Annotated in this window: 40 protein-coding genes, 1 tRNA gene, 1 pseudogene and 1 other annotated feature; of the genes and pseudogenes, 3 read left to right on the forward strand and 39 right to left on the reverse strand. The window is 35.0% G+C overall.

Features of this window, described 5'->3' with window-relative positions; all coding sequences use genetic code 11:
- The coding region (locus QZQ55_RS01490) for a HAMP domain-containing sensor histidine kinase (RefSeq protein WP_295089028.1) at positions 1 to 978 on the forward strand (978 nt) is incomplete at its 5' end.
- Between the two features lie 21 nt (positions 979 to 999).
- Here QZQ55_RS01490 and ilvB read toward each other — a convergent pair.
- The 34 genes from ilvB to QZQ55_RS01660 all read right to left on the reverse strand — a co-directional run bounded on the left by ilvB (position 1000) and on the right by QZQ55_RS01660 (position 36798).
- Positions 1000 to 2676 (reverse strand): biosynthetic-type acetolactate synthase large subunit, encoded by a 1677-nt coding sequence (gene ilvB, locus QZQ55_RS01495; protein ID WP_295089031.1) that lies wholly within the window; start codon positions 2674 to 2676, stop codon positions 1000 to 1002.
- Positions 2677 to 2691: 15 nt separating this feature from the next.
- Complete coding sequence (ilvD, locus tag QZQ55_RS01500) at positions 2692 to 4365, reverse strand: dihydroxy-acid dehydratase (protein WP_006505169.1); 1674 nt, start codon at positions 4363 to 4365, stop codon at positions 2692 to 2694.
- A 9-nt stretch (positions 4366 to 4374) separates the two neighbouring features.
- On the reverse strand, positions 4375 to 5457 hold the full coding sequence (gene leuB, locus QZQ55_RS01505) for a 3-isopropylmalate dehydrogenase (protein WP_295089033.1): 1083 nt from the start codon (positions 5455 to 5457) through the stop codon (positions 4375 to 4377).
- Between the two features lie 5 nt (positions 5458 to 5462).
- Positions 5463 to 5954 carry a 3-isopropylmalate dehydratase small subunit gene (gene leuD / locus QZQ55_RS01510; RefSeq protein ID WP_295089036.1) on the reverse strand — a complete coding sequence of 164 codons (492 nt, stop codon included), beginning with the start codon at positions 5952 to 5954 and terminating at the stop codon, positions 5463 to 5465.
- The gene (gene leuC, locus QZQ55_RS01515) at positions 5954 to 7231 is read right to left on the reverse strand and encodes a 3-isopropylmalate dehydratase large subunit (RefSeq protein WP_295089039.1); all 1278 of its coding nucleotides are present in this window, start codon (positions 7229 to 7231) and stop codon (positions 5954 to 5956) included. Before leuC ends, leuD begins: the two co-directional genes overlap by 1 nt.
- A gap of 97 nt (positions 7232 to 7328) precedes the next feature.
- On the reverse strand, positions 7329 to 8345 hold the full coding sequence (ilvC, locus tag QZQ55_RS01520) for a ketol-acid reductoisomerase (protein ID WP_295089041.1): 1017 nt from the start codon (positions 8343 to 8345) through the stop codon (positions 7329 to 7331).
- A gap of 6 nt (positions 8346 to 8351) precedes the next feature.
- On the reverse strand, positions 8352 to 8876 hold the full coding sequence (gene ilvN / locus QZQ55_RS01525) for an acetolactate synthase small subunit (RefSeq protein WP_295089044.1): 525 nt from the start codon (positions 8874 to 8876) through the stop codon (positions 8352 to 8354).
- Positions 8876 to 10564 (reverse strand): 2-isopropylmalate synthase, encoded by a 1689-nt coding sequence (gene leuA, locus QZQ55_RS01530; protein WP_295089047.1) that lies wholly within the window; start codon positions 10562 to 10564, stop codon positions 8876 to 8878. The genes ilvN and leuA overlap by 1 nt, the downstream gene beginning before the upstream one ends.
- A 53-nt stretch (positions 10565 to 10617) precedes the next feature.
- Positions 10618 to 10871, reverse strand: a binding site (T-box leader).
- Between the two features lie 276 nt (positions 10872 to 11147).
- Positions 11148 to 12176, reverse strand: a complete 1029-nt coding sequence (locus QZQ55_RS01535) for a D-alanine--D-alanine ligase family protein (RefSeq protein ID WP_295089050.1) — start codon at positions 12174 to 12176, stop codon at positions 11148 to 11150.
- Positions 12177 to 13520: a UDP-N-acetylmuramoyl-tripeptide--D-alanyl-D-alanine ligase gene (gene murF / locus QZQ55_RS01540; protein ID WP_295089053.1), complete on the reverse strand. Its 1344-nt coding sequence runs from the start codon at positions 13518 to 13520 to the stop codon at positions 12177 to 12179.
- A gap of 78 nt (positions 13521 to 13598) precedes the next feature.
- Positions 13599 to 14825, reverse strand: coding sequence for a DUF5050 domain-containing protein (locus QZQ55_RS01545; protein ID WP_295089056.1), 1227 nt, complete (start codon positions 14823 to 14825; stop codon positions 13599 to 13601).
- Positions 14826 to 15095, reverse strand: a complete 270-nt coding sequence (locus QZQ55_RS01550; protein WP_295089059.1) for a hypothetical protein — start codon at positions 15093 to 15095, stop codon at positions 14826 to 14828.
- A 127-nt stretch (positions 15096 to 15222) separates the two neighbouring features.
- On the reverse strand, positions 15223 to 15429 hold the full coding sequence (locus QZQ55_RS01555) for a helix-turn-helix domain-containing protein (protein ID WP_295089062.1): 207 nt from the start codon (positions 15427 to 15429) through the stop codon (positions 15223 to 15225).
- The gene (gene whiA, locus QZQ55_RS01560) at positions 15429 to 16373 is read right to left on the reverse strand and encodes a DNA-binding protein WhiA (RefSeq protein ID WP_295089064.1); all 945 of its coding nucleotides are present in this window, start codon (positions 16371 to 16373) and stop codon (positions 15429 to 15431) included. Before whiA ends, QZQ55_RS01555 begins: the two co-directional genes overlap by 1 nt.
- Before the next feature lie 15 nt (positions 16374 to 16388).
- Positions 16389 to 17237: an RNase adapter RapZ gene (gene rapZ / locus QZQ55_RS01565; protein ID WP_295089067.1), complete on the reverse strand. Its 849-nt coding sequence runs from the start codon at positions 17235 to 17237 to the stop codon at positions 16389 to 16391.
- A 77-nt stretch (positions 17238 to 17314) separates the two neighbouring features.
- Positions 17315 to 18226: a thioredoxin-disulfide reductase gene (trxB, locus tag QZQ55_RS01570; protein ID WP_295089070.1), complete on the reverse strand. Its 912-nt coding sequence runs from the start codon at positions 18224 to 18226 to the stop codon at positions 17315 to 17317.
- Positions 18227 to 18228: 2 nt separating this feature from the next.
- Positions 18229 to 18876 (reverse strand): pyrophosphatase PpaX, encoded by a 648-nt coding sequence (gene ppaX / locus QZQ55_RS01575; RefSeq protein ID WP_295089073.1) that lies wholly within the window; start codon positions 18874 to 18876, stop codon positions 18229 to 18231.
- Between the two features lie 24 nt (positions 18877 to 18900).
- Positions 18901 to 19959 carry a histidinol-phosphate transaminase gene (hisC, locus tag QZQ55_RS01580; protein WP_295089076.1) on the reverse strand — a complete coding sequence of 353 codons (1059 nt, stop codon included), beginning with the start codon at positions 19957 to 19959 and terminating at the stop codon, positions 18901 to 18903.
- Complete coding sequence (locus QZQ55_RS01585; RefSeq protein ID WP_295089118.1) at positions 19959 to 20729, reverse strand: Cof-type HAD-IIB family hydrolase; 771 nt, start codon at positions 20727 to 20729, stop codon at positions 19959 to 19961. Before QZQ55_RS01585 ends, hisC begins: the two co-directional genes overlap by 1 nt.
- Positions 20730 to 20836: 107 nt before the next feature.
- Complete coding sequence (locus tag QZQ55_RS01590) at positions 20837 to 23962, reverse strand: collagen binding domain-containing protein (protein WP_295089079.1); 3126 nt, start codon at positions 23960 to 23962, stop codon at positions 20837 to 20839.
- Positions 23963 to 24096: 134 nt separating this feature from the next.
- Positions 24097 to 24900, reverse strand: a complete 804-nt coding sequence (locus QZQ55_RS01595; RefSeq protein ID WP_295089081.1) for a zinc ribbon domain-containing protein — start codon at positions 24898 to 24900, stop codon at positions 24097 to 24099.
- 5 nt (positions 24901 to 24905) lie between these two features.
- Complete coding sequence (locus QZQ55_RS01600) at positions 24906 to 25409, reverse strand: thioredoxin family protein (RefSeq protein ID WP_295089083.1); 504 nt, start codon at positions 25407 to 25409, stop codon at positions 24906 to 24908.
- A gap of 76 nt (positions 25410 to 25485) precedes the next feature.
- Positions 25486 to 27012 (reverse strand): 2,3-bisphosphoglycerate-independent phosphoglycerate mutase, encoded by a 1527-nt coding sequence (gene gpmI, locus QZQ55_RS01605; RefSeq protein ID WP_295089084.1) that lies wholly within the window; start codon positions 27010 to 27012, stop codon positions 25486 to 25488.
- 77 nt (positions 27013 to 27089) lie between these two features.
- Entirely contained in the window at positions 27090 to 27485 is a 396-nt protein-coding gene (locus QZQ55_RS01610; protein WP_295089087.1) for a hypothetical protein, read from the reverse strand.
- A 48-nt stretch (positions 27486 to 27533) separates the two neighbouring features.
- A complete protein-coding gene (ftsX, locus tag QZQ55_RS01615) occupies positions 27534 to 28442 on the reverse strand; it encodes a permease-like cell division protein FtsX (protein ID WP_295089090.1) in 909 nt (302 codons plus the stop codon).
- Positions 28430 to 29122 (reverse strand): cell division ATP-binding protein FtsE, encoded by a 693-nt coding sequence (gene ftsE / locus QZQ55_RS01620; protein ID WP_117459606.1) that lies wholly within the window; start codon positions 29120 to 29122, stop codon positions 28430 to 28432. The genes ftsX and ftsE overlap by 13 nt, the downstream gene beginning before the upstream one ends.
- Positions 29123 to 29185: 63 nt before the next feature.
- Positions 29186 to 30088 carry a YitT family protein gene (locus QZQ55_RS01625; RefSeq protein ID WP_295089093.1) on the reverse strand — a complete coding sequence of 301 codons (903 nt, stop codon included), beginning with the start codon at positions 30086 to 30088 and terminating at the stop codon, positions 29186 to 29188.
- Positions 30081 to 31196 carry a peptide chain release factor 2 gene (gene prfB, locus QZQ55_RS01630; RefSeq protein ID WP_295089095.1) on the reverse strand — a complete coding sequence of 372 codons (1116 nt, stop codon included), beginning with the start codon at positions 31194 to 31196 and terminating at the stop codon, positions 30081 to 30083. The genes QZQ55_RS01625 and prfB overlap by 8 nt, the downstream gene beginning before the upstream one ends.
- On the reverse strand, positions 31196 to 33838 hold the full coding sequence (secA, locus tag QZQ55_RS01635) for a preprotein translocase subunit SecA (RefSeq protein ID WP_295089097.1): 2643 nt from the start codon (positions 33836 to 33838) through the stop codon (positions 31196 to 31198). Before secA ends, prfB begins: the two co-directional genes overlap by 1 nt.
- A 67-nt stretch (positions 33839 to 33905) precedes the next feature.
- Entirely contained in the window at positions 33906 to 34316 is a 411-nt protein-coding gene (locus QZQ55_RS01640; protein WP_295089100.1) for a ComF family protein, read from the reverse strand.
- A 221-nt stretch (positions 34317 to 34537) separates the two neighbouring features.
- On the reverse strand, positions 34538 to 35674 hold the full coding sequence (locus QZQ55_RS01645; RefSeq protein ID WP_295089102.1) for a DEAD/DEAH box helicase: 1137 nt from the start codon (positions 35672 to 35674) through the stop codon (positions 34538 to 34540).
- Positions 35675 to 35910: 236 nt separating this feature from the next.
- A complete protein-coding gene (locus QZQ55_RS01650) occupies positions 35911 to 36027 on the reverse strand; it encodes a putative holin-like toxin (protein WP_281492890.1) in 117 nt (38 codons plus the stop codon).
- Between the two features lie 299 nt (positions 36028 to 36326).
- Entirely contained in the window at positions 36327 to 36599 is a 273-nt protein-coding gene (locus tag QZQ55_RS01655) for a hypothetical protein (protein ID WP_295089104.1), read from the reverse strand.
- Complete coding sequence (locus QZQ55_RS01660) at positions 36586 to 36798, reverse strand: type II toxin-antitoxin system HicA family toxin (RefSeq protein ID WP_295089106.1); 213 nt, start codon at positions 36796 to 36798, stop codon at positions 36586 to 36588. The genes QZQ55_RS01655 and QZQ55_RS01660 overlap by 14 nt, the downstream gene beginning before the upstream one ends.
- A 457-nt stretch (positions 36799 to 37255) precedes the next feature.
- On the opposite strand from QZQ55_RS01660, the gene asnB reads away from it, so the two are divergent.
- The gene (gene asnB / locus QZQ55_RS01665) at positions 37256 to 38839 is read left to right on the forward strand and encodes an asparagine synthase B (RefSeq protein ID WP_295089108.1); all 1584 of its coding nucleotides are present in this window, start codon (positions 37256 to 37258) and stop codon (positions 38837 to 38839) included.
- A 241-nt stretch (positions 38840 to 39080) separates the two neighbouring features.
- Here the strand turns inward: asnB and QZQ55_RS01670 are convergent.
- From QZQ55_RS01670 to QZQ55_RS01690, 5 genes and pseudogenes are all read right to left on the reverse strand, one after another.
- Positions 39081 to 39164: transfer RNA gene (locus QZQ55_RS01670), tRNA-Leu, on the reverse strand.
- Positions 39165 to 39210: 46 nt separating this feature from the next.
- On the reverse strand, positions 39211 to 39897 hold the full coding sequence (locus QZQ55_RS01675; RefSeq protein ID WP_295089110.1) for a DUF134 domain-containing protein: 687 nt from the start codon (positions 39895 to 39897) through the stop codon (positions 39211 to 39213).
- Positions 39898 to 39971: 74 nt separating this feature from the next.
- Positions 39972 to 41240, reverse strand: coding sequence for a galactokinase family protein (locus QZQ55_RS01680; RefSeq protein ID WP_295089112.1), 1269 nt, complete (start codon positions 41238 to 41240; stop codon positions 39972 to 39974).
- Between the two features lie 331 nt (positions 41241 to 41571).
- Positions 41572 to 41694 (reverse strand): annotated as a pseudogene (locus tag QZQ55_RS01685) (6-phospho-beta-glucosidase); the annotation flags it as partial.
- Between the two features lie 25 nt (positions 41695 to 41719).
- The gene (locus tag QZQ55_RS01690; protein WP_295089114.1) at positions 41720 to 43345 is read right to left on the reverse strand and encodes a SulP family inorganic anion transporter; all 1626 of its coding nucleotides are present in this window, start codon (positions 43343 to 43345) and stop codon (positions 41720 to 41722) included.
- A gap of 178 nt (positions 43346 to 43523) precedes the next feature.
- On the opposite strand from QZQ55_RS01690, the gene QZQ55_RS01695 reads away from it, so the two are divergent.
- On the forward strand, positions 43524 to 44477 hold the full coding sequence (locus QZQ55_RS01695; protein WP_295089116.1) for an alpha/beta hydrolase: 954 nt from the start codon (positions 43524 to 43526) through the stop codon (positions 44475 to 44477).
- Positions 44478 to 44590 lie beyond the last annotated feature (113 nt).

Genomic DNA, 44590 nt, shown 5'->3' on the forward strand with positions numbered 1-44590 from the left:
ATCTTACAGACTGACTTTGAAACAGATGCGTATAATGCGGTTTATACAAAGATTGTACAGTTTAAGGATCAAATGGCTGAAGTAGAACTGTATGATATGAATTTACTGAAGTATATTAAGTATTATTTCTATGCTGCATTGTTTTGTTCATTTCTGACTTTCCTTCTTCCTACATTCTTCTTTATTCGTTATAAGGTTAAATATATTGAATGTTTAAAACAGGAAATACTGAATATGTCCCATGGTGATTTATCTCATCCTATGACAATTCAAGGACGTGATGAACTTGCAGTACTTGCTGATCAAATGGATAATCTAAGAATAACATTAGAAGAAAACTATGAAAAAGAAAAAGAGATGCAGCAGACACATCATGATCTCATTACTGCAATGTCCCATGACCTAAGAACCCCTTTAACAAGCTTAAGAGGTTATCTGGATATTCTTGCATTACATTGTTTTAAGGATCAGGACCAGATGGATAACTATCTACATAGATGTATTGACAAAGTAGAACAAATCAAAGAATTGTCTAATAAGACATTTGCCTATTCACTTGTGTTTGAACAGAATAGTCATCCTCAATTAGAAAGTATATCTACAGAAGCACTCTTAGGCTATATAGAAGAGAATCTCAACTATCTAGAATTAGAAGGCTTTATCATTCACAAAGACATTAAATATATAAAAAAAGAAGTCCTTTTAGACTTCTCCATGAGCAAAAGAATGATCAATAACCTCTGTTCTAATATTTATAAGTACTCAGATAAAGATGTTGATATGACTCTTACTCTTGATGATTCTTTTGATCTCCTCTTAACCAACAAAAAGAAGAGTGATTTATCTAAAGTAGAAAGTAATAAGATTGGTTTAAAGAGTGTTAAACGTATTGTAGAATTACATAAAGGAACATGTTCTATTGAAGATAGTGAAGAAACATTCTCCATCCGTATTTCTATTCCGCTAAAAGAGGCTTGATTTTATTTCAAGCCTTTTTAATTACTTCTTCATATCTTCTTCATCAAATACTTCCGCAATAGAGCTTCCTGGCGCAACCATTGGGAATACCTTATCATCATCATCAATAATACATTCAATCACTACTGGACCATGATAATCTACTGCTTCCTGTAAAGCAGGCATCACTTCTTCTTTCTTAGTGACACGGATAGCTTTACAGCCTAATCCTTCTGCCACCTTACAGAAGTCTACCTTATCATGAAGTACTGTCGCACTATAGCGTTCACCATAGAATAATGTCTGCCACTGTCTTACCATACCAAGTACATGGTTATTAAGTACTACTTCAATGATTGGGATATTGTAACGTGATGCAGTGGCTAATTCATTGAGGTTCATACGGAAACATCCATCACCTGCAATATTGAATACTAACTGATTAGGGCAGCCATATTTAGCTCCCATTGCAGCACCTAGTCCATAACCCATAGTACCAAGTCCACCAGAACTTAAGAACTGTCTAGGACGTCTATAGTGATAATATTGAGCTGCCCACATCTGGTTCTGACCTACTTCAGTTGTAATAATAGCCTGAGAATCAGTGAAGTTATCAATCTGTTCAATCACATATGGACCAGTTAATCTTGACTGATCATAAGTTAAAGGATAACGATCCTTTAATGTACGTATTTCCTTCATCCATCCAGGATGATTTTGTTGTTTTAAAGTCAAATTAATGGCTTCAATTACATCTTTTGCATCTCCGACAATACCTAGATCAACAGGTATATTCTTATCGATTTCTGCATCATCGACATCAATATGAATAATCTTCGCATTTTTCGCAAATGTATCCACATTACCTGTAATACGATCACTAAAACGTACACCAATCGCAATCAACAAGTCACATTCTGATACACCGATATTACTTGCTTTCGTACCATGCATTCCTAGCATCCCTGCATAACGTGGGTTAGTGCCGTCATACGCCCCTTTACCCATTAACGTATCAGTGACTGGTGCATCGATCTTTTCTACAAATTCTTTTAAAGGTGCACTTGCCTGAGAAGCAATACATCCACCTCCAACAAATACGAATGGCTTTTCTGATGCTTCAATCATTTCTACAGCTTTCTTAATAGAAGATGTAGGGAATGTATAATTACGGCTGCCAATGACATCTGGTACCTTTTTAGTATATTCACAAGAACCTACAGTCGCATTCTTAGTCATATCAACTAATACTGGACCTGGACGTCCTTCTTTCGCAATCTGGAATGCTTTACGAATAGTAGGAGCCAATTCTTCTGGTGATTTACAGATAAAATTATGTTTTGTGATAGGGATAGTCACACCCTTGATATCAATTTCCTGGAAAGCATCTTTACCTAAGGCATTAACACCTACATTGGCAGTTAAAGCAACTAAAGGAATTGAATCCATCATGGCTGTGGCAATACCTGTAACAAGGTTAGTGGCACCTGGTCCACTTGTAGCCATACAGACACCTACTTTTCCTGTAGCACGTGCATAACCATCGGCAGCATGAGACGCACCCTGTTCATGAGATGTAAGAACGTGCTGAATCTTATCCTGATATTTATATAAACTATCATAGACTTCTAGGATGGCACCTCCTGGATAGCCAAAGATAGTATCAACGCCCTGTTCAAGAAGGCTTTCTACTACAATGTCCGATCCTTTCATTCGCATTTTTTGGATCCTCCTTTACTTATCATTTGGCTGTAATACAGCACCTGTATTGGCACTTGTTACCTGTGCCGCATAACGTCTTAAGTAACCTGTAGTGATACGAGGTTCTCTTGGCTGCCATTTAGCACGACGTGCTTCTAATGTTTCATCATCTACGGCAACATTGATCTTATTATTTGGAATATCGATAGAAATCATATCTCCTTCTTCAATTAAAGCAATAGGTCCACCTACTGCTGCTTCAGGAGACACATGTCCAATAGAAGCCCCTCTAGTAGCACCTGAGAAACGACCATCAGTAATTAATGCAACATCTTTATCAAGACCCATACCAGCAATTTCACTTGTAGGAGATAACATTTCTCTCATACCAGGACCACCTTTAGGACCTTCATAACGAATAACAACAACATCACCCTTAACAATCTTACCAGCACGAATTGCCTTGATTGCATCATCTTCACTATCAAATACTCTAGCTGGTCCAGTATGTGTCATCATTTCAGGTGCGACTGCCGCTGCCTTAACGACACAGCTATCAGGTGCAATATTACCCTTTAATACTGCAATACCACCTGTTTTCATATAAGGGTTATCAACAGGACGGATGATTTCTGGATCTAAATTCACACATCCTGAAATATTTTCTTTAATAGTCTTACCAGTACATGTAATACCTGTTGTATCTAAGATACCTAAAGAATCAAGTTCATTCATGACTGCATATACTCCACCTGCATCATCTAGGTCTTCCATAAATGTAGAACCTGCTGGTGCTAAGTGACAAAGGTTTGGTGTATATTTAGAAATTTCATTCGCAATTTCAAGATTTAAATCAACACCTGCTTCATGTGCGATAGCTGGTAAATGAAGCATTGAGTTTGTAGAACATCCTAAAGCCATGTCTACTGTCATTGCATTCTTGAATGCAGCTGGGGTCATGATATCTCTTGGCTTGATGTTCTTTTCTACTAGTTCCATAATTTTCATACCAGCATGTTTCGCAAGTCTAATACGTGCTGAATAAACAGCTGGAATAGTTCCATTACCACGAAGACCCATACCGAGTGCTTCAGTTAAACAGTTCATAGAGTTTGCAGTATACATACCTGAACACGAACCACAAGTTGGACATGCTTTTTCTTCAAACTCTTCTAGATGTGCAGCATCTAAAGTACCCGCATTATATTGACCAACTGCTTCAAATAGTGAAGAAAGACAAGTCTTCTTACCATTTAATTTCTTACCTGCAAGCATTGGACCACCTGATACAAAGATAGTTGGAATATTTAAACGAGCGGCTGCCATTAATAAGCCTGGTACGTTCTTATCACAGTTAGGAATCATGACAAGACCATCAAACTGATGGGCTGTTGCAAGACATTCTGTGCTATCTGCGATTAATTCTCTAGTAACAAGTGAATATTTCATACCTGTATGGTTCATCGCAATACCATCACATACTGCAATCGCAGGTACTTCAACTGGTACACCACCAGCTAAATAAACACCTTTCTTAACTGCTTCACTGATCTTATCTAGATTCATATGACCAGGAACAATTTCATTATATGAACAAACTACCCCGATTAGAGGTCTTTCTAATTCTTCTTCTGTCATGCCTAAGGCATTGAAGAGTGAACGATGAGGTGCACGTTCTACTCCCTTTTTTACATTATCACTTCTCATATTACCCTCCTAAAGTCTTTCTACCACAGCATCACCCATCTGTGATGTAGATACTTTTGTCATTCCTTCTTTATAAATATCAACTGTACGGATATTATCCGCAAGAACCTTTTCTACTGCTTTTTCAATACATGCTGCTTCTTCATCCATGTCAAATGAATAACGTAGCATCATAGCGACACTTAAGATAGTAGCAAGTGGATTCGCAATATTCTGTCCTGCAATATCTGGTGCACTGCCATGGCTTGGTTCATACATGCCTAGATGATCTTCACGAAGTGAAGCACTTGATAACATACCAATAGAACCTGTGACCATAGATGCTTCATCACTTAAGATATCCCCAAACATATTCTCAGTGAGGACAACATCAAACTGTGCTGGATCTTTAACTAACTGCATGGCACAGTTATCTACAAGCATATGTTCTACTTTTACTTCTGGGAAATCCTGAGCCACTTCATTCACAATCTTACGCCATAAGCGTGATGTATCTAAGACATTGGCTTTATCAACACTTGTAAGCTTCTTACCACGTTTCATCGCAATTTCGAATCCTCTTTGTGCGATACGTCTAATTTCATGTTCTGAATAAACAAGATTATCATGAGCTACTAATTCGCCGTTGATTTCTTTTGTATTTCTTTCACCAAAATATAAACCACCAGTCAGTTCTCTTACGATAATCATATCAAAACCTGCTGCAGAAGTACTTTCCTTTAAAGGACATGCACCTGCAAGTTCTTTATATAAATAAGCAGGTCTAAGATTTGCGAATAATCCTAATTCTTTTCTAATCTTTAATAATCCTGCTTCTGGTCTTAATGTAGGGTCTAATTTATACCATGGAGATGTATTTGTATCTCCCCCAATAGAACCTAATAATACAGCATCACTGTTTTTTGCGACTTCTAATGCAACATCTGTTAATGGAACTCCATAAGCGTCAATAGAACAGCCTCCCATGAGGATATTCTTGTAATTGAATGTATGATTATATTTCTTAGCAATGACATCAAGAACCTTGATTGCTTCATTCACAATTTCAGGACCAATACCATCACCTTTAATAACTGCAATATTCTTTTCCATATCCTCTATCCTTTCTTATTATTGACATAGTTCACAAGACCACCATGTTCAATGATCTTCTGCATGAATGGCGGGAAAGGCTGACCTTGATATTCTGTATTTTTAGTCAGGTTATAAATCTTACCTGTTTCATAATCTACTTTTACTTCATCGCCATCATCAATACCATCTACAGCTTCTGGACATTCAAGAATCGCAAAACCGATATTAATAGAGTTACGATAGAAGATACGTGCAAAGCTTTTCGCAATAACACAAGAGACACCTGCTGTCTTTAATGCAAGAGGGGCATGTTCTCTTGATGAACCACAGCCAAAGTTCTTTTTTGCGACAATAATGTCACCTGGCTGAACTCTTTCTACAAATGTAGGATCGAGGTCCACCATAGCATGAGTCGCTAATTCTTTGGCATCAAATGAATTAAGATATCTTGCTGGAATAATAACGTCTGTATCAACATTATCACCATATTTAAATACTCTACCTTTAGCTTCCATTAGTTATTACCTCCGAATTTTTCTGGATTTGCGATATAACCTGCAATCGCACTTGCAGCTGCTGTTTCAGGAGATGCAAGATAAATTAATGATTCTACATCACCCATACGTCCGACAAAGTTTCTATTTGTTGTAGAAACACACTTTTCACCTTTCGCAAGAACACCCATATGACCACCCATACATGGACCACAGCTTGGTGTATTGACAGCACATCCTGCTTCTACAAATGTTTCTAGAATACCTTCTAGGATACACTGTAAGTAAATCTTCTGAGTAGCTGGTACAACCATTACTCTCACATTATCAGCCACTTTCTTACCTTTAAGAATAGCGGCAGCTTTTCTTAAGTCTTCCATACGACCATTTGTACATGATCCAATAACAACCTGATCAATATAGATCTTATCCATTGCTTCAATTTCATCCACTGTCTTCGCATTACCTGGAAGATGAGGGAAAGCAACAGTTGGTCTAATGGCAGATAAGTCTACATCTACCACTTCTTCATATTCTGCGTCTTTGTCTGCTTCATAGATCTTATAGTCACGTTTAGCATGTTTATCTAAGTATTCAATAGTGGCTTCATCAACAGGGAAGATACCATTCTTAGCTCCTGCTTCAATAGCCATATTACAAATAGTGAAACGATCTGCCATAGATAATTCTTTGACACCCTCACCAGTAAATTCCATTGATTTATATAAAGCGCCATCTACACCAATACGTCCAATAATATGTAAAATAACATCCTTACCAGATACATATTTTGGTAGTTTACCATGAAGATTAAATTTAATGGCTGAAGGTACTTTGAACCATAATTGTCCAGTCGCCATACCTGTCGCAATATCAGTTGTTCCTACACCTGTAGAGAAAGCACCAATAGCCCCATAAGTACAAGTATGTGAGTCTGCACCAATGACAGCATCTCCTGCCACAACAATGCCGCTTTCAGGTAAGATAGCATGTTCTACACCACATTTACCCTGTTCCATATGATGTGTTAGTCCCTGCTCACGAGAGAATTCTCTGATTGCTTTAGAGTTCTCTGCAGATTTAATATCTTTATTAGGTGTAAAGTGATCTGGTACTAAGACAACCTTATCTTTATCAAAGACCTTATCAGCCATTTTCTTAAAGATTGGTAAAGCCATAGGTCCTGTAATATCATTTGCCATTACAATATCTACATTTGCTTCAATTAATTCACCTGCATGAACTTCTTTTACTCCCGCATGATCAGCTAAGATCTTCTGCGTCATTGTCATTCCCATTATATATAATCCTCCTCAAGTTATTTTTGAATGTTGTAACGAGAAAGTACGAATGTACTTCCTCGTTACAACACACAAAGTGTGTGTTGCTTAGTGATTAGTTATTTAAAAGCTTATCTTCATCAGACCAAGAATATAATGAACGGATATCAGCACCTACTTTTTCACATTCATGTTCATTGTGTAACTGTCTCATCGCTTTGAAGTGAGCCTGTCCACCTGCTGCTGACATTTCAAGTAAGAATTCTTTAGCGAATGAACCATCCTGGATATCAGCTAATACTTTCTTCATTGCTTTCTTAGTATCTTCAGTAATTAATTTAGGACCAGTGATATAGTCACCATATTCTGCAGTATTAGAAATAGATTTTCTCATACCTTCGAAACCTGACTGGTAGATTAAGTCTACGATTAACTTCATTTCATGGATACATTCAAAGTATGCATTCTTTGGATCATAACCAGCTTCTACTAATACTTCGAAACCAGTCTGCATTAACTGACATACACCACCACAAAGAACTGCCTGTTCACCAAATAAGTCTGTTTCTGTTTCAGTTCTGAATGTAGTATCTAATAGACCAGCTCTTGCACCACCGATTGCAGCACCATAAGCTAATGCATAATCATGAGCCTTACCAGTGTAATCCTGTTCAACTGCTACTAGACAAGGAGTACCTTTACCTACCTGGTATTCTGAACGTACTGTATGACCTGGAGCCTTTGGAGCAATCATAGTTACATCAACGTTCTTTGGTGGAACGATCTGATTGAAATGAATATTGAAACCATGAGCGAACATTAACATATCGCCTTCGTTTAAGTTTGGTTCGATAGCTTCTTTATAAAGTTTTGCCTGTAATTCATCAGGAATTAATACCATGATGATGTCTGCCCAAGCAGCTGCATCAGCAGATGACATAACTTTAAGTCCCTGCTCTTCTGCTTTCTTCCAAGACTTAGAACCTTCATATAGACCAACAACAACGTCTACTCCAGATTCCTTAAGGTTTAATGCATGTGCATGTCCCTGAGAACCATAACCGATGATAGCAACCTTTCTACCATCCAATAAAGATAAATCACAGTCTGTGTTGTAATAGATTTTAGCCATATTTCGTTACCCCCTATTATTCTTAGCTTTCATCTTTTCTATATCAAAATCATCTAGTCCTCTTCCGATGCCAGCAATACCAGTACGGACGATTTCGGTGATATTGAACGTTTCTAACATTGTGAGAATACCATTGATCTTACTTTCATCACCTGTTACTTCCACAACGAGTGAATTTGGCGCAACATCTACAATCTGCGCTCTAAATATATTAACAATTGACACAATATCAGGTCTTTGTGAGTGGTCTGCTTCTACCTTAATAAGCACCAATTCACGATAGACTGAATGGTCATCATCTAACGGAAATATTTCAATTACATCTTCCAGCTTTCTTAACTGCTTTTTAATCTGTGCAAGAGTGGCTGGTTCTCCTCTTGCAGATACAGTCATACGTGAGACTGTTGGATCATTTGTTTCCCCAACAGTCAATGAATCAATGTTGTAGCCTCTTCTAGAAAATAATCCAGCGACACGACTTAGTACGCCGGCTGTATTATCAACTAGAATAGACAGGACAAGTCTTTCCATTAAGCGGCCTCCCTCATATCTTTATGTATTCTATTCATAGCGGAAATAATCGCTTTAATAGTGGCAGTTGTAATATTTGGATGAACACCTACACCCCATTCAATAATAGATGTACCTTTGGCTCTAAGCTGTACATAAGCAGCTGCTTTAGCACTTGAACCAGATGTTAATGCATGTTCTGAGTAATCTAATAAGTGAATATAATGGTATCCATTATCATTGAAGGCATTCTTAACTGCATCAATTGGACCATTACCATAACCAACAATTGTACGCTCTTCACCATGATCACGAATTGTTAGTTCTACTTTTCTTTCATATTCGTTTTCTGTATCTTCTGAGATATCTGTTAGTTTCTGATATACGAACTGGAAGGGTTCTTCATTTTCAATATATTCATTTCTGAAAGTATCATAGATTCTTTCTGGTGATACTTCACCTTCTGCTTCAGAGATGTTCTGTACAATCTTTGCGAAGTCACTCTGTAATGCTTTAGGTAGATGATAACCAAAGACTGTATCCATAACGAAGGCCACGCCACCTTTACCTGACTGAGAGTTAATACGAACAATTGGTTCATATTGTCTATTTAAGTCAGCTGGATCAATTGGAAGGTAAGGTACTTCCCATTGTTTCTGCTGTCTTTCATGATATTTATGAATACCTTTATTAATCGCATCCTGATGGCTTCCAGAGAAAGCAGTAAATACGAGCTGACCTGCATATGGTGAACGAGGATTGACTTCCATCTTTGTACATTCTTCATAAACATGCTTGATATCATTCATCTGTGAGAAGTCAAGTTCTGGATTGACACCATGTGTATACATATTCAATGCAACAGTGACAATATCGACATTACCTGTTCTTTCACCATTTCCAAATAGTGTACCTTCTACTCGATCTGCCCCAGCCATTAATGCAAGTTCTGTAGCGGCTACGCCACATCCTCTATCATTATGTGGATGAACAGAAAGAATCACTCTTTCACGATCCTTTAGGTTTCTACATACATATTCAACCTGGTCTGCAAAAACATTTGGTGTATCCATTTCTACAGTAGAAGGAAGGTTGACAATCACTTTATTATCCTTAGAAGCTCCCCATACATCTAAGACTGCATCCACTACTTCTACCGCATAATCCATTTCTGTACCAGTGAAACTTTCAGGTGAATATTCAAGAATGACTTGACCTTTGAAATTATCACATAACTTCTTTACAAGAGCACAGCCATCTGTCGCAATCTTCTTGATTTCATCTTTATTTTTGTTGAAGACAACATCTCTTTGAAGAATACTTGTAGAGTTATAAATATGCACAATAGCACGATCTAATCCATCAAGGGCTTCAAATGTTCTTTTAATCAAATGTTCACGGCACTGAGTTAATACCTGAACAGTGACATCATCAGGAATGAGGTTTTCTTCAACCAATAGTCTTAGAAAATCATATTCAATCTGTGAAGCAGATGGGAAACCTACTTCAATTTCCTTGAATCCAAGTTCTACTAATAGCTTGAACATTCTGACCTTTTCCTGAATACTCATTGGTGTTACTAGTGCCTGATTACCATCACGTAAATCTACTGAACACCAGATAGGTGCTTTTTCAATTGTCTTATCTGGCCATGTACGGTCTTTCAAGCTCACCGTTTCAAATCTCTTGTACTTTTGGTAATTCATCATAATTGTTTATTCTCCTTTCCAACCTATAAAAAAAGCCCTCGCCCTTACTATCGTAAGAGGACGAGAGAATAATTCTTCGTGGTTCCACCTCAATTTATTGATATCTCACAATATCAACCTTATCGAGTACGCTTTATATATAAAGTTCATACTCTAGCGAGATAACGGTCGCAAGTGCCGTAGCAGCCTACTTAATTCAGTGCTCCACTCAAGGATGAGTTCAAAGATGATCAAACAGTTCTTTACACCAGCCAGAACCTCTCTGCGCTTTCATCATTCCTCTACTAGTTCCTATCAAAGTCGTTTTCTTTTGGGTTGTTGTGTTTATAATATACTTCTCACATAAACATGTCAACAAACTTTTTGATTTTTTTCCTTATTTTCCTAATTATATTAATTATTTATCGGATATTCAGTTTTATAAGCGGTTTCTTGTGATAACTTATATAAATTTTGATGTAATATTCAATGTTTTTTTCATTGTTTTTAATTACAGACATTTTTATACTTACTTCGCAAATTATTTTTTATATTTATAATTATTTATTACTTGGAGCTATAAAAAAAGATGTCTTTCGACATCTTATCTCTGTAATGCAAGTTTGATTAATTCATCAATAAGAGCTGGTGTATCTAGTCCTGCATCCTTCATTAGCTGAGGATACATAGAGATATTTGTAAAGCCAGGCATTGTATTGATTTCATTCAAATATACGTTTCCTGTATCGTTATCATAGAAGAAATCACATCTAGCTAGACCTGTTCCATCCACTGCCTTGAATGCTTTCACTGCAGCCTGTCTGATATAATCCTGGATAGACTGATCTACTCTTGCAGGAATGCATGTTGCACTCTGTTCATCTTCATATTTAGATTCATATGTATAGAATTCACCATGAGGTAAAATCTGTCCTACACGTGATGCACTAATATCATCATTACCAATAACAGCACATTCTAATTCTGTTGCGTTAATAGCCTTTTCTACTACAACATGACGATCATAAGTTGCTGCTTCATGAAGTCTTGGTAATAATTCAGTAAGGCTATTTACTTTATAACATCCTACACTTGAACCAGAACGACTTGCTTTCACAAAGCAAGGGAATCCTAAATGTGTATAGATTTCCATTTCTACGTTAAAGCTTTCTCTTCCTTCATCATCTACTACAACTAATTTATCATCATATCTCTTCTTAACATATAAAGAAGGTACCTGAGGAATATTAGCCTGATCAAATAATTTCTTTGCATAGATCTTATCCATTGCAGTGCATGATGCCATCACACGGCATCCCACATAAGGAACCTGAGCCATTTCTAATAAGCCCTGGATAGTTCCATCTTCACCAAACTGACCATGTAATACAGGGAAGACAACATCAAAAGATTTTAAGAAAGTGAAATGATCAGTGATCTTTGTTGCACCTTCTAGCCAGCTATCACTAGAAAAATCAGTAGATACTAGATCATACCATTCTCCTTCTTTAGTAATACCTGCAATCTTGATATCATACTTACTCTTATCTGCATTTTTATAGATATTCACACATGACATACGGCTGACAGCATGTTCTGTAGACTGTCCACCACATACTAATAATAACTTCATTTAATTATTCTCCTTTAAATCATTAATGACTTCCTTAAGATGCATACCATTAGAAGCCTTCACTAGAACAACATCATTTTCTTCTAGACATTCTTGCAAATAAGCACTTAATGATGCATTATCATCAAAATGATATGCAATACCTGGTTTAGCCTTATTGACCTCGTCTGAAATATAACGCGCAGCAGGGCCTACAGTCAAGATTAAATCAATATTCTTTTTAAGTAGATGAGCACCTACAGCACGATGAAGTGTTTCTTCATAGTCTCCAAGTTCTAACATATCCCCTAATACGGCAATCTTACGATCTGCATAGCCTGATAATACATCAATACTTGATTTCATAGAATCAAGGTTTGCATTATAAGTGCCATCAATAACACGGATATGACGGTCCAGTGTTAAGATATCATTTCTATTTTTAGTAAGTTCAAATGTTTCAATACCTCTGATACATTTTTCCATTGGGATATCTAATAATAAGCCAATCTGAATCGCAATTAATGCATTAAAGATAAAATGAACACCTGGTACATAAACTCTTACAGCATAGTCCTGACCATTGACCTTCACTCTAAATGATGACATATCTTCATTAAGAATAATATCAGTTGCCTTGAGATCAGCGTCACTTTCAATACCAATAGTCTTTAATGAAATCCCTTCGGGATGAACTGTTGATAAAAGATCATTGTCGTTATTGACTACTAAAGTACCATGATTCATACCATGTACAATTTCCATCTTAGCCTGTAAGATATTTTCTCTTGAGCCAAGTTCACCAATATGTGCTGTACCAATATTAGTAATAGCCGCAATATCAGGTAAAGCAATCTTCGTTAAGTAATCTATTTCTTCTAGATGGTTCATACCCATTTCAATAACCATGACTTCTTCACCATTATAACGAAGAATAGTGAGTGGAAGACCGATATTATTGTTGAAGTTTCCTTGTGTTTTTAATGTAGTATATTGCTGTGAAATAACACTTGCAATCATATCCTTAGTACTTGTTTTTCCTGCTGAACCAGTAATGCCTATAACCTTCGCATTGGAATGTACACGTACATAACGTGCTAAATCACCCAATGCCTTCATTGTATCTTCTACTAGAATCACATTATGTGAATCATCTTCAATTGGACGATTTGTAAGAGTTGCTGCTGCACCTTTATCAAATGCCTGTGGAATATAGTCATGTCCATCTTTAATACCTACTAGAGGGATATATAGGTTGCCTGGCTGAATCACACGTGTATCCTGTGTAAAGCCATTAACCTGGTCATCTAAGTGACCATTTAAGAGTTTTCCGTTTGTTGCCTCAATAATTTCGCGTATAAACATATAATCATCTCCATTTTTCACCCACCCATTATAACATAAATCCTGCGCACAAAAAAAGGCACTGAAGTAAATCAGTACCTAATTCTCAAATATCACTGCATACTTTGTATTAGAAGTATTCACTACTTTCCAATCCTGATTATCTTTCACAAATAGATGATCATTCACAATCTGCATACCACTGATACGATGTGACTGGAATTGGTATACTGCAGTTGGTTCTTTTTTATTAAAATCAAGACGATACATCTTTGCATCACTGCCTACATAATAGATTGCTTCATCACTCATCACAAACATAGAATAACCAATATTATTCAAAATAATCTGAGATTCTTTTGTTTGGACATTCACTCTACCGATTGCCATTTTAGGTGTAGTGAAATAAAGATAACCATCTCTATAGACTGAACCATAAACCTGTTCATTATATATAGTATCTGTGGCTTTAGTAGTCATATTATAAGAAATAATAGAACTCTTACCAGTCAGATAAATGATATCTCCATTAAAGTTCATATTGTAGATATGTTCATCTAAAAGTTTAGTAGACGTTTTACTAGAAATATCATAAACATATAAGTTTTCATTATCACTATCATTCTGATAATAGAGCTTACCATCATGATAAGTCATATAGAATGCTGAAACATCCTGTAGTGTTTCATGCTTGCCTGTATTTGTATCAAGAACAGAGATATGATGATCACGATCAGTATAATAAAGCTTCTCACCTACTAGATTTAAATAAGTGGCATACTTGATATCATATGTCTTTACAACATTCATATTCTTATCTAATTTCACTAACTTATTGTTGGTATTAGACATATAGATGTAATGGTCATCTGCTGCTACCATGCCATCATTTGATAAGTTAGAAGATTGTTCAATTACTGTTGTTTTCTTAAGCTTTACAATAGAATTAATCTGTTCTGAAACACTTGTATTACTATCAGAAAACTTAATACTCTTAGAATGTTGAAGATAATATTGTGCTCCTGTAGTGGCAAGTATAAGAACTAATACTGAAATCAGAACGATTTTCCAATTTACTTTATGTGATACCTTTTCTGGTTCATATGTTTTTTCTTCTTCGTGATAGATATCCTCTGTTGGCGTAAATGAACCCTGTGGACGACGTGTTGTTCCTCCTACAAGTGGTCTTCCACAAAAAGCACAAAATTTCGCACCCGGAATATTCTGATGTCCACAATGTGGACATTTGTCATCAAGTGGTATACCACAGTGAGGACAGAAATGAGACCCTTCTGGGACTTCTTTATGACATCTTGGACAGATCATTTAATTGTCATCTCCTGTCTTTTCTTCATCTACAACCTTATATTCTACATCAATGATATCAGGATTATCATTACGTGTACTTGACTGAGATTGAGATGAATATTGTGATTGTGCTTCTTCATACTGCTTTCTGATTTTCTTGAGTTTAAAATATTTCCAGATTTCATATACAACAAACATGATCAATAAGAAAGGCCATGCATATACAATAATGTTTAAGAAAACAGATAGAATTAAAAATATAATTATAAAATAGATTAGTGCATCCATATAGTTTCTCCTTTAAGTGTAGTCATTATATGTCTCTATTGTAAACAAATGATGAACTTACAAAAATTATACCAATTTCAAACAAAAAATAGAAGATGCCTTAGACATCTTCTAAAATTTCACATGATTAGTAATCAAAAAGCTCTTTAAGAGTAACACCTAAACCCTTCGCAAACTGATCAATGGCTTTAAGACTCACATTTCTAGTGCCTCTTTCTACATCAGATATATAATTCTTAGAAAGATGACATCTAAAGCCTAGTTCTTCTTGAGAAATGCCCTGCTGCATTCTTAATTCTTTGATACGCATTCCAAATCTTTCTGTGACAGTCATTATTCTTCCTCCATCTGACGAAGACGTGCTGCTTCATCCTTTATCTTCTTAAAACGATGGTGAAGACCTGATTTGGAAATAGTCTGTCCTGTTTTATCAAAATAAACATCTGCAAGTTCGTTAAGTGTAAGTTCCGGGTTTTCTAAACGGATCTGAGCAACTTCAGCTGTTTTAGAGTCTAGAATCTCTATGCCTGCTTTATCAATCACATAAGCAATATCTTCAATCTGTTTGGCACTGGCTGTCATCGCCTTCATTTCATTCGCAATATCGCAATTATTCCATCTGTTTACAGTATTGGCCATAGAGCGGTCAATACGTGTTGTTTCAAACTCCATAACAGAAGTAGAAGCACCTATAGCACGTAGGAAGTCTCCTATTCTTTCTGCAGATTTCATATAGATGACATAACGATTACGTCTCTTGATTACATGTGCATTTAAGCCATAGCTATTCAACATAGTTTCAATATATTGTGCAAGAGGTTCATCCTGTACACTCATCTCTAAATGATAATTAGAAGTATCTGGGTTATTGACTGATCCACTTGCAAGAAATATACCTGCAAGATAAGCTCTTCTTGTACGATCATCATATAGAATCTCATCAGAAGGTAACATCGTAAATCCTAGCCCCTCTAATAAATGAAGATCTTCTAGTATTTCTCTTGCCTTAGAAACCTTAAGAAGATAAACATTATTCTTCTTAAGTTTCATCATCTTTTTTACTTTAAATTCAATTGAAGGTGCATATAGTTCTTTAAGAAGCTTATGCATCTTTGACGCTATTTTTGCGTTTTCTGTACGGATCAAGAGAGAGAGTCCCTGTCCTAACATCAGTGTTCCATTGGTTTTTAATAACGCACAAAGAATCGCTTTTGAACAGTCGTGGTCAAACTCATTAAACACGATCTCTTCCTTTACTTTTCTTGAAAACGACAACATTTCTTTTCACATCCTCTAGTGGTCAGCATCACGATGCCACTTATATACTTTATAATATTTCTTATAATGGTCTGCAAGGAAATTAGTTAATGTGACAGAACGGTGCTGGCCACCTGTACAGCCAATACCGATAATCAATTGCATCTTTCCTTCTTTTTCATATTCTTTCAATAAATAATCATAATAAGTCAGAGTCTTTTCTACAAATTCCTGTGTTTCTGGCTTTTCCATGACATAGTCATAGACTTCCTTATCGTTTCCTGTCTTATTTCTAAGTTCAGGAACATAGAATGGATTTGGTAGGAATCTGACATCAAGAAGTAAATCAGCATCCTTAGGAATGCCAAACTTATATCCAAATGATACAAAAGAAACACGGAATACTTCTCCTGTTTCATGATAGAAAGATGCTTCTAGTCTATCCTGTAAAGCTGTACGCTTTAATAGAGTTGTATCAATGATTAAATCAGCCTGTGTTTTAATCTGTTCATATTCCTGGCGTTCTAATTCAATAGAGTCATAAAGTGTATTGGCTTTATTCATGATCATCATCGGATGAGAACGTCTTGTCTGCTTGTAACGCTTTAAGATTTCCATATTATCACAATCTAGGAATACAACAGTTAAATTGATCCAATCCATATTAGTTAATTCACGAATAGCCTGAAGTGCATCTCCTAGATATATTCCCATCGCAATCTTGCCGCCTAAAGTTTCCTCTAACAAATAATCTCCAAACTGTTCAAGTAATGCGACTGGATAGTTATCTATACAATAATATCCCATATTTTCAAATATAGCCATGGCAGTAGATTTACCTGCGCCTGACATACCAGTAACTAATACAACTTCTACATTCTTCATAGACCTATCCTCCTCAACCTCAATTATTATAACATACATCGATGAGTGTATAAAGCATTCAAAAAAGAGAACTTCAATCAGTTCTCTTCAACAAGCTTTGCAGCATATTGTCCAGCAATTGCACCATCATTTGCGGCTGTGACAACCTGTCTTAATGTCTTTGTTCTGACATCACCAATCGCAAATATTCCAGGAATAGATGTTTCCATATGTTCATCTACATTAATATATCCCTGTTCATTTGTGATACCTAAATCCTTCACAAAATCAGTTACAGGATCTAAACCAATAAATGGGAAAATACCCTGTACATAAAGGTTTTCTAGTTCTTTTGTATCACTGTCTTCTAGTTCTAAGCCTTTTAGTGTATCATCTTCTACAATTAGCGCATGTGGCTTCTTCTTGAAATGAAATTCAATCTTTTCATTACTCAATGCTTTCTTAACTAAATAATCATCTGCACGGAAGACATCACGTCTCATAATAATATGAACCTTTTCTGTAATACCAGCAAGATAGATTGATTCTTCAATCGCACTATTACCTCCACCAATGACAGCGACTTCTTTACCTCTAAAAAATGGTCCATCACAAACAGCACAATAAGAAATACCTTTACCAGTCATTTCATCTTCTAAGTGTAGTCCCATTTTTCTTTCTTTAGTTCCTGTCGCAATGATTACTGCACGCGCTTCTAGTTCTTCTTTAGAAGTAATAACCTTTTTATAGTCACCTTTATCTACAATAGATTTTACTTCTGTCATCTTAAGCTGGGCACCAAAGTTTAATGCCTGTTCATACATATCATAGGCAAGCTGAGGACCCATCATCTCTTTTATTCCTGGATAGTTTTCTATATGAGCTGTTAAGTTTAGTTTGCCGCCTGGTGCACCTGATTCAATAATAGTGACATCAGCGCCTGCACGACTTGCATAGAGTGCCGCAGTGAGTCCTGCTGGTCCACCACCAATAATTATAATATCTTTCACACTTACATCCTTTCTAGATAATCATATAAGTCTTCATAAGACTCCATCATATAATCTGGATGTTCATCAAGAAGTGCCTGGGTTCCTTTTAAAGACCAGGTCACTCCAATAGTTCTAATACCGGCATTCTTACCTGCTTGAATATCTGTCACATTATCACCAATCATATAACCTTTTGTCACATTCATTTTCTTCATTGCAGTAAGTAACGCTTCAGGATGAGGTTTGCCATGAGTGACTTCATCACTTCCAATCACTACTTCAAAATACTGATCCAAGTGTGCACACTTTAATCCATAAACAGCTGCATCCTTGAATTTTGTAGTGACAATAGCCATTCTTATTCCTCTCTCATGAAGTTTTTTTAATACTTCTGTTTCATGAGGATATAGAGTGACATAATCATTATGCTTCTCACGATTATAAGCGCGATAGATCTGTACTGCTTCATCTACCTGATCACCTGAAAAATAACGGGCAAATGAATCTTTTAAAGGTGGTCCTAAGAAAGAGAGAAGCTCAACTTCTGATAATGTATAGTCAGGAAGAAGTTGTTTAAAAGTATATCTGAATGATTGGAAAATCAATTCATCGGTATTAAGTACTGTTCCATCTAGATCAAATAGAAGTATGTTATCTGTATATATCATATCATTAATTGTTTCCTTGTGTGTTTAAGATGCTTGAATAATTTCTTTGACAGCATCTAGAAATGCATCCATTTCTTCATCATTTCCAATAGTGACACGTAAGTATTGATTAATACGTGGTGCATTGAAATATCTTACAATAATATGTTTCTTTCTTAATTCTTTAAAGATATGCTCCGCATCATAATCATCATGATGAATAAAGATGAAATTAGAATAACTGTCAGTCATAGTAAAGCCCATTTCTTTAAGGGCTTTTTTAGTACGTTCACGTGTTGCAATAATCTTTTTCGCATGTTCTTTAATAACTTCACTATCTTTAATAGAAGCTTCGCCAATCACCTGAGCAAGTGCATCAATTGGATATGAGTTGAATGAATTCTTTACATCATATAAATGTGATACAAGCTCTTTATTACCTAAAGCTACACCTAATCTACTACCTGCAAGTGAACGGAATTTAGAGAATGTATGAATCACAAGTAAGTTATCATATTTCTTTAAGAGTGGTAATACTGTTTCTCCACCAAAATCAATATAGGCTTCATCAATTACAACAACACTTTCTGAATTATGTTTAAGAATATCTTCAATATCTTCTACAGACATAATTTCTCCTGTTGGTGCATTTGGATTAGGGAAGATAATTCCACCATTCTTGTTGAAATAATCTTCTTTCTTAATCTTAAATGTGTCATCTAATGGCATTGTTTTATAGTCAATATTAAACAATTCACAATAAACAGGATAGAAAGAATACGTAATATCTGGGAAAAGAATAGGATCCTGGCCGTTAAAACATGTTAAGAATGTTAAAGCAAGAACTTCATCACTTCCGTTACCTAAAAAGACCTGATCATCTTCTAATCCATGATACTCTGCAATTAAATGTTTAAGGTTTGATGCATCTGCATCAGGATAGAGTCTTAGTTTAAATGGATCAAAGGATTGAATCGCTTCTTTAACTTTTTCTCCTGGTTCATATGGATTTTCATTTGTGTTTAGCTTGATAAGATGAGACATCTTAGGCTGTTCCCCAGCAACATAAGGTTCTACATCTCTTAAGTTATTTCTCCAGCTCATTATATTTTACCCCCCAGTATATCATCGATCATTTCATAGACATAACTATAAACATGATCTGCTTTTTCTTGAATATCATCATGTGCATAATTAAATGTACAGCCATGATCTCCTGCTTCAATCATTGAAAGATCATTCCAAGAATCACCTATTGTATAAGTGATCGCATGTGTTTTATTTTTGAGATAGGTTACACCACTCCCCTTAGAACAGTTGTTAGGAACAATATCTAAGAAATGAAGATTAGGATGACATTCTACATTATCACCATATTTGTCTTCAATTCTTTTCTTAATGATATTAATTCTATCAATCTGATTATCTTCCTGATTTAAGCTGATGATCTGAAATGAAGGACTTTGTCTCATTAATGTCATATAGTCATCAGGAATAGGTATATCTCCCATATCACTATGTGTAAAAGATTGATGATTAAAACAACCATAACTCTTCTTTCCATCACACATATGAACAAACATATTGGCATCTAGTCCCCACTGTAGAATATCAAGTCCAACTTGTTGTTCTATATGTTTCTCATAGAGAATTTCTTTATTGAAATCAAGAATGACCCCACCATTATTTAAGACAAGATAGTCAAAAGGATAACCATCTTGTTCAAGGATTCTATTCATTTCTAATATATGACGGCCTGTACAATAAACAACTTGACCACCTGCATCACGAAAGCGTGTTAAGGCTTCTTTGTTTAAAGGTGAGATCTGTTTGTTGTCACGATAAAGAGTTCCATCTATATCACAAAATACCATTTTCACACTTATACCCTCCTTAATTTTCCATTATATAGGAAGGTTTCAATAAAAAAAAGTCATATTAATAGAAAAAGACTGGAGAGAGATTTCTCCAGTCCTAAATATTAGCTTTCTTTCTTAATAAAAATAAAAACAACAGAAATCATTGAGACTAAACCTATGCCAATCATCATTAATAGATTTGTTGGATCACCTGTTTGAATGATTTCTATTGGTGTATTCTCATAATCAAATGTATATGTATCACCTTTCACATTTTCATCAATGACGACCTTCTTGACTTCTGTAGAGAGATGATAACCAAATGGTGCTTTTGTTTCTTTGATATAGTATGTGCCATATCTTAAATCTTTAAATGTTGCACTACCATCTTTTGAAGAGGCAACAGCCATTCTGTAAATACAATCAGGATCGCTGTAAAGTGTGAATTCAAAGTCTTTATCCTTGATTAATTGTTTTGTCTTTGCATCCACCTTATTCACCTGGATATTCACTAATACTGGCTTTTCTTTGATTTCTAAAGATAGATCTTCTTCCCCTGTTACGGTAAATGTAGAATCTGAAACTGTTTGATATCCTCTAGGTGTCTTTGTTTCCTTAAGAATATATTCTTTACCTGCTTCTAGATGACTCACCGCATGTGCTTTACCATCAGTAATCCATTGATCAACAAGATTTCCTTCCATGTCAAATACAGAAAACTCTGCATCTAATACAGGTTCTTCTGTTTCTTCATCTACCTTATTGATAGTAATTTCAGCATCCTTCATTACAACTTCCTGATTTTCCCTAGACACTGTAAATGTGATAGACTCTGCTTTCACATAACCATCAGGAGCTGCAGTTTCAATGAGTGTATAAGTCTCACCTTCTTCTAGTCCACTGATATAATGAGGAACATGAGTAGAAATCCATGAATCTACTACATTATTTGATTCATCTCTTACTTCTAGTTGTGCTCCTTCTAATTCTTCTTCACCAGTGATTGTTGTCTTTGAAACTGTAATCTGTCCATCCTTCATCACATATGTTTCATTCTTCTTCTCATTAGATACAGTGAATGTGATAGACTCAGCTTTAATATAACCATCTGGTGCTGTTGTTTCAATAAGTGTATATTTCTTTCCTTCTTCTAGTCCACTTACATAATGTGCTTCTTCTGTAGAAATCCATGAATCTACTACTTTATTCAATTCATCTCTTACTTCTAGATGCGCACCTGCTAATTCTTTTTTACCAGTTAGATCTGTCTTAGAAATCTTAACCTGCTTATCCTTCATTACGACTGTTTGATTCTTCTTTTCTTTAGATACAGTAAACTTGATAGATTCAGCTTTCACAAAACCATTAGGTGCTGTGATTTCAGTTAAGATATAGTCATGTCCTTCAGTTAAGCCTTTGATTGAATGAGGCTGATCAGTAGAAGTCCATGTATCAATAATCTTTCCATTCATATCTGTGACCTGCATCTTTGCACCTTTGATTTCATCTGTACCTGTAATATCTTTCTTAGATGCAGTAACAGTTGTATTTACAAAAGTCATAGAAAACAGCTTATCTCCAGTGATCTTAACATATTGTGTTTCATCAGATAAGACAAAGTTTTCTTTATTACCATCTTCCTGATCTGGTGCAGATAATTCTTTTACATAATATGAACCATATGGTAAATCACCAGATCTTGCGATGCCTTTGTCATTTGTCTTAATAGACATTACAAGCTGACCTTTCTTATAAAGTGTATGACCGATGTACATATCATTATTCGCATAGATACCAAATTCTCCACCCTTTAATGGTTGATTATTTGTATCTGTCTTTAAGATTTCAATCTGTCCTACTTTTACCTTATCTTGAGATTCAACATAATTCCATACAATAGAAGTTGTCTGATCCTTATAAGTGAGTTCTACTGTATAAGTTTGAGGATCTAGGTTATAACCTACAGGTGCTTTCGTTTCTTTCACAGTATAAATTCCTAATGCAAGATTATTTAAAGACCCATGACCTGTCTTATCAGTCATGATTTTTCCAGCTTCTTTACCATCAGAATTATAAACTGTATATTCAGCCCCTTCTAATGACGCTTCACCTTGTATATTTCCATCAGCATCTGTTTTCTTAATAAGAATACTTCCTGTAGGGGCTTCATCAGTAATAGTCACTTCTGATGTTTCTCCTGGCTTGACAGTTGTACTGAATTTAGCTTTATTAACTAAATAACCATGAGGTGCATTCTTTTCAGTAATCGTATATTCACCTACTAATAAGTTATCAAGTACTATTTCACCATTAGTCACTGTCACATCCTGTTCAAAGTTATTTCCAGTTACATGGAAAACAGCACCCTCTAATAGTTTTCCACCTACATCTGTCTTTCTAAGCTTTAATCTTCCTATGACTGCCTGGAACTGTGCATTCGCAAACGTAGTCACTTCTGGAGGAAGTGTATACCAAGTACTAATATGCTGGTATTTGTCATTTCCATTATGAATAATTAATGGCGCAAATGTGAAACCTCCTGACTTATAGCCAGAATACATTGGACCTGAATAAGAAGCATCTGCTTCATAATGCATTGTATCTCCACCATAAATATCTACAGTTTCACCTGATTGATTTCTTGTTTCATTGACTACTCTCACTTTATTTGTGCCAGTTGTGATTGTGATATGATATCCATTAGGACCATTCAATCTGACTGATTCTGATTTTTGTATACCTGCATTTTGATCATAATAAGTAGTTAATTCATTCTTACTAAATAAGAGGTTGTTCTGATTCAAAGGATCAGCTTGAGAAGTTGCATAATTGTAGAAATCTGCAATCTTACCTTGTTTAAGTGCTGTATTAGAATAAGCATGAGAGAGTGCCATGGACATAATGACATTCTTTTCATGATCATTTAATCCATTCATACCCTCCCATGTCTGATAACCAAACCATCCATAATACATAATCTTACGTATATTCGCATATTTAGGTTCTGTGCTTGTATAAAAATCACCTGACATCGTTTGATTCGATGGCGTTGTCTTCTTATGTTCTATACACCAGGCTCTTCTTCCATCAATTGTGAAATTACCAACAGTACTGCCATATGCAGTAGATTTACCATGCCATTCCATTTTATAAGATGCTGCACTGACAATACTCATACTTTGTGCAGCGATTCCTACTATCATTAGTAAAGATAAAAGAACAGCACCTACTCTTCTTATAATATTCATCTTGTTTCCCTTTCCACTAAATAAAAAAAGACATATATATGTCATGAGAGAATCTATATAAAACAGTCTATGACTGTAATTGGAGTCAAAAAAAGGGAAGCATGCATTATGCATACTTCCCTGAGGAATGCTCGTTAACGAGCAAGAGAATAGTTTCCTTCTGTTTGTGCTCTAAATTGTGATTGGTACTTATTTCCTGGGTAAACAACAAGTGAAACCTTATTGTCATTGATATAAGCACCTAAGCCATAATGGCCTAAGGATTTTTTATTTGTTTCAAATTCTTCTTGTTTATTGTGGAAAGCTTTCATCAGCTTATTGTATGTAGGCTGGTCAATCACTGATGTGATTAATTCTTTGTTGTCTTCCTGAAGAAGATCTTTGAATGTATTACAATTATCTTTTGTGATTGTTGTTTTGATATAATCGGTCTTTGAACGATTATAAGTACGTTTAATCACAAGAGTTGTATGATCATTCATAGATGCCTTACATGTAATAGTTGTATAGAGATCATTGTTGGAATAAACAGAATAATCATAAGTCGCAGTAAATGTCTTGCCATACTGTTTTTCTAATGATTTCTTATAAGACTGCGCAGGTTTAATGAATGTTTCTGCATTAGAGAACTTCTTCTTAAAGGCTTTAGAAGAATCAAAGTGATAGACTTCTTCTCCTTCTGTTTTCTTTAATTCACCTAATTCATAGAGATTTGACTGCTGGAAATTAGATGTAATTGACTTCCCTGTAAAAAACTGACTATAGAATACAATAGCCATAGGTAATGCGATTGTAAGTAACATGATGACTAAATAGCCTTTCATCATACGACCTAGAACAGTAGTACTTCTAGGTGGATTTCTTCTTAAATCATAACCACAATGAGGACAGAAGTGATCTGTGGGTCTGATATCTTTATGACAATGTGGACATTTCATAATTCTTACTCCTTAAAATAATGATTCATAAATACTTCGAATTCTTTAATGAATTCTTTTTTCTTTTTGATTTGTTGACTACGATCCTTGATGGCATAATAGTCTTCATCAAGATACTGATATTTACTTTGTACAGAACCCTTTGAGATGATTTCTAATGTAGGTGTCCAATTAAAATCAAATGTTTTATAGAGATTCTTATAGAACTCTTTCTCTTCTTTTGTGGCATCTTCTTTGAGTGATGCATCACGATACGCTTTGATATTGAGGTAATAAACACCTTCATCAGGATGCTTATTAAGATAGTCTTCAAGGAGGGGTTCAAAAGCCTGACAGTCTCCACAATCAGGACGACCTAGATAAAGCATGAAAGAAACATCTTCTTCCATCACTTTCTTTAATTCTGCATACTGTATCTCTTTAATACCTTTTACACTCTTTTTTTTAACTGAAGATGTACTACAGCCTAAAAGCATAAAAGAAAGGCATAAAATGAGTAATTTCTTCATTTTTATTTCTCCTTTTCGACAATATTACCATAAATAGAAAAAAGCGAAACTGAGATGTCTCGCTTTAATAGTTCAATTATTTAATAAGGCTTGTACCATCCATTTCTTCTGGGATAGCAAGTCCTAGAAGCTGTAACATAGTTGGAGCTAAGTCTCCAAGTTTTCCGCCTTCTTTTAATTCAAGGTGAGAGTTTGTTACGATTAAAGGTACATCATTTGTAGTATGTGCTGTGAATGGGTTACCTTCTTCATCAAGAAGTCTTTCTGCGTTACCATGGTCAGCAGTGATTAACATAGTTCCACCAAGTTCAGCAACCTTTTCATATACTTCACCAACACAGTCATCAACAACTTCAACTGCCTTGATAGCTGCAGGAATAACACCTGTATGACCAACCATGTCGCAGTTAGCGAAGTTAACGATAACAACATCGAATTCACCAGAATCTAATTCTTCGATTAACTTATCTTTTACAAGGTAAGCACTCATTTCTGGCTGTAAGTCATAAGTAGCAACCTTAGGTGAGTTGATTAAGTCACGCTTAGCACCTTCGATTTCCTTATCTTCTCCACCATCAAAGAAGAATGTTACATGGGCATACTTTTCAGTTTCAGCAATTCTTAACTGCTTTAATCCCTGAGCTGATACATAATCACCAAATGTATTAGTTAATTCTGGTAAAGCGAATGCTACATGACCATTTACTGAATCAGCATATTTCATCATACATACGAAGTAAATACCATTTCTCTTAGTAGCAGGTGTATATCCTTTATCAGCATAGAAATCAGGATTTGTCATAACAGTAGCAATCTGGATTGCTCTGTCTGGACGGAAGTTAGCGAAGATGATTGAATCGTTATCTTCAACAGCACCATCTACAGCTGAGTTGTATCCTGGTACAACGAATTCATCAAATACTTCTTCAGCATAAGAATCCTTTACGAACTGTACTGGATCAGTGAAGCTGTTTCCTTTATGATCAACAATTGCTTCATAAGCTAAGTTAACACGGTCAAATCTCTTATCACGATCCATTGCATAGTAACGACCTGAGATAGATGCGATTTCTCCCACACCGATCTTCTTCATTTCTTCAGCAAGTTCTCCAACGAAATCTACAGCTGAATCAGGTGCTACGTCACGTCCATCTAGGAATGCATGTACATAAACCTTAGTTAAACCAGCATCTTTAGCAAGCTTTAATAATGCATAGATATGTTCATTTGAAGAGTGAACTCCTCCGCTAGATAATAATCCCCAGATATGTAACTTAGAATCATTCTTCTTAGCGTTTTCTACTGCTTCTACAAATTTTTCATTTGCGAAGAAAGTACCTTCAGTAATTGCTTTATTGATTAAAGTAAGTGACTGATAAACAGTACGTCCTGCACCAATATTCATATGACCAACTTCTGAGTTACCCATCTGTCCTTCAGGTAAACCAACAGCGTTACCACAAGCTTTAATAGTTGTAGTAGGATACATTGCCATTAAATCATCAAGATTAGGTGTATTAGCAAGTTTTACTGCGTTACCATCAACTCTATCAGTTAATCCGTAACCATCCATAATACATAAAACAATAGGTCTTTTTTTCATAACTTTTCATCCTCCGTATACTTCAAAGATAATAGCATTATCCACTTTGAAATTCAATAAGCATGATTTAAAAAATATCAATTTAAGCCATAACTTTCTAGGAGGTCTTCACCAAAAGAAATCAGATGTTCTATATCAATATCTTCTTCCCCTCTTTGTGAATAAACGATAATCACATGATCATGATACTCAAAGCGATTACAATGAATTAATGCATTAATATCCTTACTCATAGAAGGAAGATAATTAATAAACTGGTTTTCTTTCATCTTTCTTAATAGAATACAATAATCTGCCAAGGCAAGTTCTAGATGCAATATTGTACGCATACGATCCTTATTTAAAATAGCTTCTTCTAGTATGCCTTCTTGTAAATCAATCTTTTTCATATGATTCAACACAACCTTTGTATTTGATATAGAACCATCCAGCGCTTCCATATAACATTTCTCTTTGAGTTCTCTTTCCTTCACACTTATCACCTCAATTTTATTCTACAAAAAAACTGCACATATGTGCAGTTATAATTTCAAGAATTTACGTACTGAGAAGAATGAACCAATTAATCCTACAACAGCACCAAGTAGTGCTAAGAATGCACCTAATTCCCATACAAGTGGATAAGGTGGTATAAATGTAATCAGGTTAGAAGACATCAATGATGTCATTGTTACATAAGCAAACTTATAACCATAAGCAAGGATAATTAAAGGTACAATAGAACCAATGAGTCCAATGAAGATACCTTCTAACATAAATGGAATACGAATATACCAGTTAGAAGCACCCACCATTCTCATAATTGAAATTTCAGTTGAACGAGATGTAATAGTGATTTTTATTGTATTCGCAATCATAAAGAGTGCTACTACGATTAAGGCAACCACAAAGATCGCCCCACCATTACGTACTGATTCAAGGATATCTACTAATTTATTTGTAGAAGAACCACCATAAGTGACTTCTTTTACATAAGGAATATCCCCAATCTTCTTCGCAACCTTATCAAGATTCTTCGCATTCTTAACTTCTACAATATATGCATCACCAAGAGGATTATCACTACGATAGTTTTCAAATAACTGTTTTGAATTTTTATCCTGAGATGCAATTAATTTGTCTAGCTCTTTATCTTTACTAGAATAATTAACCTTCTTGATACCAGTTAATTTATTGATTTCATTACCAATAGCTTGACTTTGTTCATCAGTAGCACCACGGTCTACCTTCACATAAATATTCAAGCTATTTTCAATATTCACAGTCATATGATTCACATTAATCGCAATGACTGATACAACACCAATCAAAATCAACGTAATCGTAACTGCAAAGATAGATGAAATAGACATCACACCGTTTCTCCAGATATTCTGGAAAGCAGTTTTACAATGCTTAGGCATTGCCTTTAATTCTTCTACGAATTCCATGACTGATAACCTCCTAAACTTGTATCTGTTGTGACACAACCATCTTCAATAAGAATAGTTCTCTTCTTATTTCTCTGAACGATTTCACGGTCATGTGTGACAACAAGTACAGTTGTCTGACGGACATCATTGATTCTTTCTAGAAGTTCAATGATTCCCTGAGATGTTTCAGGATCTAGGTTACCTGTTGGTTCATCCGCAATTAATACTTTAGGCTGATTGACAATAGCACGGGCAATCGCTACACGCTGTTGCTGCCCACCTGATAATTCATGAGGGAATGAATTCGCTTTGTCTTCTAGACCTACAAGTTCTAGTACATTACGAACCTTTTTTCTAATTTCAGTTTTTGGTGTATTAGTTACTTCTAGCGCAAAAGCGACATTTTCAAAGACTGTCTTTTTTGGTAGAAGACGATAGTTCTGAAATACAACTCCAATCCTGCGTCTAAAATATGGGACTTTAGAGTTCTTAATACGAGATACATCGGTTCCATCAACAATAACTTTACCTCTTGTAGCTTTTTCTTCTCGATAGAGAAGCTTGATAAATGTAGATTTACCAGCACCAGTTGGACCAATGACATAAACGAATTCGCCGGCATCGATTGTAAGTGACATGTCATTTACAGCACGTACGCCAGTCTTATAAACTTTTGTTACGTTTTCAAGTTTAATCATTTCTTGCATATCATCACACTCCTTGTTTCCCCATTATAGCACATACTTATAATAAGTAATGATTTATTTTAAATTTTCTTTTGAAGACCATCTCTCTAGATTAACATTCGGTAATGTGAATCCTCTACCATTGACACTATGTACTTCAGTTGTAATTTCAAAAGCTTCTGGATCCATATTTTGAACAATATCATGGAAAGCTGCATATTCACGACGATTAAGAACAACCATGACTGCTTTAGATTCATTTTTCATAAATCCTGTTGTGATATTTAAGAATGTACATCCACGATCTACATCTTTCATTAAAGCTTCCGCAATTTCTTCATATTTTTCTGATACAACGATGACCTGAATGTTGTTTTGTCCAAGCAACATCATCTTATCAATAATATATGTAGAAATCACAACAGTAATAATACCATAAAGAATTTCCTCAACGTTTGAGAATGGAATCTGAATAAGTAGAATCACAATATCAAAGATATTGATTAATAATCCTAGTGAAAGACCTGTATACTTATTCACAAGTAATGGTGGAATATCCATACCACCTGTACTGTATCCAAGTCTCAATACGAGCCCTAATCCAACCCCAATAAGGAATCCTGCATAAACAGCAGCAAGTAAAGTATCCTTAGTCAAATGTGTTAAATAATAACTCTTTTCAAATAATGCAAGAAAGAATGGGAATGCGAATGTAGAAACAAGTGTTCCTACCGCAAACTTCTTTCCTAATAAGAAATATCCAGCAATAAATGCGACAATGTTGAATCCAAGTACAAGTGTTGATAAATGAACATAGAACACATAATGCTGGAATGCAAGGGCAAGACCTGAAACCCCACCAAGGATAATCTTGGCAGGTACCGCAAACCCTGCAGTACCTAAAGCCATAACGGCATTCCCTAACATCACTAAAATAAAATCAATCACTAATTTCTTTGCAGAATGCATTTTACTCATTATTTTTCTCCTTTACTTGAGATCTTAAATAAGCATAAATAAGATCATCAAGCTCACCATCTAATATTTTCTTTGGATCATTTGATTCATAACCAGAACGGTTATCTTTCACCATAGAATAAGGATGAAGAACATAAGAACGGATCTGTGATCCCCATTCAATATTCTTCTTTTCACCTTGAATTTCAGATAGTTTTTCAGCATGGGCTTCCTGCATTAATAAATACAATTTACTCTTTAACATCAACATAGCCTGTTCTCTGTTCTGTAACTGAGAGCGCTGTGACTGACAAGAAACAACTGTATTAGTAGGAATATGAGTAATACGGACTGCTGAATCAGTTTTATTAATATGCTGTCCTCCAGCACCGGATGCACGATATGTATCAATACGAAGATCCTTTGGATCGATTGTAATCTCAATATCATCATCTAATTCAGGTGAAACTTCTACAGATGCAAATGATGTATGTCTTCTCTTTGATGAATCAAACGGTGAAATACGTACAAGTCGATGAACACCCTTCTCTGCTCTTAAATGACCATACGCATTATAACCAGTAAAACGGATAGAACATGATTTTAATCCTGCTTCATCACCTGCAAGATAATCATCAACATCAACCTTCCATCCTTTCTTTTCGCCATAACGTATATACATACGCATAAGCATCTCAGCCCAGTCCTGAGATTCAGTTCCTCCAGCACCTGGATGAATTTCTACAATGGCATTCGAATGATCGTATTCCTGATCAAACAATAATGTCTTTTCAAATTCATCTAAATTCTTATGGAACGTCATATAATCTTCTTCTAAAGAAGCCATAAAGTCAGGATCTTCAGTATCCTTAACATATTCATATACTTCCATGAGTTCTTTATAGCTTGCTTCTAAAGAAGTATCTGTATCAGCCACTTTCTTCATTTCATTCAGATGAGCATATACTTTAGTCGCATGTGCCTGATCATCCCAGAAATGTTCGTCCATTGTCTGTACAGTAAGTCCTTCTATTTCTCTTTTTAGTACTTCAATATTTGCAGAAACATATAATTGGTCTAATAATAAACGGGCATCTTCCAGCCCGTTTTTGATTTCATATAATTCCATTATTTAAATTCAAGTTCAACTTTGATTTCTGGAATGTTCATTTCTGCTTCTGTGCCAGGACGGATACCCATATGGACAATGTTACGAGCAATTTCCTGAGAAATAGATTTTGTCATCTCTTCGAACATATAGAAACCTTCTTCTGTATATTCCTGAAGAGGATCACGTTGTGCATAAGCTCTTAAGTAGATACCATTTCTAAGTTTCTGCATTGCATCAATATGGTTGATCCATGTATGGTCAATGATACCTAAAAGAACACGGCGTTCATAATCAAGTTTTACTGAATCTTCAAGATCCTTATTGAATCTGTTTTCATAGCTCATGAAGACTACTTCACTCACAGCATCAATCACCTTCTGAGGATCATTCACTGCTTTGTCAGGATTCTTAGCAACTAATTCACTTAATAACATGTAATTCTTACCAACATAGTTTAAGAATTTTTCTACATCTACAACTGGCTTCTTACCTTCATTATTAGTGAACTTAGGCATATCAAGTTCAATTGCTGTTAAGAATTCACCCTTGATGATTTCTGATAAGTCCTTAGAACGCATGATATCATCTCTTTCTTTATACATGATTTCACGCTGTTGACGCATAATATCATCATATTCTAATAACTGCTTACGCATATCGAAGTTCTGACCTTCAACACGCTTCTGAGCTGTTTCAATAGACTTAGTCACCATCTTAGATTCAATTGCTTCATCATCCATGAATGAATCAGTTAAAGCCTTGATCTTTTCACTTGCGAATCTCTGCATCAATTCATCTTCAAATGATACAAAGAACTGTGAACATCCTGGGTCACCCTGACGACCAGAACGTCCTCTTAACTGGTTATCGATACGTCTAGATTCATGACGTTCAGAACCAATAACCATTAAACCACCAATTTCAGCAACACCTTCACCTAGCTTGATATCAGTACCACGACCAGCCATGTTAGTAGCGATTGTAACGGCACCCTTAACACCAGCCTTAGCGATAATAGCTGCTTCTTTTGCATGGTTCTTAGCGTTTAATGTATTATGTTTAATACCTTTTGCACTTAGCATCTTAGATAAGATTTCAGATGTTTCTACTGCAACTGTACCAAGAAGGATTGGCTGACCATAAGCATGGCGCATTTCTACTTCTTTAATAATAGCTGCATATTTAGCCTTCTTGCTTGAGAATACCAAATCTGGTTTATCGTCACGAATAACAGGCTTATTTGTAGGAATAACAACTACACGCATGTTATAGATCTGACGGAATTCTTCTTCTTCAGTCTTTGCAGTACCTGTCATACCAGCTAACTTATCAAATAATCTGAAGAAGTTCTGATAAGTAATTGTTGCAAGTGTAACAGTTTCTTCTTTAATTGGTACACCTTCTTTTGCTTCAATAGCCTGATGTAAACCATCAGAATAAGCACGACCTGGCATAACACGTCCAGTAAACTGGTCAATAATCATAATAGAAGCATTTCTTATATCATGGCTGCCGTCTTCTGTTGCAATCATATATTCAATGTCCTTAGTCATTGTATAGTTTGCTTTAAGTGCCTGGTTGATATAGTGTACTAATGCTGTATTTTCTGGATTATATAGGTTTTCTACATTAAATGCCTTTTCTGCTTTCGCAATACCATCAGGTGTTAATGTACATGTCTTACTTTCAACATCTACCTGATAATCCTTTTCATTCTTTAAGCTCTTAGCAAAGTGGTCAGCAGATACATACATAGAAGCAGTCTTCTTCTTACCACCACTAATAATTAATGGAGTACGTGATTCATCGATTAAGATAGAGTCTACTTCATCGACTAATGCATAATGTAATGGACGAAGTACTTTATCTTCATAGTTAGTCACCATGTTATCACGTAAGTAATCGAATCCTAATTCAGCATTTGTAGTATATGTAATATCACATGCATGCTGTTTTCTCTTATCATCTGCATCTAGTTCTCTTTCATTCAAACCAACAGTCAAGCCTAAGAACTTGTAAACCTGTCCATTTAATTCACAGTCACGACGAGCTAAATATTCGTTAACTGTAACAACATGAACACCCTTACCATCTAAGGCGTTCAAATAAACTGGGAAGATAGATGTTAAAGTTTTACCTTCACCTGTTTTCATTTCTGCAATATCACCATTATGAAGTGAAATAGCACCCATTAACTGTACTTTGAAGGCTTTGAGTCCTAGTACTCTGTAAGCTGCTTCACGTACAACTGCGAATGCTTCTGGTAAAATATCATCTAATGTTTCACCCTTTGCAAGACGATCCTTAAAGAACTGAGTCTGAGCACATAGTTCTTCATCACTCATTGCCTGTGTCTGAGGTTCTATCGCAATAATTTCATCTGCCTGTTTTTCTAATTTACGTAGAATAGAACTGTCCTGTGAGAAAATACTTTTAATACGGCCAGTAATTCCTTTTTTCTCTTTCTGTGGTGTTGTAGAGAATGGTAATGGTTTTGCATCTGTCTTGATATCATCAAATGATTCTACAATGATATCATCTCCACGATGATCGCCTAAATCGACGATTTCAGCTTCTTGATTAAGTTCCTGATGCTCCATTCCTTCCTTTTTTAACTTTTTCTTAACTTGTTTTCTAATTTCTTGTTTTTTACTAGGCATGATGTGTCTCCTTTCAATACAAAATCGTATACATTATATCATACATATAGCAAAAAACAAAAGCATTTTATATACTCCTTGCTTGTTTAATTATTCCCAAGTTTACAAGGTATTTTTCTTTCATTGCGAGGATCAATATTTCGATTTTCTGAGGCTTTTCTTTTTCAATTAATTTAAGACAAGTCTTAATGGTTTCTCCAGAAGTCATCACATCATCTAATAGGAGTATTTTCCTATTTTTAAGGAATGATCCACCCCTTAATCCAATCACATCACGTATCCCTGCTCTTTGCGTATAAGACTGATCACTTTGTTTATAATCCACTTTCTTATAGAGTCCATTGAAAACATGAGAGTGAATTGTCATTGCAATGGCCTGGTTGGGAGCAAAACCACGCACATCATTCGCCTTTGACGCACTTGGTGCAACAACAATCAAATAATCTTTATAGCGTCTTTGTAGTTCTCTTTTGTACATATCTAAGAAAGCATCCTTTAAAGCATAGTCATATTGCCCCTTATAACGAAAAAGCAGGGTACGGAAGAAATCATTGTATCCATATAGAATACGGAGTGGATATCCCTCAAAACATGTTTTAATATCAATTCTCTTAAATAAAGACAAACAGGAGGAACAGATACAGTGATAGAAAAATAATTGATGAAAAGAGGATGACTTAGAAATAGAGGATAAACAGATCAGACAGACATCCTGTTGAGCCTCTGAATGGTTTTGATACATCCCTTCATCGCCTTTGAGTAATGATCATCTATAAGAAGTATGTTTCCATCCTCATATCCTATTTTTCTACCAACTCTTCCTGCAATCTGTATCAATGTTCTTTCATCAAATATACGATCTCCTGCTTCTAATACAATCACCTGTACATCCTCTATTGTAATTCCTCTTTCTAATATCGTTGTGGTGATTAAGACATCTAATAACCCCTCTTTAAAATCTTTTGTATACTCATTTAAATAAGGAGATTCAGAACTCACTCCCTGCACCCTGTATGTATCTTTTAATAGATCCACATAATATTGTGCATCACTTTTTCTAGGTACATAGACAAGTACTCTTTGATGTGTTTCTAATAGCTTCTTAATCCAATATTTCAGGGATATAAGCCACAAAAATTGAGGAATGATATAAATATGAGGAACCGGCAGATCATGTCCATGATAACGTCTATTCATGATCATCACACATTCATCATGAATATCCTCCTCAAGTAATGTAGCAGATAATTTAATATACCTTTTAGAGGCATGATAAAAGATGGAATTCAATACATCATCTCCATAAAAAGGAAATGCATCCGCTTCATCCATGATTACAAGATCAAAAGGAGAAGATACAAATCGATAGAGCTGATGGGTTGTACAAATGATCAAGGGAGCATCAATATTTTCTTGATAGCCCCCATAAAGAAGACCAATGGTCAGGTGAGGAAAATCCTTCTGAATTCTTTCATGTAATTCTATACACAATTGTCTTCTAGGGATCGTGAAACATACGCGTCCCTTGTTTTCAATCACGTGCTTGATTATCGCATAAGAGATTTCTGTTTTACCAGAACCACATACAGCAAGGACAATAGAATTCGTGGCATTCTCATAATTCGTGATCAGTTGTTCTGAGATGAACTGCTGGCGGGACGACAAGGTAAAAGAAAGATGATAAGACGCATCAGTCATTATTAAAGGAGTCGTATGTATTGGATAAACTTCATCTAAATAAACACGTCCAAACGCTATACACTTTCTACAATAAGGTCTCTTATTGATATAGCTGATATAGTGTTCATCCTCATTACCACATACAGGACATTTCACAATCACCACCCCCTTTGGCCCTCTACTAATCTATACACTTAGAAGATGTTTTTTTTCTCAAAGAAAGTTAAATTTTTTTCAAAAAAAACTATGAGCATCTCTCATAGTCACATATATTGACTTTAGATTTGGTCTAAACTATAATAAAGACGAAAGATGGAACAACCAGTAAGCGGTTGTCCTTGAATTTATTTTTGGTAAGTAACTACCTCAAACTTTTCCTAGGAGCGAGGTAGTTACTTTTTTTCGTTCTTATCAATAATGATAAGAAGTAATCTAACAACAAGTGTCAATAAAGATATGATCAGTGTCAAACACGTTAACATAATCATGATTATTTCATACGTTGTCATTAGGCATCACCTCCGTTTTCAACTTAAGAGAAGAATCACGAAGGGTTGCGAACCTTCGTCATAACGACCAAGGATAACCACCTACCGTATACGGTTGTTCCACGCATAAATTATATCATAGAAATCTATCTACCTGGGTAAGTAATCAATTATCACAATTTTATAATAAATCACAATTTATTGGCAGAAATACAGCATAAAACAACCCCTAAGCTATTGTACTTGCTTAGAGGTTGTTTCAATTTTTTATTGTCTATAAAACGCAGAAGAAGCATTAATTTGTTGTTTTAAACAAAGAATTAACAATCAACCCACGTAATATCATTTTCTATTTCCCAAAAAGTCTTTCCGTCAAAAATTCGATCTGATAAAAAATCTTCCACAGGATAATTATTGTAGTCACCTTTCCATTTATAATCCTTACCATTTTCTTTCATTTCACAGAGCACTAACTCTAATATATCATTTTCCATCCACCCTTCTAAAAAATATTTTGTATCATTATATAGAAACCATAGTTCATCACCATAATGTATATGATCTACAAATTCCTGAACATTACCATTTTTCACACTTTTCTTCTACCTTTAAATCATATTCCTTAATAAGTCTACGGGCAATCATCTTATTCACATGAGTCCTCTTAATAGTGATAGTACGTTCACCATTAGAGTAGATACAATGATCCCCTTTCGCATTTCTAAGGAATCTATAGCCATTGTTTTCTAATATTCTTTTAAATTCTATGACTGAGTAAGTTCTTGCTTTCATGACCCTTCCTCCTTGGTTACTTCTATTCTAACATATTTATAATCTTTGATGATTTTTTTACATATAACGATATATTTATTCATAAATTAGTATATATACTAAATTTTAATTAATTTTTAATACTTTTATAATAATTTATTATTGCATTGACTAAATCTTTGTACTATACTTAGACCCAACAAAGGCGAAGACGAGGAGAGTAATCTATGACAGAGACTCTAGCGAGTAAGTGATGGTGGAAGACTTACAGTTAAGTGATAGATGAAAAACACCTCTGAGCTGTCTACCCAAAGCATTATGCAAGTAGGCTAGAACGTTCTTTCAGCGACGTTACCGCTGGCGGGTATCGCATGCTCTTTGAAGTATGTCTGTACTTAGTTATAGACTCAACGACTTAGTAAGATACTCGCACCACAAAGCGAGTTTTTTTTGACTCAAGTATAGGAGGAAGATGTAAATGTGTGGTTTTCTAACAATGGGTTCTACAGAAGTAGAAATTGATGTATTTGATGAAGCTTTAGGAAAGATTGAAGGAAGAGGTCCTGATATGATTCAGACTTCTCGATTATTTGATAAGACTTTTGGTTTCAATAGATTGGCTATTATGGATTTAAGTGAGAATGGTAAGCAGCCATTTTCTGATGATCATACAATTGTAGTATGTAATGGAGAAATCTATAACTACCCAGAATTAAAGAAGAATATTATGGATGAATATACTTTTAAGTCTTCTAGTGACTGTGAAGTATTAATTCCTTTATATAGAAAATATGGTTTAGATACACTTGTAAGATATCTAGATGGTGAATATGCATTCTGTTTATATGATGCATTAACTGATAAAATGATAGCTGCAAGAGACCCTATTGGTATTCGTCCAATGTTTTATGGATATACTGAAAAAGGCACAATCGCATTTGGTTCTGAAGCCAAAGCTTTAATGCCTGTTTGTAAGAAAATCATGCCTTTCCCACCAGGACATTATTATGATGGTGAGAAGTTTGTATGCTTCAATGATGTGGCTGATGTGAAATTAATGCATAATGATGATGTAGACACAATTGCCTTGAGCCTACGTGTTAAATTAATTGAAGCAGTGAAGAAGAGATTACAGAGTGATGCCCCTGTTGGTTATCTATTATCTGGTGGTTTGGATTCATCTTTAGTATGTGCCATTGGTCAGCGTATTACTGATACACCTATCAAGACTTTTGCGATTGGTATGGAAACAGATCCTATTGACTTAAAGTATGCGAAAGAAGTGGCCGAATTCTTAGGTACTGATCATACAGAAGTGATCATGACTAAAGATGATGTACTCGATTCTTTAAGAGAAGTCATCCGTACATTAGAGACTTGGGATATTACAACTATTCGTGCAAGTATCGGTATGTATCTTCTATGTAAATATATTCATGAACATACTGATTTAAAGGTTATTTTAACTGGTGAAGTGAGTGATGAATTATTTGGTTATAAGTATACAGACTTTGCACCTAGTCCTGAAGAATTCCAGAAAGAATCTCAGAAGCGTATGCGTGAATTATATATGTATGATGTATTAAGAGCAGATAGATGTATTAGTGCAAATGCCTTAGAAGGTCGTGTTCCTTTCGCTGATCTTGATTTTGTGGATTATACAATGCGTATTGATCCTAAGAAGAAGATGAATACATACAACAAAGGTAAATATCTCTTAAGACATGCTTTTGAAGGTTTGAACTATCTTCCTCATAATATCTTATTTAGAGAAAAAGCAGCATTCTCTGATGCTGTTGGACATTCTATGGTAGATTACTTAAAAGAATATGCTGATTCTTTATATACAGATGAAGATGTTAAGAATGCCAAGGATAAGTATCCTTACTGTACACCATTTACTAAAGAATCATTATTATATCGTGATATTTTTGAATCTTATTACCCAGGAAAAGCTAAGTGGATCAAGGACTTCTGGATGCCTAATAAGACTTGGAAAAACTGTGATGTCAATGACCCAAGTGCTAGAGTACTTAAAAACTATGGAGATTCTGGAAAATAATACTATAATAAGAATGAGGTGATGGTTATGTTAAGTACATTATTACTTATGGTGTTCTTTCTTGCATTTCTTCCATATATTGTAATGTTCTATATATTCAAATGGAGTTTGAAGGTTGTAATTTATCTCATTCTTATTTTCCTTGCATTAGGATTTTTGGGAATCACTATATAGAGGCTATGAGTTATTCATAGTCTTTTTTTGCACAAAAAAAAACGTGGTCTCCCACGTTAATAACTATTGGTGCTCGGAATGGGATTTGAACCCACACGGCATAAACCACCAGTACCTGAAACTGGCGTGTCTACCATTCCACCATCCGAGCATTCAACAGTGTTGATTTTATTCTTGTTTTATTTGTTTGTCAAATATTATTCATGATGGCATTCACAATTATCATGGCTGCATCCACAAGTAGGTTCGGATTCAGGAACGAGTGTACCGGCTAAATAAGCTTTCACTGCAGTATCACAATCACCAGTTGCTCCACCAACCACATTAATATTAGAACCACTTAAAGCCATAATAGCCCCTCTACCAATGCCACCACAGATCAATACATCTACATTTAAATTAGATAATAAAATAGCTAATGCACCATGACCTAATCCTTCTGTACCTACAACCTGTGATTCTTTGATTTCATTGTTTTCTACATCATATAATTTAAATTGTGAAGTTTTTCCAAAGTGTGGAAAAACTGATTCGTTTTCATAAGTTACCGCAATTCTCATAATATGTTCTCCTTTTACTTTTAAAACAGAATAACCTGTTTTTTTTATACATTCATTGCCTTCAATTCTTAAAGGATAGCCTTCCATTATACTACGTGCTATCTTTTTTCTTGCTCTGGCATATATTTCAGTAACTGTAGTACGTGATATATTCATCTTTTCAGCGCATTTGGCGTGTGTATAGGACTTATAGTCTATAAGACGGATGACCTCAAATTCATCTAATGCAAGCTCTATATAGCCTCTTTGAGGGATACCATCAGGTACAAACATATTGTATTCAGGAAATCCTGTAATTGTCCTTGATCTCTTCGATCTAGCCATACGCTCCTCCAATTACTGACATATGTCGATAACATTATAACACAAACAATATGAAAAAAAGCAGTTTTCACTGCTTAAAGTAATCTCATTGCGCCTTGTTCTCTTGTATGAATAATATGACAAGAATCCTTACCAAATATAGAATCCATATAAGATGCATAATCATTAATTCTATTTGTTTTCACAAAGGTAAGCATAGTACCTGAGAATCCTCCACCATTCACTTTTGCTACACCATCACCATTTAGATAATTCTCACTTAATACAATAGCTGTACCAATATTTTGATGACGTGTACTTCCCTGTGGATAAATATTCTGTAGCGCTTTAAATGTAGAGTCTCCAGATTCTTTCACTAATTTTAAGAAGGTATCAAAATCTCCCTTTTCAAGTGCTTCTGACTGCTTTAAGACACGCTCTTCTTCTTTAAAGAAATGAAGTGCTCTTAAAGCAGGACGATCCCCTACTCTTGCTCTTACCATACGATAGTTCTTTATGAACTCATCATAAGAAACATCTCTTAAAACATCCTGTTGAAAGAAATGAGCTACCTTGATCATTTCATTTGGAACAGCATCATAATCAATTGTATTATCTGATCTATACATATTAGAATTCACACAACATAGAGTATAATCAAAATTTGAGAAATCAATATTCAGCTTATAAATATCTGGTGAATTGAGATTCTTAAAATCTACTTTAATAAAGCCACCCACACAGCAGACACACTCATTCATTAAACCACTTGGCTTACAATAAAATGTATTTGTCGCAAAACGACCAATCTGGACAAGATGTTCGTTTTCAATTTTTCCTTCATTATATAAATAGTTAATAATGGTACCAATCATAATATTAAAGTTAGCACTAGAACCTAAACCTACATTTCTAGGAATATCACATTGAATAAAGGCGTTAAAACCACCAATATGATAATTCTTCTGGTTGAGTCCAAATAAAACACCATTGATCAATGATTCCATTGTACCTTTCTTGGCTTCATTATATTTTATATTTTCTGTATCTATTTCATTAATACTTAGTTGATTATAAATAACCTTTACATAGCGATCCTGTTTACCCACTATACCAATAGAATCTAATTGAATAGCGGATGCAAGAACACGTCCATGCTGGTGATCAGTATGATTACCACCTATTTCACATTTACCAGGAACACTAAATATCATAATATCCTGGTCTCCATAATAATCAATAAAGGACTGGACTGCATCTTTGTATCTAAGTATCTGATCATCTATATTTTCTGAGTAAATTCCTCTTAATAGAGGAATCATTTCACCACTAGAAAGTCTTTTGAGTACTTCAGACGCTTTCATAGTATAGCCTCCTTTTTGTAAACGATTGCATTTCTATTTTATCATGTATTTGTTTGATTACAATGTTTCAAGTTATATTTTACATCAAAATACCATAGATACCTTGTTCATTTCTTTATTCTATTTTGTGCATAATGTGCATAAGTGTGAATAATTCATTTTCATGAGTATATATCATATATTTTTAAATTGCATGTAAACTACAGTTTTAAAACACCTATTTTAAGGTGTTAAATAGCCTTACTTATACACTAAGACTATTTAGGTTTTGTAGTGACTTTGTCATTATGTGTAAACGGATACAAAAAAAGAATAGTGATTATTCACTATTCTAGTCATCTAATGCAGCTCCATTTGTTTCAATAATATGCTTCATCCAGTTATAAGACTTTTTCTTTGTACGCTTGAGTGTACCATGTCCTTTATCATCCATATTTACATAGATAAATTCATAGGTGCCCACAAAAAAGTAGGTTTCCCTACTTTTCTTCCAACATCTCTATAACCTTAATAACATCCCAATAGAATGATTCTTCACCGACATATGTATCAAAGTGACGTCTTCTTAATTGTCTCATGACATTATTTTGTACACCAGTGAAATAGAGCTGTACCTTATGTGCACGACATAGTTCTACAACATCCATTAATTCATGAATACCTGAATCATCAATAGATGGTACACCTCTTACTGAGAGAATAAGATGATCACATCCATCTACTAGTTCTCTTATTTTAGATAATAACTGATCCTGGTTTCCAAAGAATAGTGGTCCAGCTAAATAAACTACCTGAGTTGTAGAATGGTTATAATTGATTTCTTTGTCTAATCTATGTGGTTCAATGGCACTTGTTTCTACATGTAATGAAGAGTTATTGATCACAAACAAGAACATTGAAACACAGATACCTAATACAATTGCGACTGTTAAATCAAAAACAACTGTTGCAAGCATAGTGACTAAGAACTGTGTCATACTTGTTTTAATACGGTTTCTAAAGATTGATTTAATTTCATCCCATTCATTCATACGCCATGCAGTCATGATAAGGACTCCAGCTAAAGCAGATAAAGGAATCTGTGACATATAAGGACCTAATACAAACATAGAAATAAGTAATGCGATAGCATGGAAGATACTTACTAATCTTGTCTGTCCACCTGCCTTGATTGCGACACTAGTACGTGCAATAGCGGCAGTGGCTGGTACACCGCCAAAGAATGGAATCACCATATTACCTACACCTTGCGCAAATAGTTCCATATCAGCATCCAGCTTTTCATTTTTCATCTTACCAGCACTTGCACCACATAGTAATGATTCAATCATACCAAGCATCGCAATACTAAAAGCAGGAATAATAAGATGAGTTACAGTCGTAAGATTCAGACTAGATATAGATAGTCTTGCATCTGGAAATAATGTAGTAGGAATCTTACCTACGATTGTTACATCGAACTGTCCTACAATATTCACAATTAAAGCGATAATAATACCGGCTAAAGATGATGGGAATACACTTGCCCATTTCTTAGGCCAGATCAACATAATAAAGACAACAAGTAAGCCAAACATCAAGGCATACTTATTAATAGGAAAACCTAATTTAGAATAAGATAGAAGCTTTTCAATTGTATTCCCTCCTTTAGAAGTCACACCAAAGAAGTTATCAATCTGTCCTGTCGCAATGATAATCGCAATACCACTTGTAAAGCCTGTAATAACACTACTTGGAATAAAAGATACAACCTTACCAAATTTAAAAAATGATGCAATAAGTAACATAACCCCAGAAATAAAGCTGGCTACAAATACACCCTGTAGTCCATAAGTAGTAGATAAACCAATCAAGATAGCTGACATAGCCCCTGTAGGGCCTGAAATCTGATAAGAGGCGCCTGATAGTCCTCCAATGAGTAAACCAGCGACAATGGCTGTAATTAAGCCAGCACCTGCATCAGCACCACTACTGACACCAAAAGCTAAGGCAAGTGGTAAAGCCACTGCTGCAACTGTTAAGCCTGCAAGTATATCTTTAACTAACTTTTGTGAGTTATACCCCTTAAACTCACTTTTTAATCTTAAAACATAATTGTTTAACACAAAACTCCCTTTTCCTTTCCCAAAAATACTGTTTCAATATATCATAAAATTCTTATAATGTTGAGAAAAAATCTAATATTTACATATCATATGAATATGTAAAATTTTTATTTAGTTTGACATTAAAACTATTAACTTCAAGTAAACATTAGTATACAATACATTCCGAGGTGGATATATGAGAAAAAAGATTATAGGATTGATTGTATTGATATTACTTTGTGGAAGTATTGGAGTAGGTCATTATTTTGTGAATTATGCTTTATCTCCTGCAAGTAATTCTAGCGAAAGAAATGTGAAGACAACAGTACATGCAACAAATGAGAATGAATTAATCATGATGAGAAATAAAGTAAGTGAAATGAAGAAGGCAGATGCCTTTTATAAAGAAACTACTTTAACATCAATTACCAGTAAGGACCAATTAAAACTCTCTGGTAATTATAAAACACAAGACAGTCATAAATGGGCTCTTATTATTCATGGTTATAAGGTGGATAATAGAAATATGATGCCTTTTGGAAGAACATATTATGAGCATGGCTATAATGTGTTACTGCCAGATGATCGTGCTTCTGGTAAGAGTGAAGGAGATCATATTGGGATGGGTTATCTTGATAAGGGTGATATGAAGCAATGGATTAAATGGATATTGAATAAGGATCCAGAAGCACAAATAGTAGTACATGGTGTGTCCATGGGTGGTGCAACAACTATGATGTTGTCAGGAGATAATCCAGACCATATCGTTGGGTATATTGAGGATTGTGGTTATACGAGTGTATATGATATATTCTCTAGCGAATTAGATAAGAGATTTGGTTTACCACCGTTCCCTGTCATGGATATTTCTAATATTATGGCAAATATTGAAGCAGGTTATGATTTCAAGAAAGCAAGTAGCGTTGACGCAGTTAAGAAATGTAAGAAACCTATGATGTTTATTCATGGTACGAAAGATGATTTTGTCCCTTATTCAATGGGATTAGAAGTTTATAAAGCAGCTAATTGTGAAAAAGAATTATATAGTGTAAAGGGCGCAACACATGCCAATAGTATCTATATGAATCCTGATGATTATTGGAATAAAGTATTTAAGTTTATTAATGAGAAGACATCTATCACAAGATAGATGTTTTTTTGTACTAAAAAAGCCCTCCCGCAGGAAGGCATAAAAAAAGGACCTGGCTGCTTGCTATTGTCGCGTCTTCACACTATCGTCGCCGTTATGATGCTTAACTTCCG

This window comes from uncultured Catenibacterium sp. (genome assembly GCF_900540665.1).
Classification (GTDB): Bacteria; Bacillota_I; Bacilli_A; order Erysipelotrichales; family Coprobacillaceae; genus Catenibacterium.

Excerpts from the sequence above, each read along its gene's own strand:
- leuA (WP_295089047.1), bottom strand. The coding sequence starts at position 10,564 with ATGATGAATTACCAAAAGTACAAGAGATTTGAAACGGTGAGCTTGAAA.
- ftsE (WP_117459606.1), bottom strand. The coding sequence starts at position 29,122 with ATGATTAAACTTGAAAACGTAACAAAAGTTTATAAGACTGGCGTACGT.
- ilvD (WP_006505169.1), bottom strand. The coding sequence starts at position 4,365 with ATGAGAAGTGATAATGTAAAAAAGGGAGTAGAACGTGCACCTCATCGT.
- ppaX (WP_295089073.1), bottom strand. The coding sequence starts at position 18,876 with ATGATATATACAGATAACATACTTCTATTTGATCTAGATGGAACAGTA.
- ilvB (WP_295089031.1), bottom strand. The coding sequence starts at position 2,676 with ATGCGAATGAAAGGATCGGACATTGTAGTAGAAAGCCTTCTTGAACAG.
- asnB (WP_295089108.1), top strand. The coding sequence starts at position 37,256 with ATGTGTGGTTTTCTAACAATGGGTTCTACAGAAGTAGAAATTGATGTA.
- leuB (WP_295089033.1), bottom strand. The coding sequence starts at position 5,457 with ATGGAAAAGAATATTGCAGTTATTAAAGGTGATGGTATTGGTCCTGAA.
- secA (WP_295089097.1), bottom strand. The coding sequence starts at position 33,838 with ATGCCTAGTAAAAAACAAGAAATTAGAAAACAAGTTAAGAAAAAGTTA.
- prfB (WP_295089095.1), bottom strand. The coding sequence starts at position 31,196 with ATGGAATTATATGAAATCAAAAACGGGCTGGAAGATGCCCGTTTATTA.
- QZQ55_RS01535 (WP_295089050.1), bottom strand. The coding sequence starts at position 12,176 with ATGAAGTTATTATTAGTATGTGGTGGACAGTCTACAGAACATGCTGTC.
- QZQ55_RS01585 (WP_295089118.1), bottom strand. The coding sequence starts at position 20,729 with ATGGTATTTTGTGATATAGATGGAACTCTTTATCGTGACAACAAACAG.
- rapZ (WP_295089067.1), bottom strand. The coding sequence starts at position 17,237 with ATGAAGAATGTAGAAGTTGTATTAGTTACTGGTATGTCAGGCGCAGGT.
- QZQ55_RS01650 (WP_281492890.1), bottom strand. The coding sequence starts at position 36,027 with ATGACAACGTATGAAATAATCATGATTATGTTAACGTGTTTGACACTG.
- QZQ55_RS01550 (WP_295089059.1), bottom strand. The coding sequence starts at position 15,095 with ATGGATGCACTAATCTATTTTATAATTATATTTTTAATTCTATCTGTT.
- ilvC (WP_295089041.1), bottom strand. The coding sequence starts at position 8,345 with ATGGCTAAAATCTATTACAACACAGACTGTGATTTATCTTTATTGGAT.
- QZQ55_RS01590 (WP_295089079.1), bottom strand. The coding sequence starts at position 23,962 with ATGAATATTATAAGAAGAGTAGGTGCTGTTCTTTTATCTTTACTAATG.
- gpmI (WP_295089084.1), bottom strand. The coding sequence starts at position 27,012 with ATGAAAAAAAGACCTATTGTTTTATGTATTATGGATGGTTACGGATTA.
- whiA (WP_295089064.1), bottom strand. The coding sequence starts at position 16,373 with ATGTTGTCGTTTTCAAGAAAAGTAAAGGAAGAGATCGTGTTTAATGAG.
- murF (WP_295089053.1), bottom strand. The coding sequence starts at position 13,520 with ATGTTTATACGCGAAATTATTGAGGCAACAAACGGAAAACTCTTAAAT.
- ilvN (WP_295089044.1), bottom strand. The coding sequence starts at position 8,876 with ATGGAAAGACTTGTCCTGTCTATTCTAGTTGATAATACAGCCGGCGTA.
- leuD (WP_295089036.1), bottom strand. The coding sequence starts at position 5,954 with ATGGAAGCTAAAGGTAGAGTATTTAAATATGGTGATAATGTTGATACA.
- QZQ55_RS01660 (WP_295089106.1), bottom strand. The coding sequence starts at position 36,798 with ATGAAAGCAAGAACTTACTCAGTCATAGAATTTAAAAGAATATTAGAA.
- QZQ55_RS01600 (WP_295089083.1), bottom strand. The coding sequence starts at position 25,409 with ATGAAGAAATTACTCATTTTATGCCTTTCTTTTATGCTTTTAGGCTGT.
- QZQ55_RS01695 (WP_295089116.1), top strand. The coding sequence starts at position 43,524 with ATGAGAAAAAAGATTATAGGATTGATTGTATTGATATTACTTTGTGGA.
- QZQ55_RS01545 (WP_295089056.1), bottom strand. The coding sequence starts at position 14,825 with ATGATCTGTCCAAGATGTCATAAAGAAGTCCCAGAAGGGTCTCATTTC.
- ftsX (WP_295089090.1), bottom strand. The coding sequence starts at position 28,442 with ATGGAATTCGTAGAAGAATTAAAGGCAATGCCTAAGCATTGTAAAACT.
- QZQ55_RS01640 (WP_295089100.1), bottom strand. The coding sequence starts at position 34,316 with ATGTACAAAAGAGAACTACAAAGACGCTATAAAGATTATTTGATTGTT.
- QZQ55_RS01595 (WP_295089081.1), bottom strand. The coding sequence starts at position 24,900 with ATGAAATGTCCACATTGTCATAAAGATATCAGACCCACAGATCACTTC.
- QZQ55_RS01680 (WP_295089112.1), bottom strand. The coding sequence starts at position 41,240 with ATGAAAGCGTCTGAAGTACTCAAAAGACTTTCTAGTGGTGAAATGATT.
- QZQ55_RS01555 (WP_295089062.1), bottom strand. The coding sequence starts at position 15,429 with ATGACTGTCACAGAAAGATTTGGAATGCGTATCAAAGAATTAAGAATG.
- QZQ55_RS01625 (WP_295089093.1), bottom strand. The coding sequence starts at position 30,088 with ATGAGTAAAATGCATTCTGCAAAGAAATTAGTGATTGATTTTATTTTA.
- hisC (WP_295089076.1), bottom strand. The coding sequence starts at position 19,959 with ATGAGCTGGAGAAATAACTTAAGAGATGTAGAACCTTATGTTGCTGGG.
- QZQ55_RS01675 (WP_295089110.1), bottom strand. The coding sequence starts at position 39,897 with ATGGCTAGATCGAAGAGATCAAGGACAATTACAGGATTTCCTGAATAC.
- leuC (WP_295089039.1), bottom strand. The coding sequence starts at position 7,231 with ATGGGAATGACAATGACGCAGAAGATCTTAGCTGATCATGCGGGAGTA.